Genomic DNA, 57,506 nt, shown 5'->3' with positions numbered 1-57,506 from the left:
TCTCCCGGCTCTGGCGGCGTACCGCGTCGACCGCTACGAGCTGCCCAACATCAAGGCTCTCAACTTCGTCATTCATGGTCTCCTGGGCAGGGGCGTCGCGGCGAGCCCCCGGATGGACCCTCAGGCCAAGGCGCTGGGCGAGGAGTTGCGCGCGCGGCTCGTCGACGTCCCGGCGAGCCTGGCCGGCTGAGCGGCCCGAGGGCTATGCGGCCGGGGAGGCGGCCCGCCAGCCCAGCGATCCGGCTCCCAGCACCCCGGCCCGCGCCCCGAGGACCGAAGCCCGGAGCTCGGGAGGCCGCCGGAACGTCAGGCGCGCCGCCAGCCGCTCCCGGAGCGGGCCCAGCAGCGCGTCCCCCGCCTGCGACACCCCGCCGCCGACCACGACGGTGTCGGGATCCAGCAGCAGCGTGTACGTGGCCAGCCCCGCGGCGAGCGCCTCCACCGCCTCGTCCCACACCTGGACCGCCCGCTCGTCCCCCTCCGCCACCCGCCGCGCCACCTCGGAGGCCGAGGCGACCCCGCACCGGGCCGCGAGCGCCCCGCCCGAGGCGTAGGCGGCCAGGCAGCCCCGCTGCCCGCACCCGCAGGCGAGCCCGTCGGGCCAGACCGGGACGTGCCCGATCTGCCCGGCCCATCCCCCGGCGCCCCCGTACAGCGAGCCGGACAGGACCACCGCGCCCGCGATGCCCGTACCGATGGGGAGGAACAGGACGTCCCCGCTGGAATGTCCTCCATAAACCAGCTCCGCCTCGCCGGCTGAGCGGACGTCGTGCCCCAGCGCCACCGGCAGGTCCACGTCCGTGAACGCCGAGGCGGGCACGTCGCGCCAGCCGAACGCCGCGGAGAAGACCGCGTGCGTCTCCGTGACCAGCCCGGGGACGGCCAGCCCCACGGCCAGCGGCCGCAGCCCGGCGCGGGGGCGGGACAACTCGGAGACGAAGGCGGAGATCTCGGCGATGACGCGGCCGGGACCTTCCGCACGCGGCGTGGCCCGTTGCTCGAAGTGGAGGATCGTCCCGTCCTGGGCGACGAATCCGCCTTTCATGGTGGTGCCGCCCACGTCGAGCGCGACGACGCAGTCCATGCCCGATCCTCCCCTGTCGATTATTTTGAGATCGGCATCCGTTCTGGAGAAAGATAGGGCCTATGTCCCCCGGCGGGCTCGCGGGACGAGAGTCCGTGCACCCGCCGTGCGCACAGGCGCTCACCCAGGGTTGACCGGGCGAGCGGCGCCCTCATAAGGTCAGCGACTAGAATATCATTCTGGACAAGGGCGGTACATGAGCTCCAGCCACATCGACGTCAGCGCCATCGACCTCGCCGAGCTCGCCGCGTGGATGGACGGCCAGGGCCTGCCCGGCGGCCCGATCACGGGCGTGGCGCCGGTGCCGGGCGGCACCCAGAACGTCATGGTCCGCCTCGAACGCGCCGGTCGCCCGTACATCCTGCGCCGCCCGCCCCTGCACGCCCGCAGGAAGAGCAACGAGGTGCTGCGCCGCGAGGCGCGGGTGCTGGCGGCGCTGCGCGGCACCTCCGTGCCCGCGCCCGCGCTGGTGGCCGCGCAGACGGCGCGCGAGCCGGTGTTCTACCTGATGGAGCCGGTCGAGGGATTCAACCCGTCGCTCGGGCTGCCGGAGCCGCACGCGTCCGACCCGGCGATCCGGCACCGGATGGGGCTGGAGGCCGCCGCCGCGCTGGCCGAGCTCGGGCGGGTCGATCCGGCGGTGCTGCCGGACTTCGGCCGGCCGGAGGGGTTCCTGGAGCGGCAGGTGCCGCGCTGGCTCAAGGAGCTCGACTCCTACGGCGAGCTCGACGGCTACCCCGGCCCCGACATCCCGCACCTGCCCGAGACGGCCGACTGGCTGGCCCGCCACCTGCCGAAGACCTTCACCCCGGGCATCATGCACGGCGACTACCACTTCGCGAACCTCATGTTCGCCTGCGACGGCCCCCGCGTGGCCGCGATCGTGGACTGGGAGATGTGCACGATCGGCGACCCGCTGATCGACCTCGGCTGGCTGCTGGCCACCTGGCCCGGCAACGACGGCCATGTCCCCGGCCTGCCGGCGCCTCGGGAGCTGATCGCGTACTACGCGGCACTGTCGGAGCGGGACATGTCGTCCATCGTCTGGTACGCGGTGATGGCCTGCTTCAAGCTCGGCATCGTGCTGGAGGGCAGCCACGCCCGGGCGTACGCGGGCAAGGCGCCCAAAGAGATCGGGGACCTGCTGCACGCGACGACGCTGGGACTGTTCGAGCGGGCCAGGGAGTTCATGGACGGCGCCCTCGACTGACGTATCACGATTTTTTGGGAAATATGATCACAAGGCCATCCCTGAGCCATACAATTGCGCGCAATTGCATCAGCTATCGGGGAAGGATCGTCATGCGAATGCGGTTCCTCGGCTCCACCTCGGAGGCGGGCGCCTGTCCCACCCTGTACGAGACCGATCGCGGCACCATCGTCGTCCAAGGACTGCAGGTCACCGACGCGGAGGCGCTCGCCGACCTCCGCGACGTGCTCGACGGCGAGACCGCGGTCGAGGTCCCCCGCGAGCTCATCACCGAGATCGCCCGCCGGGTCCTGCCGGACGGCCCAGCAACCGCTTTCCCAGCCGACCGGCCGTAACCGTCGGCCACCGGTTGATCACATTTGCCCCGGACCCTGGCATGATCGGCATCGTCAGGGCTAGCCTCTTGCGGCGTGACGTCGTTTCAGCAGGCGCGCATCGATCTCGGCGGCCACTTACGCCAGCTACGCGAGGCCGCCCGCCTGTCGGGCAAGGAGCTCGCCGAGCGGCTGCGATGGCAGCCGTCCAAGGTGTCCCGCCTGGAGAACGCCCGGCAGACGGCGACCGAGGATGACGTGGTCGTGTGGGCGCAGGCCGTACGCGCCTCGCCCGACACGACCGACGAGCTGATCAGGCAGGCCGTCTCGCTGCTGGAGCGGCACGACGACTGGAAGCAGCGCCACCGCAGCGGCCTGGCGGCCATCCAGGAGGACATCCGCGACCTGGAGGCGCGCACGAAGCTGTTCCGGGTGTTCGAGCCCGGCATCATCGTCGGCCTGCTGCAGACCTCAGAATACGCCAGGCACGTGTTCCGCAAGGTCAAGCGCCTCTACAGCGCGGCCGACCAGATCGACGCGGCGGTGCGGGTGCGGATGCAGCGCCAGGAGATCCTCTACGACCGCACGCGCACGTTCAGGTTCGTGGTGACGGAGGCGGTGCTGCGCACGTCCCTGGCGCCGCCCGAGGTCATGCGGGGCCAGCTCGACCGCCTGCTGGCCGTCAGCACGCTGCCGAACGTGGAGTTCGGCGTGGTCCCCTTCGGCACCGAGCTCCCGTCCAACCCGATCAACGGCTTCTGGATCTACAACGACACCATGGTCGCCGTGCCCACGATGACGAAGGACCTGAATCTGCGCGACCCCGACGACGTCGCCTTCTACGTCCGGGCCTTCGACGACTACGCCAAAGTGGCGGAGTTCGAGGAGACGGGACGGGCCATCATCATCAGCGTCCTTGACGAATACCGGAAACAATCCTCACATTAACCGCAGCAATTGCTTGCCTCTCACCACAAGATCGTGCAATTCTGTCGCGAGACGTTGCGGAGGTGACGCATGATGCTTGATACCGCGCTCTGCCTTGAGCGATTCGCCTGGCACGCGGGTCGCCACGCCGACCTGTCGGTCCAGAGCCTTGCCCTGTCCAGCGACCCGGCCTACGTGTCGGTCCGCAATCGCTTCTCGGCCACCCTGGCGGAGACCGTGACCTGCTCCGACGAGGGGGCGTTCGTCACCTCCTGGGGCTACCGCCTGGGCACCACCGACGACGTCGAGTCCGCCGCCGCCCGTCTCGCCTTCCTCCTCGCCGCCCTTCCGGCCTAGCACGCCGCGCCGCTGACGCTAGGCGAGCCGCTCCGCCTCCGCGCCTCGGCCGGCCGTCCCCGGCAGGTCCATCGTCGCGATCGCGCCGCCGTCCGGCGCGTTCGCCAGGGCGACCTTGCCGCCCGCCTCCTTCACCGCCTGCGCCACGATCGCCAGGCCCAGCCCCGACCCCGGCAGGCCGCGCGCCAGCGGAGAGCGCCAGAACCGTTCGAAGACGTGCGGGAGGTCCTCCTCGGCCAGCCCGGGGCCGTGGTCGCGCACGGTCAGCCGGCCGAGCCGCAACCGCACCTCGACCTGGCCGCCTGGGCTGAACTTGGCGGCGTTGTCCATGAGGTTGAGCACGGCGCGTTCGAGCGAGGCGGCGTTGCCGACGACGTACCAGGGGGACAGCTCGGTGGTCACCTCCGCGCCGCGCAGCCGGGCGCGCTCGACGGCGGCGGTCACGACCTCGTGGAAGGCCAGCTCCACGTGCGGCTCGTGGTCGGTGTCGCCCCTGGCGAGCTGCAGCAGGTCGCCGACGAGCGTGGTCAGCTCGGCGAACTGGGCCTTCACGTTGACCAGCAGGCGCTCCTTGGCCCCGGGATCGAGGCTGCGTCCGGTCTGCTCGCTGCGCAGCAGCAGGTCGATGTTGGTGCGCAGCGTGGTGAGAGGGGTGCGCAGCTCGTGACCGGCGTCGGCGACGAGCTGCCGCTGCCGCTCGCGCGACCCGGCCAGGGCCGTGGTCATCGCGTTGAAGGAGGAGGACAGGCGGGCGATCTCGTCGCTGCCCTTGACCGGGATGTGCGTGCCGAGGTCCTCGGTCTGGGCGATGTGCTCGACCGCCCGGGTGAGGCGCCCCACCGGACGCAGCGCGGCGCGGGCGATGAGCAGCCCGGCGGTCGCGGCGAGCAGGACGCCCAGCGCGGCCACCCCGCCGAGGAGTAGTGCCATGCCCTGCAGCGAGTCGCGAAGCTCGCCCACCGGCCTGGCGTCCATGACCGCCATGCCGTGCCCGACCTGCTCGGTGAGGATGCGCATCTGCGTGCCGTCCTCGGTCAGGCCGTTGTGATAGTGCCGGCCGCGCTTGCCGACGGCCACCTCCCGGTCCTCCTCGGTGACCACCAGGGCGGGGCCGTCGTAGCAGGTGGGACGGTCGTCGCCGTAGATGACCTGGGTGGAGTACTGGGGCCCGTAGTGGTCCTCGGCGCGCGGCTCGGGGCTGCACCCCTTCAGCAGGCCCTCCAGTTGCTCGTGCTGGTTCTTGCCCCCGCCGAGCTGGTGGTCGAGCTGCTCGTAGAGCTGCTTGCGGACGATCATGAAGCAGGAGCCCGCGCTGATCGCCACCGCGAGCGCCACCGCGATGGTGACGAGCAGTGTCAGCCGGGTGCGCAGACTGCCCCGCGTCACCGCGCCGCCCGCAGCACATAACCCACCCCGCGCACGGTGTGGATCACCCGCGGCTCGCCTCCGGCCTCGGTCTTGCGCCGCAGATACATCACGTAGACGTCGAGCGAGTTGGACGTCGGCTCGAAGTCGAACCCCCACACCTCGCTCAGGATCTGGTCCCTGGTCAGCACCTGCCGGGGGTGCGCGAGGAACAGCTCCATCAGCAGGTATTCGGTCCTGGTCAGGTCGAGCCGGCGCGCGCCCCGGGTGACCTCCCTGGTCGCCGGGTCCATCCGCAGGTCGCCGTAGGAGAGCGTGTCGATCTCGGGCACGCCGGCGTTGAGCGCGCCCCTGCGCAGCAGGGCCCGCACCCGGGCGAGCAGCTCGTCCAGCTCGAACGGCTTGACCAGGTAGTCGTCGGCCCCCGCGTCCAGCCCGGAGACGCGGTCGCCGACGGCGTCGCGCGCGGTGAGCATGAGGACGGGGATGTTGTTCCCGGCGGCTCGCAGCCGGCGGCAGGCGGTCAGCCCGTCGAGCCGGGGCATCATGACGTCGAGCAGCACCGCGTCGAAGGGGCTGCCGGACAGCTCGGAGAGCGCCGCGTGCCCGTCGCCGGCCGTGACGACCGCGTAGCCCTCGAACTCCAGGCTCGACTGCAGCGCCTCGCGCAACGCGGGCTCGTCGTCCACCACCAGCAAACGTGCGGGCTCACTCATGGCCTAAACGCTAGGGCCTCATCATGAGAACGCGATGAAGGGGTCCGCCGGCGTCCGAGGGACCGCTGGGCTCATCCAGGGTTCAGCGACCCAGAACGGCCATGGCCGCGTTGTGGCCGGGGATTCCGCTCACGCCGCCGCCTCTTCGGGCGCTCGCGCCGCAGATCAGAATGCGCTCGTACGCGGTCTCCACGCCCCAGCCGGTGTCCTCCGCGTACGGCCAGGTCAGGTTCGTGTGGAAGATGTGGCCGCCGGGGAGTCCCGCGTCCTTCTCGAGGTCGACCGGTGTTTTGACCTCCACGCACGGGGTGCCTTCGGGGGTTCGGAGCAGGCAGTCTTCGATGGGCTCGGCGAGGACGGAGTTGATGGAGGCGAAGGTGGCATCCAAAGCGACTTTCCGCGATTTATCGGGATTTTTGCGGAAAAGTCGGGCTGGCATGTGGAGGCCGAACAGCGTCATCGTCTCGGCCTTACCCCGGAGTTCCGGGCCGAGAATGGAGGGGTCGGTCAGCGAATGGCAGTAGACCTCGGCCGGCGGCAGTTCCGGGATCTCCCCGTTCGCCGCCCGCGCGTACGCCTTGGCGAGCTGATCGCGTCCCTCGTTGATGTGAAACGTCCCGCTGAAGGCCGCCCGCGGGTCCACCGTGGTGTCCTTCAGCCGGGGCAACCGGGCCAGCACCATGTTGACCTTGAGCTGCGCCCCCTCGGGGACCGTCTCCGGCCTGCCCATCACCCGGTCGAGCACGGCGGGCGGCAGGTTGACCAGCACCCGGGAGCCGTTCACCGTGTACTCGCGGCCCCCCGACCGGAACGTGACCTCACCGGACGGCGCGATCCCGACGATCTCCGCCCCGGTCCTGATCTCCGCGCCCGCCCGCCGCGCCGCCGCCTCCAGCGCCCCGGAGACCGCCCCCATCCCGCCCACGGGGACGTTCCAGTCGCCCGTGCCGTCACCGATCACGTGGTAGAGGAAGCACCGGTTGGCCACCAGGTCGACGGCGGGATCGGCGAACGTGCCGATGAGCGCGTCGGTGAGCACGACACCCCGTACGGTGTCGTCGCGGAACCGCTCCGCCACGGTCTCGCCGATCGGCCGGGCGAACAGATCCCGCCAGGCCCGCGCCCCGACCAGCCGCTCGATCTGAGCGGGCTTGCGCAGCGGTTCGAGCAGGGTGGGGGCCAGCACCCGCGCCACCTCCGCCACCATGCCGTAGAAGTCCTGCCACGCCTCGTGGTCGCGCCGGTCTCCCGTGACGGCCGCGAACGAGGCCGCCGTCCGTCCCGCGTCCACGTTGTCCACCAGCAGCCCGGTGTCCCCCGTGGGGGTGTAGGAGGCGTACCGCCGCCGTCTCAGCTCCAGCTCCAGCCCAAGATCCCGGACGATTTGCGCCGGCAGCAGGCTGACCAGGTAGGAGTAGCGCGACAGGCGCACGTCGATCCCGGGGAAGGGCTGAGCGGAGATCGCCAGGCCGCCGACGTGACCGTACCGTTCGAGCACGAGCACCCGCCGCCCGGCCCTGGCCAGGTACGCGGCCGCGACCAGCCCGTTGTGCCCGCCCCCGGCGACAACCACGTCATACACACCCATTAACGCACCATAAGGCCCAAACCACATCACCCGTCAACAACCAACCCGCCTCAGCAGCAACCCACCCCGCAAACCGACCGGACATCCACCCGCGGCCGGCAACGCGTCTGGCAGAGGGTCAGGGGCGGCTGGCGATGCCGAGCAGGATGGCGGCCGGGCCGGTGAGCGGGCGGCCGCGCCGCCACACCGCTCTCAAGCTCCTGACCAGGTTGAGCCCCGCCAGCGGCACCTCCACCAGGCGTCCGGTCGCCACCTCGGCCTCCACCGCGTACCCGCTGAGCACCGCGGGCGCCGCCCCCGCCTGCGCCGCCCCCTTGACCGCCGAGTTCGACCCCAGCTCCAGCCGCGGACTGGCCCGCCGCAGGCTCCTGAACGCCACGTCCAGGGTCTCCCGCGTACCGGACCCGGACTCCCGCACCACCAGCGGCGTGGCGGCCAGTTCCGGCCCCCTCAGCACCGTACGCCGGCGCGCCCACGGATGCCCCGGCGCCACCACGACCACCAGCCGGTCGGTGCCCACGACCCGGCTCGCCAGCCCCTCCGGCACGTTTGGCCCTTCGACGAACCCCAGCTCCACGTCCTCACCCAGCACCCGCGCGGCGACGTCGGCCGAGTTGACCACGTCCAGCCCGACCTGCACGTCCGGCTCCCGGTTCTGCAGCTCACCGAGCCACCGGGGCACCAAATACTCGGCCACCGTCATGCTCGACGCCACCCGCAGGTGAGCCGCCTCGCTGGTCCGCACCGCCTGAACGGCCCGCATGAGCTCCTGGGCGGCGGCCAGCACCTGAGCGGCCCAGCCCGCCACCATCTTGCCCTCGGCGGTGAGCGTGGAGCCTCTCGGCGTGCGCTCGATCAGCGGCAGGCCGAGACGGCGTTCGAGATGGGCGACGCGCTTGCTGGCCGACGGCTGCGCGATCCCCGCCGCCTTCGCCGCCTGCCCCAGACTCCCCAGCTCGCCCACATCGACGAGCAGCTTCAGCGAATCAAGATCAGGCAGCCCACTCATAGCCCAAGGCTATGACCTCCCACCCAACAGCGCCTACCGCCCCCTCCCGACCCTCAGAACACTGAGCTCATGCCCGCCCCCGATCACCCCACCCCACCCTCGCCACGCCCCTCCACCCCACATTCGACCCCCACACCGCCGCCACCCACCGCCGCGCCCGCGCTTCCGGCCGCCCCCACGCCACCCCACCCCACCGGCGCGCGGCCCGGCAGGCTGTGGCCCGGGTTCGCCCTCGCGGCCGTGGCCGTGGCGGTGGCCTCGCTGATCAGCGGATTCGTGCCCGCGCTCAGCCCGGCCGTGATCGCGGTGTTCTCCGGTGCGGCCCTGGCGAACACGGCGGGCCTCGGAGAGCGCTTCAAGCCCGGCCTCGCGTTCGTCGCGCGGCGGGTCCTCCGGGTGGCCGTCGCCCTGCTCGGCCTGCAGATCGCGATCCCCCAGGTGCTCGCCCTGGGCTGGCAGACCCTGGCCATCGTGGCGGTCGCCACGACGGCCACGTTCACGCTGACGCCCCGGATCGGCCGCCGGCTGGGCCTCCCCCCGGGCACGTCGCTGCTGATCGCCACGGGCGTGTCCATCTGCGGCGCGGCGGCCATAGCCGCCATGCGCGACAGCACGGACCTCGCCGACGACGATGACACCGCGGGCGCGCTCAGCGTCATCGTCCTGTACGGGACCGCCGCCATCGTCCTGGTCCCGCTCGCCGGCCCGCTCCTCGGTCTCACCTCCGCACAGCTCGGCGTCTGGACGGGGGCCTCCGTGCACGAGGTGGCCCAGGTGGCCGCGATCGGCACCGCCACAGGCGTGCTGACCAGCGCGGTGACGGTCAAACTGGGCCGCGTCGTCCTGCTGGCCCCCATCGTCGCCCTCACCACCCACCGCCAACGCCAACGCCACCGCCAACGCCACCGCCCTGCCCGGCCTCAGCCCGCGACCGCTCACCAGCCCACCAACACCACGCCCACCTCGCCGCCCACCTCGCCGCCCACCCCACGGCCCGGCACCCGGCCCACTCTCATCCCACCGGCCGGCCTTCAACGCCGGGCCACCCCATCGGCCGGCACCCGACACACCGCCACCCCACAGCCCAGCACGCGCCACGCGGCCAGACCTCCGATCATTCCCCTGTTCGTGGCCGCGTTCCTCGCGTTGGTCGCCCTGCGTAGCACCGGATGGCTCCCGCCCGCCGTCACCACCGCCGCACCCATCGCGACCAACGTGCTGATGGCGGCCGCCCTGTTCGCCCTGGGCACCGGTATCAACCTGCGCAAACTAGCCAAGGGCGGGCGGGCGATCCTGCTCGGTGGAATCGCCACGGGCATCATCGCCGCCCTGTCTCTGGCAGGCGTCACCCTCCTCGTGTGATCCTCAGGTGGACGGCCGGACCGGCAGGCCCGTACCCTCCTCTATTTCGGAACAAATTCCGTGAAACACCCAGTTCCCGTAAAGCGGGGTCAGGACCACGCAAGGAGCACAAAACTCACCATGCGCAGCACCACGCACTCCGTTCTCCAGCCGTCCGACGAGGTGGCCGAGGCCCTGGCCCAGGGTTCGCCGCTTGTGGCGCTGGAGTCCACGATCATCTCCCACGGGCTGCCGCAGCCGCGGAACCTGGAGGTGGCACGGGAGCTGGAGGGTGTCATCCGGGCCGCGGGCGCCGTACCGGCCACGATCGCCGTGCTGGACGGCGTGCCCCGGATCGGCCTGAACGACGTGGAGCTGGAGCGGGTCGCGACCGAGCCCGGGCTGCGCAAGCTGAGCCAGCGGGACCTGCCCATGGCGGCCGCGCTGAAGGCCAGTGGCGCGACGACCGTGTCGGCCACGTCGTTCCTGGCCGCCCGGGCCGGCATCCGGGTCTTCGCCACCGGCGGGCTCGGCGGCGTGCACCGCGGCTGGGCCGAGGACCAGGACGAGTCCGCCGACCTCGACACCCTGTCCCGCACCCGGATCACGGTCGTCTGCGCGGGTGTGAAGTCGATCCTGGACGTGCCCGCCACGCTGCAACGCCTGGAGACGCGAGGAGTGGCCGTGGCGGGCTATCGCACCGACACCTTCCCCGGCTTCTACCTGCACTCCTCCGGCCAGCCGATCGACTGGCGGATCGAGTCGCCGGGCGAGGCGGCCGACGTCATGCGCGGCCAGGACGCGCTCGGCGGCCAGGAGAGCGCGCTGATCGTCGCCAACCCGGTCCCCGAGGACCAGCAGCTCGACCCGGAGCTGCACGACCGCGTACTGGCCGAGGCGCTGGCCGCCGCCGGGCGCGCGGGCGTCAAGGGGCAGGCCATCACCCCGTTCCTGCTCGGCTACCTGGTGGACGGCACCGCCGGCGCCTCCCTGGAGGCGAACCTGGCCGCCGTGCGCGGCAACACCGCCCTGGCCGCCCAGATCGCCCTGGCGTGGGCTCGATCGTGACGGGCGGGACGCTGCTCGTCATCGGGGACATCGTCACCGACGTGGTGGCGTTGCACGGCTCGCCGGTCATGTGGGGCACCGACACGGCCGCCGACATCGTGCTCCGCCCCGGCGGCTCCGGCGCGAACACCGCCGCCTGGGCCGCCCACCTGGGCGCCGACGTCCGCCTGCTGGCCAGGCTCGGCTACGACAGCAGCGAATGGCACATCGGCGAGCTGGTCAAGGCCGGTGTACGCCCGCAGGTCACGGTGGACCCCGGGCACCCCACCGCCGTGGTGATCTCGATGGTGGACAAGAGCGGCGAACGTTCCATGCTCACCAACCGCGGCGCCGGCGGCCTGATCTCGGAGGCCGACTGGAACCCGTCCCTGCTCGACGGCGTCGGCCGCCTGCACCTGTCCGGCTACATCCTCTTCTCCCCACCCGGGCTGCTGCTGGCCAGGCGCGCCATGGCCGACGCGGCGGCGGCGGGCATCCCCATCAGCATCGATCCGGCCTCCACCAGCCCGCTCGGAGACTTCGGCCTTGAACGTTTCATCAGCGAATCGTCCCCCGCTGACCTGATTCTCCCGAATCTCGCCGAGGCCCTCCTGCTCAGTGGCGCCACGAGCGCGGAGCCCGCCGCCGTACTCTTGAGTGAGATGTACGGCACAGCGGTCGTGAAGCTAGGAGCGAAGGGCGCGGTGGCGGCCGTGGACGGCGAGGTGATCGCGGCGGCGGCGGGCACGCCCGCCGAGGTCGTGGACTCGACGGGAGCCGGTGACGCGTTCGCCGCGGGATACCTCACCGCCACTTTGCATGGTGTCAGCGAGGAGGCCGCTTTGGAGGCAGGTTGCCGTGCCGGTGGGCAATGTGTGGCCCAGGTGGGCGGCCGACCACGGTACGGTTTGGATCTGAACCGTCTTTACCCTATTCACACTGATTGATAGCTTGCCGCGTAGGCTGCACCATAAGCCACATTAGATTCGGGCAGCACCATGCGGCTCACTTGGGGAGGATAAGGTCCGCCGATGGAAGTCGAGTCATCGATCTGCCTGAGCGACCTAGTCCCTGCGCTGCGCTGGAGCCGTCCGCAGCAGGTGGCCGAGGCGCTGGGCGATCCGCGCCTGCCCGCGGTGTGGTGGTCCTCCCTCGCGTTGTCGAGGGCGCTCGGCACGGCGGGGCTCGACTGGATCTGCGAGCGCCTGGCCCGCCTGGCCTCCTCAAGCTGGGACCACCTGCCGCTGGCCGACCTGCTGCCCGCGCTGACGGTTCACCACATCGATCCCGCGTTGCCCGGCTGGCCCGAGCCCACCCGTACGGCGATCACCGGCCTCGGCGGGTGGCAACGGCTGCGCCGCCTGTCACCCAGCGACCTGAGCACCCCGTCGGCCACCCCGGAAGTGGTGATCGGCTCGGTCTTCCGTGAGATCCTCGGCCGCATCCCGGCCCAGCGCGAGTCCTCCGGCTCCTTCCCGGCCCAGCGCGACGCTTCCAGTCCCCTCCCCGCTCAGCGCGACGCCGCCGGCTCCCTTCCGGCCCAGCGCGACGCCTCGCTCCCGGGCCGGCCCGAGTCCCTTCCCCCGCTCCCGGCCGGGCACCCCGAGGTCACCCGCCCGTTGCAGCGCGGCTCCGGCGGCACGGGCTCGTTCCCGGCCCAGCCGCAGAGCGAACCCTTCGCTGCGCAGGCCGGAGCACAGCCCGAGGGCGCGCCGCCGCGCCAGCCCACCGGCCCGTTCCCGGGCCAGGGTGACAACCTGCCGCAACGCCAGGCCGCCTCGGCGGAGGGCCCGCAGCAGCGTCAGCCGGGGGCGTTCCCGGCCCAGCCCACGCCGCACCAGACCGGATCCTTCCCCGCGATCCCCTCCGAGGGCACGCCGCCGCACCAGCCGGAGACCTCTCCCGAAGGCGCTTCACCACGCCAGACCGGATCCTTCCCCGCGATCCCACCCGAGGGCACACCGCCGCGCAGGCCGGGGACCTCCCCCGAAGGCGCTTCACCACGCCAGACCGGATCCTTCCCCGCGATCCCACCCGAGGGCCCGCAGCAGCGCCAGCCGGGCGCGTTCCCCCCGCCGCCGGTGCCGGACAGCGGTCCCCAGACCGGCATGTTCGCGGCCCAGCCGGCGGATGGCCCCATGCGCCACCAGACCGGCTCGTTCCCCGCGCGGCAGCCGGAGAGCGGCCCGCAACGCCAGCAGGGCTCCCTCCCCGGACAGCAGCCGGGCGGCGGCCCGCGCCAGGGTCTCCCGGGCGAGCCGCAGCGCCCCGGCGCCGCCGAGTCCCTCCCCGGCCAGGGCGACCGCCTGCCCCAGCGCCCGGCGGGCAACACCCGGTCCGGCGGTCCCCAGGACGGCTCTCTCCCGAACCCCCCCGCCCTGGGCGGCTCCGCCCCCGGCGGCCCCGCCTCGGACAGCCCCCTCCCCGCCGGCTCCGGCCCGGCCACACCCGCTCCGGGCGCCCCCGGCTCCGGCGGCCCCCACACCGGCTCGATGCCGGCCATCCCTCACACCGGCTCGATGCCTGCCATCCCCGGCACAGGCCCGGACAGCGCCAAGGGCTCCGCGAGCAGCGGCATCCCGGGCGCGTCCGGAACTCCGGGCACGCCCGGCCACCCGGGTCCCGTCTCCCACACTCCCTCCAGCGGGTCGTCCCCGTCCGCTCCCGCGCCCTCCGACACCGACCACGCGATGGTCCGGGTCGTGGACAGCCTGTTCCGCAGCCTGGACAAATTCGAGCTGGCGGTGGCCGTGCAGCGGCTGTTCGCGGAGGATCCGATCAGCCTGCGCACGCTGGCCCACAAGATGCTGGTGGACCGGGAGGCGCTCTCCCAGGCCCAGCGCACCGCCGAGGAACGCGTCCTGCAGTGGCTCCGCTCCTCCGAGTCCGCACCGGTCACGGGCCACATGTTCCGCCTGACCGAGTGGCTGGGCACGGCCGCCACCGAGGAGCAGCTCATCGGTGCGGACCCGGCCCACCCGGTGATGGTCCCGTCGCTGCGTACCCCGCTCTGGCGGGTCCTGGTGACGCTCATGCCCGACCGCCGCCTCCAGGACGGCTGGCTCGTGGTGGGCGACATCCACGGCCTGCAGGCCCGCACACGGCAGCTCCTGGCCGCGAGCCCGCCCGACACCGATCCCGTGGCCCTCATGACCGAGCTGGGCATCCGCGCCCACTCGGCCAAGGCCTGGCTCGACGCCCTCCCGGCGGACGCGGCCTCCGACCCGGTGGCCGCCGCGGCTCCCGCCCCGGCCCAGCCCTTGCCCCGCCGCACCCCGGGCGCGAACGGCCACCACCACCGGGGCGGCCAGCCCATCCCCACGGCCTCCTCGGGCGCCATCGACCCTTCCGCGGCCCTGGCCACGCTCTCGGCGCTGTCCGGCGGCCGCTCCTCGATGCTCGCGGGCGCCCCGCCCACCCCGCCTCCGCCACTGCCCAGCCCGTCCTCCGACCCGCGCCGCTGGCAGCGCATCGAGGTCACCCCCGAGCATCTCAGGGGCGGCCCGGTGCCGGTGCCGGAGGGGTACGCGGCCCAGCTCGGCATGCGCCCCGGCACCCTCCTGTCGGTGACGGGCCCCGGCGACAACGCCATCGTCCTGGTCTGGCAGGGCCACCAGCCGGTCTTCGACTCCCTCCAGCCGGTGCTCATGCGCCTGAACGCCCGCCCCGGCGACCAGGTCTACGTCACCGTGGACGGCTACCGCCTGGAGGCCCAGCTAACCGCCTGAGCCCGGCCACGTCGCCGGGGCCGGCGCCTGCGTAACGGCACTTGGCCCCGTACCGGTCGCCGCCCGTTTTCCTGCACGGCGTCGGCCTCGTCAGCGGGTGGCGACCCACCGTGCGCAGCCGTACAAAGGGGAAGTGAGACCCCGTCCGGCCGGTTGCGCGGCGATGGACGACTCGATGGCCGCCGGCCGCGCCGCGGTTCGGGCCGCGGTTCGGGCCGAGGCCCCGCGACCCTCGTAGCCCTCATCTCCGGTCCCAGGCCGTGTGCGGTCAGGTGATCATTTCGGTGGCCAGCGCGATCCAGCCCACAGTGGTGGCGGTGAACACCGCCGCGGCGAGCAGCTGAAACACTGAGCTTCCTGCCAGGTGGGGTCGCAGCGCGAGCGGCAAGAACCCGAGCGGCTGAGCGACCGCACCGAACGCGATCAACAGCGCGATCCACAGGGTGAGCGGCCGCACCGCGGTGCCGACCGCGACTAGGATCACGCCCATCATCACCAGGTCCAGGTGCGCTTGGCGAATCCTGCTCCGCTGCCGCACTCCGGCACGGCTCAGCGCGGCCGGCGCCTGGACCACGACGACCATCAGCCATCCCGACAGCACCGCGACGACGAGCTCGGCGATGCCGACGATCACGAGCAGTGGCACGAAAACCTCCAGATCTCGGTAGGCACCTCCAGCGCGGGAAGGCCACTTAAGTCGAACAGCAATGTTCAATTTATCCAGACAGGCAGCTACAGTAACCCATACACGAATGTTCAACTTAAGGATTGCCGGTGACACATCCCCACCTTGAGGCGCGACACGAAGCCCTTCCCCACCCGCGCCGCTGGTCCGCGCTCGCCTTGCTGTGCGCCGCCCAGTTCATGCTGATCCTGGACGTCACAGTGATCAACGTCGCGCTGCCCGGCATCGGCTCCGCCCTGCGGCTTGACCGTGCCTGGCTCACCTGGGCGGTCACCTCCTATACGTTGTGTTTCGGCGCCCTCATGCTCCTCGGCGGGCGGCTGGGCGACGTGTACGGCTCCCGTCGCATCCTGCTGACCGGCCTGTCGGTGTTCGTGATCGCCTCACTGGTCACCGGGCTGGCCGCGAACGGCCCGATCCTGCTCGGCGGCCGGCTCGCTCAGGGAACAGGCGCGGCGCTGCTGTCCCCCTCGGCACTTGCCACCATCACCCGGCTCTTTCACGGCCCCGAGCGGAACAAGGCACTCGGTGTCTGGGCCGCGCTCGGCGGAGCCGGGTTCGCGGCGGGCGCGCTGCTGGGCGGCGTTCTGACCGCGGGACCCGGTTGGCGGTGGGTGTTCTTCATCAACGTCCCGGTCGGCCTGGCTGTCCTGGCGCTGCTGCCACGCATGGTCGCCGCCGCCCCGCCCGCGCACGCGCGGCGGGTGGACCTGCCGGGGGCGATCCTGGTCACCGCCTCGACCGCGGCAGTCATCTACGGCCTGGTCAACGCGGGAGACGCCGGGTGGGGATCGGCCGCCACCCTGCTCGCGCTGGGCGCCGCCCTGGTCGGCTACGCGGCATTCGGCCTCGTTGAGCGAAAGTCCGCGGCCGCCTTGATGAACGTGCGGATCCTGGCGCGCCCGCCGGTGGCCGCCGGCGCGTTCCTCATGCTGATCGGCACCGCGCTGCTGCTGGCGATGATCTTTCTCGGCTCGTTGTTCCTGCAGCGGGTGCAGGGCCTGCCGGCGCTGGTCACGGGTGTACTGTTCCTGCCGGTTGCCCTGGTGAGCGGGGTGGCCGGACATGTGGCGGGGCACCTGATCGGCCGCCACGGCGCACGTGGCGCGGCGTTCACCGGGCTGCTGCTCGCCGCCGCCGGCGCCACCCTGCCGGCCCTGCTGGACGACACCGCCTGGATCATCATCGGCCTGGCGATCGGATCGGGCGGGGTGGTGCTGGCCCTCGTCGCGGCCACCACGACCGCGCTCGGCTTCATTTCCCACCAGGAAGCCGGGCTCGCGTCAGGGATCGTCAACACCTTCCACGAGGTCGGCGGGTCGATCGGGGTGGCGGTCGTGTCGACCGTCGCCGCGACCGGCATAGAGAACGGCTCGCCGGCCGGATTCGGCGCCGCCTACGCCACCGCAGCGGTGGCCGCGACCATGGCTGCCCTGATCTGCCTCGTCATGGTCCCGGCGGGCAAGGCACACCTGCCCGACGGCGTCCACGTCCACTGAACGTCATGACGTCGCCCTCGGCGGCCTGCCTCGTCCGAGACTCTGGGCCGGCGGCGCCGGTCACCACCCGGCCATAGGATTTCGACATGGTTTCCGCACGCGACGGCCGTACCCGGCAGGACAGGGAGAAAACGCCCCGGAGGGCGGACGCCGAGCGCAATATCGCCGCCATCCTCGCCTCCGCGTTCGATGAGCTGAGCACCGACCCGGCCGCGACCATGACCGACGTGGCCCGCGCCGCCGGCGTCGGCCGGGTCACCCTGTACGCGCACTTCCCCTCCCGCGCCGAACTGCTCAAAGCCCTCGTCCATCAGGCGCTGGAGGGGACCAAGCAGATCCTCGATGACTCGCTGGCCGACGACCGGCCGGCCGACCAGGTCCTGGCCGGAATCATCCATACGTCCTGGCGCTTGCTGGACCGCCACCGCAGGATCCGCAGGGTGGCCCTCGCCGAGCTCGGCTCCGAGTGGGTCGCCGACCAACACGATCACGTCTTCGCCCGGCTCACCGAGCTTCTCAGCCGCGGCCGTGATCAGGGCATCTTCCGCAGCGACCTGCCGGCCTCATGGATGACCACCACTGTGTACGGCCTGCTGCACGCGGCCGCCGACGAAGTGGACACCGGACGTGTCAGCTCGGCCGACGCGCCCCATCTGGTCATCAGCAGCCTCCTTCCCGCTCTGGCGGGCTGAACCTCAGAGACCCTTCCCCGGCCGGCGCCATCCGAGTGCGCGGCCTGGCGTCCGAATGAAGGAGATGACCGGCTCTCCAGCGGGAACGTCCTGCGCACGATGAACGCCGTCCTCGACTCAAACCCTTGAAGGGACACCCCAGCGGAAAGAAGCGCCGACCGGCACGAACACCACCACGAAACACTAAGAGCCTGCTGACAAAGGCTTAAGTGCTTGTGGGCATGGGTCCGCAGAGGGCTGGTCCGATCTTGTTGATGTCACCCTGGTGAGACCATTGGGACAGCTGGACGCGGAAGCTGTTGACCTCAGCCCCTTTCCATGCCTCCAGGACTGGGCGGCCAGGAGTTCCAAGACCTTGCCGCGCGGTCAGGACTGGAAAGATCGGTAGAGGTAGCGGGTCGCCCCAGCGGCCATGGAGTGGTTGACCTGCCAGTTCTGGTTGATGAGGTCATCTTCGCTGTCTGAGGATCGTGGCCGTGGTCTCGTCGGCGGGAAGGAATGCCTCCAGGCGTAGCTCGGACAGCGTGACGTCGACAGCGGTCGCGAACGTCGTCAGCGTGGTGATAAGGCGCAATTCGCCTTCCGGCACTCGCAACCGCAGCGGTACGGCGAAGCCGAGGTGCTCAGCCGGTGGATCCACCTCGGGAAGGTAGTCGTCCAACTCGGCGATGAACTCCTCCAGGCTCGGATCCGGACTCCGCCGTACCTGGTTGCGCAGGCTGCCGGTGATGTGGCGGCCCCACTCGGCCAGGTTTTCCACCCGGCGGGACATCCCGTCGGGATGCAGCGCAAGGCGAAGCACGTTGATCGGGGGCTTCAGCAGCGCGGTAGCGGCACCCTCCGTGAGAACCTCGAACGCCGCGTTGGCGGCGATCAGCTCACCGTGCGGGCGGACGACGAGCGCCGGGTAGGGCAGATGACCGTCGAGAATGCGTTCCACCGCGTCACGTACCGGGCTGAGTTCGGGGGTGTCAAGGCTGGACTCGGCATAGATCGGCGCGTAGCACGCGGCGAGCAGGAGCTCATTGCGCTCCCGCAGCGACAGTTCCAGGGCTTCGGCCAGCCGTACCACCATGGTGCGGCCGGGCTGCGAGCGCCCCTGCTCGAGAAAGCTCAGGTGGCGCTGGGTGGTGTCGGCTCTGATGGCCAGATCGAGTTGGCTGAGGCGGCGGCGTGTCCGCCAGCGCCGTAGCTCGCCGGCAAACGGGGCAGACTCCGCCAATATCGTCATAACCCCATTCATACTGGATGCCCCCAGCGCCGCGATTCCCTGGAGGGAATCGCGGCACTGCAGCCCGGGCTGCACACTTCAGCGCATGAACAACCCACTTGATGTGAAGCTATGGGCTGACCGTTATGTCGCCCAGTGGAACGAGCCCGATCCGGACAAGCGAAGCGCGCTCATCCGTACGCTGTGGGCGGCTGACGGGATCCAGGTGCTGGTCGACCCGCCCCAGGAGATTCGCGACGCCGCGGCAGCCCTCGCGTTCCCGGTGCCGCCGCTGGAGGTCCGCGGCCACGACGCCTTGAACGCCAGGGTGACCCGTGCCTATGAGATGTTCGTCGCATCGGGCGAGCACGTCTTCGAGGCTGCAGAGGAGGCGTACGTCCTACTGCCCAACGTGCTCGGCATCCGCTGGTCGATGGTCTCGACCAGCACGGGGCAGCCCGTCGGCGGTGGCCTGGACATCCTCGCCCTGGACGGCGACGGCCGGCTCCGCACTGACCACCAGTTCATCGGAGTGAGTTGATGCGCTACACCAAGATTGCCCGAACCGAGGACGGCGGATCGGTGTTCGAGGACGGCCAGATCGCGCTCGAACACCGGCATGTCGCCGATGGAGTGCCGGCCATGGCAGTCGGCATGATGCAGTCCAGTGGCGGCGCGCAGTTCTTGCGCAGCGCCGCGTTCGACAGCACTTCGCATCCGGCGCCACGCGAGCAGTGGGTGGTGATGCTGCGCGGGACAATCGAGGTGACGGTCAGCGACGGCAGCCGACGCCGCTTCGGCCCTGGCGACCTGGTGCTTGCCGCAGACACCGCGGGAACAGGGCACGTCACGACCGGCGTCGGCGACCCACCATACGAGGCACTGTTCATCCCAGTCTGACCGGCAAGTACGGCCCGGGACTCAGCATGGCCTGGCACAGGCCGTTGCCGACTGATCCGCATGTGGACAGGAGCGGGCTCCTGATAGCTGAGGCGTTGTCTACGCAGCTCGGCGACCAGGAGCCCGTGGTTGTCTGTAAACAGGCTTGTTGCCGTGCGCGCCAGTGGTCGTGCCTCACCGGGGTGCCGGTGTCACGGCCGGAAGCGGGCCTATCCGTCGGATCTGACCGACGCCGAGTGGGCGGTGCTGGAGGGCGAGGCGCGGGGATGGATGGCCGAGCTGGTGGCGGCCGTAGGCAGGCCGATGGTGCATGACCTGCCGACGGTGCTGGACGCGATCGGTTATGTAACCCGGTATGGGATCGAGTGGCGGGCCCTGCCGATGGACTTTCCGCCGTATGAGGCGGTGTACGCCTTCTTCGTGCGCTGGTCCCGGCGTGGTCTGCCCGAGCGGCTCGCCGGGCGGCTACGCGGCCGGCTGCGGGTCATGGCAGGGCGGGGCGAGCTGCCGACGGCGGGATGCGTCGACTCCCAGACGGTCAAGGCCGCCGAGACCGTCGGGGCCGCGGCCTGCGGTTACGACGCGGGCAAGAGGATCAAGGGGCAGAAGCGGCATGTCGTGGTCGACACGCTCGGGCTGCTGCTGTGTGTGGTCGTCACTGCGGCATCGGTCCAAGACCGTGACGGTGCACACTCGCTGCTGGCCCGGCTGCGAGAGAAGTTCTCCACCACCAGCCTGGTGTGGGGCGACAGCGGTTACGCCGGACGTGTGGCGATCTGGGTCGGGCAGGTCCTCGGCCTGGCCGTCACGATCGTCAAGCGCAGCGCCGACATCCCCCGCTTCGTCGTGTTACCCCGCATTCTGTGGGTGGTGGAGAGAACTTTCGCCTGGCTGGCTCGCTACCGCCGGCTCGTGCGGATCTACGAACGTAAGCCTGAGCACCACGAAGCCCTGATCTGGTGGGCCGACGTGCACCTGATGACCCGCCGCCTGGCCCGCGAACTGGCAGGTCAACCACCCCATGACCGCTGGGGAGACCCGCCACCGCTTCCCGCTCTGACCAGTACTGACCGGCGCGGTAAGGTCTTGGAACTCCTCTCCGCCCAACCCTGGAGGGCCTGGAAAGGAACAGAGCTGGCTGCCATCCTCGGCATCGAGAACGTTAACAGCTTCCGCGTCCAGCTGTCCCAATGGTCTCACCAGGGCTACATCAACAAGATCGGACCAGCCCTCTACGGACCCATACCCACAAGCACTTAAGCCTTTGCCAGCAGGCTCTAAGAGTCGGCGGCGTCGAAGAGGCGTAGGCGGTGGGCGGTGGCGGCGGCCTCGCCTCGGGTGGCGACGCCGAGCTTGGCCAGGATGTTGGAGACGTGCACGCTCACCGTCTTGATCGAGATGAACAGCGCCTCGGCGATCTCCCGGTTGCTCCGCCCGTTGGTCACCTCCCGCAACACCTCCAGCTCCCGAGCCGTCAACCCCAGCGGATGCCCGTCGGCCGCCTCGTCCGGCCCGCCGAGCCGGGCGCGCCGCCCGAAGACGTCGAGCTGCGCCAGCAGCGCCGCCGCCCCCAACCGGCTCGCCAGCTCCCGCGCCCGCGCCAGCCGCGCCGCGGCCTCCTGACGATCGCCCAGGCCCAGCGCCGCCTGCGCCGCCCCCGCCTGCGCCCGAGCCTCCGCGTAAGGCTGCCGCAACGCCGCCCAGGCCCCCACCGCCGAATCCCACGCCTTGAACTGCCACGCCCCCGGCTCGACCGCACCCCCTGGCGACACATGGCCTCCCTGCGCACGGGCTCCCGTCAGGGCGGCGAACGTGAGCCGCTGCGCCTCCTGAAGATCCCCGTCGGCCTGCAGCTTCTCCCCCAGTTCCCGCAACTGCGGCAGAAGCGACGCGCAGAACTGGACGAGCCCCTTGAGCCCCGCCCCAGCGGCGGGGCCTGACAAACCTCCCACCCCGGCACCGGGCCCGGACCCCGAGCCGGACTCGGGCACGCCACCCGCCCCAGCGGCAGACCCCGAAGCACCGCCCGGCCCAGCGGCAGGCCCCGAAGCACCGCCCGCCCCAGGGCCGGAGGCAGACGCCATCACCACACCCAGGAGCTGGGCGAAGGTCACCAGCACCGGCCAGGAGTAGCGCGGGGTGGACAGAAGGTCGCGCTCCTCCAGGGCCCGGGCCGCCGTCACCACGGCGGCCTCCATCTCCCCCCGCGCCTGGAGCAACTGCACTTCCCTGCACAAATGCGGCAGAACCACTTGATCCCGATAAGTTCCCCGAGCCAGCACGCTCCGCGACGACTCCAGCAACCGCTCCGCCCGATCGAACTGCCCCCGCGCGAGCGCGATGTCCGTCGCGAACCCCTGCAGGCTGGCCCGGATGGGTGCCGGCGGCGCGAGGTCGAGCGCGTGCTCCAGCACCTCCAGCGCCTCGTCCCAGCGCCCGAGCGACACCAGCGGCTCGGCCAGGTTGATCGACAGGAACGTGCCCGACGTGCGCGCCAGGCCATACAGCCCGGCTTCCCGGACCCCGTTCCTGGCCACCTGCGCGGCGCCCTCGTGCCGGCCCGCGCCCTCCAGCGCGTCGGACTCGGAGATGGCACAGCGCGTCAACGCGTTGTAGGCCCCCGCGCGGTGCGCGATGCGCCGCGCCTCCGCGAACGCCTCAAGCTGGGCGTCGATCTCCGAGTAACACGCGTGCGACCAGGTGAAGGTGACCAGGGCATGGGCCTCGGTGTTGCGGTCGCCCACCTCGTGGGCGATCTCCATCGCGAGCCGGGCCGTGGCGTGCCGCTCCGGCCAGTCCTCCGGCCGGTGGAGCATGCGTGACAGGCTCTCCAGGACCTGGCCGCGGAGCTTGCTCGGCTTGCCGGAGGGGGTCAGCTCGGCCGCCCGGCGCAGGTCGTCGAGATGGCCGGGGCGGCCCAGGTCATAGCGGGTCAGGCCGCGCTGACGCAGCATGTGGGCCGCCCTGATCGGGTCGGTGGTGTAGTCGAGGTCGGCCAGGGCGGCGCTGGCCAGGGCGACCGAGCGCTCGTATTCACCGGCGAGGTGGGCGACGGTGGCCGTCTGCTTGAGCACCGTGAACCGGTCGCCGCCGATGCGCTCGGCCGCGTCGGGCACCTGGTCCCACAGCTCCAGCACCCGGGACAGCATCCTGAGCTGCTCGTCGTAGGCGGTGGACTTGCGCGCCGCGGCGGCGGCGTGCCACGCGCTGACCAGCGCCCAGGTGGAGTCGTGGGCGGAGTGCCAGTGATGGGCCAGCTCGATCGCCCCGCGCGGGGCGGGCAGGATGGACAGGTCCCGCTCCAGGGCCTGCGCGTAACGGGTGTGGAGGCGGGTGTGCTCGCCGGGCAGCAGGTCGTCGTGCAGCGCCTCGCGGATGAGCGCGTGCCTGAAGCCATAGCCCTCGCCGTCGACCATCAGCACGTTGCCCGCCACCGCGGGCCGCAGCGCCCTGGAGAGCGCGCTCTCGTCGAGCCCGGCCACGGCGCTGAGCAGGTCGTGCTCGATGCGCTGGCCGCCGGCGCTGGCCACCCGCAGCAGCTCCTGCGTCTCCTCGGGCAGCCGCTCGACACCGGCCAGCAGCAGGTCGCGCAGCGACTCCGGCAGCGCCTCGCCGCCGCCCGACTCGCTCAGCAGCGCCTCGACGAACAGCGGGTTTCCCTCGCTGCGCGCGTAGATCAGGTCCATGGTGCCGGGGGACGGCTCCCGCTCCAGGATGCTGGCCGCCTGCACGACGGCCTCCCTGCGGGTGAGCCTGCGCAGCTCCACCCTGCTCACCCACTCGACCCGGCCCAGCTCGGCGAGCATCGGCCGCAGCGGGTGGGTGCGGTGCAGCTCGTCGGTGCGATAGGTCACGACGATCAGCAGGCGCCCGGCGGTGCGCTGGGAGCGGACGAGGAACGACAGCAGGTCGCGGGTGGACCGGTCGGCCCAGTGCGCGTCCTCCACGAGGAGCAGCACGGGACGCTCCTCCGCCAGCCGCTCCAGCAGCCCGAGCACCTGCTCGAACAGCCGTGCCCTGGCCTCCGCCCCGTCCTTGTCCGGCTCCCCGAACTCGGGCAGCAGCCGCGCCAGCCCGCGCGTGGTGCCGCCCGGCACGAGCGCCGCGACCCCGTCACGGCCCAGCCGGCGCACGAGCCCGCGCAGCACGGCCGTGAACGGCGCGAACGGCAGGCCCTCCGTGCCCAGCTCCAGGCACCCGCCGACGAGCACCGTCACGTCGTCGGCCCGGTCGGTGAACTCCTGGGCCAACCGGGTCTTGCCGACCCCGGCCTCGCCGCCGACGAGCACGGTGGACGACACCCCGGCACGCGCCCTGGCCAGCGCGTCACCGAGCACGGCGAGCTCTCGGGCGCGCCCGACGAACAGGGGGCTGACGGCGTGGATGCTCACGCCTAAAGGATGCCATCCGGCCACGACAGAAACGCGCGCCCACCGAGCCCCGCCGTTCAGCCAGAAGCTGACCGCCGCCCGGCCTCGCCGTTGAACCGGAAACCGACCGCCGCCGGTCCCCCGGCGCCCTGGCTAGCGCAGGACCTTGCGGAAGAACGTCGCCGACGCCTCGTACTCCAGCGCGCTGTAGAACTCGGGCGCCCGCCGCGTCGCCATGCCCACGTAACGCGCCTCACGCGCGCGGGCCCACTTTTCGAACTCCTCCAGCAGGGCCCGCCCGATCCCCTGCCGGCGCGACCCCGATCCGACCATGGCCTCCTCGACCCAGGCGACCGGCCCGTTCGCGAACAGCGTCAGATGCACGAACCCCAGCAGGTAGCCATGGACCCGCCCGCCCACGACGGCGGCCAGCAGCAGGGCGTCCTCGTTCGCCAGCAGCTCGGGCAGCGCGGCGTCGAAGGACTCGCGCTCCGGTCTGAAGGTCAACCCGAACTCGCGGGCCAGCGCGAACACCTCGTTCGCGTCGGCCTTCTCCGCCCTCCTGATGACAAGATCGTCAGCCGTCATGATTCATGACACTAGATCGTCCCGCGTTCCGCGCGCAAACTCCACACCGGGCGGGCCGGCCAAATGTCTCCGCCGAACCCGCCACCGGCACCGTGCCCGCCCGGCCCGCGGGGCAACCGTGCCCGCCCGGCCCGTGGGTCAAAGGTCCCCCAGCCCGAGCTGGCGGGCGATCAGCATGCGCTGGACCTCGCTCGTTCCCTCCCCGATCTCCAGGATCTTGGCGTCGCGGTAGAAGCGCCCGACGGGGAACTCGTTCATGAACCCGTACCCGCCGAACACCTGCGTGGCGTCCCGCGAGTTGTCCATGGCGGCGTTGGAGGCGACCAGCTTGGCGATCGCCGCCTCCTTCTTGAACGGCTGCCCCGCCATCATCTTCCCGGCCGCGTGGTAGTAGGCCAGCCGGGCCGTGTGCGCCCGCGTCTCCATGTCGGCGACCTTGAACTGGATGGCCTGGTAGTGGCCGATCGGGTGGCCGAACGCCTTCCTGTCCCTGACGTATTTCAGGCACTCGTCCACGCATCCCTGCGCCAGCCCCACGCTGACGGCGGCGATGGCGACGCGGCCCTCGTCGAGGGTCTGCAGGAACTGCGCGTAGCCCCGGCCGCGCTCGCCGAGCAGGTTCTCGGCGGGGACGCGGCAGCCGGAGAAGGACAGCTCACGGGTGTCGGAGGCGTTCCAGCCGACCTTGGAGTACTTCTTCGACACCGTGAACCCGGGTGTCCCCCTCGGCACGAGGATCGTGGAGATCTCGCCCTCGCCGGTGAGCGCGGCCACGCCGACGACGCCGGTGATGTCGGTGCCGGAGTTCGTGATGAACGCCTTCGTCCCGTTGATCACCCATTCCGTGCCCTCCAGCACGGCCGTGGTCCGCATCCCGCCCGGCACGTCGGTGCCGCCCCCAGGCTCGGTCAGCCCGAACGCGCCCAGCTCGGCGCCGGAGGTCATCCTCGGCAGCCAGTGCCGGCGCTGCTCCTCCGTGCCGAACCGGAAGATCGGCATCGCGCCCAGCGACACCGCGGCCTCCAAGGTGATCGACACGCTGGAGTCGACGCGGGCCAGCTCCTCCAGCGCCACGCACAGGGAGAAGTAGTCGCCGCCCTGCCCGCCGTACTCCTCCGGGAAGGGCAGGCCGAACAGGCCCATCGCGCCCATCTGCCGGACGATGTCGTACGGGAACTCCTCCCGCTCGTAGTAGTCCCCGATCACGGGCGCGACCACGTCGCGGGCGAACCCCTCGACCGCCTTGCGCAGCTCTTCGTACTCGTCTTTGAGCATGTCAGCCTTTCGACAGCGCCTGTACGACGCGGGACGGGCTGGGCCGGCCGAGCAGGTCCGCCAGCCAGGTGCTGGTGGACACGAGCTTGCCCAGGTCGAGCCCGGTCTCGATGCCGAGCCCCCGCAACATCCAGACCAGGTCTTCCGTGGCGAGGTTGCCGGTGGCGGACTCGGCATAGGGGCAGCCGCCGATGCCACCGGTGGAGGCGTCCACCGTGGTCACGCCGGCCATGAGGGCGGCCAGGGTGTTGCCGAGCGCCTGGCCGTAGGTGTCGTGGAAGTGCACCGCGAGCCGGTCGGGCGTGCGGAAGGCACCGATCAGGGCGGTGACGTGGCCGGGCGTGCCGACGCCGATGGTGTCGCCGAGCGACAGCTCGTAGCAGCCGAGCCCGAGCAGCCGTTCGCCGACCGCGACCACCTGCGCGATCGGCGTCGGCCCCTCCCAGGGGTCGCCGAAGCACATCGACACGTACGCCCGCACCTTGATCTCGTTGTCCAGCGCCCGGGCCACGACCGGCTCGAACATGTCGAACTGGCTCTGCAGGCTCCGGTTGAGGTTCTTCGCGGCGAACGTCTCCGTGGCGCTGGCGAAGATCGCGATCTCGTCCACGTTCAGTTCGAGCGCCCGGTCGAGGCCGCGCAGGTTCGGGACCAGCACCGGGTAGCGCACGCCGGGCTTGCGGTGCAGCCTGGTGAGCAGCTCGTCGGCGTCGGCGAGTTGCGGCACCCAGCGGGGGTGCACGAAGCTGGTCGCCTCGATCACCTTGTGCCCCGCCTCGGCCAGCCGGTCGATGAACTCGGCCTTGACCTCGACGGGCACGACGGAGGACTCGTTCTGCAGCCCGTCGCGCGGCCCGACCTCGTAGATCGTGACCTGGTGCGGAAGACCTTCCATGGGGTACGGCATCACGCCTCCTCGCTGGACACCACGGCCAGGACGCCGTCCATGTCGACCGGCTGGCCCGCCTGCGCGGGCAGCTCGGCGACCACGCCGTCGCGCGGGGCGGTGACCGTGTGCTCCATCTTCATGGCCTCGACGATGACCAGCGGCTGTCCCTTGCTCACCCGCTCGCCCGGCTGGGCCTTGACGATCAGGACGGTGCCGGGCATGGGGCTCCTGACCACGCCGTCGCCGGCCGTCGCGGCGCCGGGCCGGTCGCCGGGGTCGCCGATGAGGTGCCGGGTGAACGCCCACGACCCGCCGCCCCGGCCCAGCCACAGCGTGTCGCCCCGCTGCGCGTACAGGTAGTGCTCGGTACGCCCGCCGAGCGTGACCACCAGGTCGGCCCCGCCGATCCTGAGGTTTCCGGTCACCTTCTCATCATTGATCAGCACTTCGGCGGACTCCTCGGGCAGCCCGCGGACCTGAACCGCGTGCACCCCGTCCCGCGACTCCAGCCGCCACGTCGTCCATGCCCGCTCCCCGAGCCGCCACCCGTCGGTGACCTCCCACGGATCCGTGCCCTGCGGGAGGGCGTGGAAGGTGAGCCCGGCCGCCGCGACCACCTCGTCCGGCACGCCCGCGTCCGGGAGCAGCTCGGGAAGCACCCGCTCGACCAGTCCCGTGTCCAGCTCGCCCGCCACCACGGCCGGATGCGCGGCCAGGGCGCGCAGGAACGGGACGTTGGTGACGACTCCCAGGACGGCCGTCCGCGCCAGCGCGCGGTCGAGCGCCCTGAGCGCGGCCTCGCGGTCGGGCGCCCAGGCGACCACCTTCGACAGCATGGGGTCGAACTCGCTCCCCACGACCCCGCCCTCGACCAGCCCGGAGTCCACCCGGACGACCGGCGCCCGCCCGCGACCGCTCTCCGCGCCTCCCGCCCCGGAACCGGTGGCGCCCGGCTCATGACCGCCGGCACCGGATCCGCCCGTGTGCACGGCAGGGCTGTCCGGCTCGCGCAGGGCGAGGACGCGCCCGCCGCTGGGCAGGAAGCCGCGCGCCGGGTCCTCGGCGTAGACGCGGGCCTCGACGGCGTGGCCGTCGAGCCGCACGTCCCGCTGCCCGAACGGCAGCGGCTCCCCCGCCGCCACCCGCACCTGCAGCTCCACCAGGTCCAGCCCCGTCACCAGCTCGGTGACCGGGTGCTCGACCTGCAGCCGGGTGTTCATCTCCATGAAGTGGTAGGCCCCGGTGGTCCCGTCCACGATGAACTCGACCGTGCCCGCCCCCACGTAGCCCACGGCACGGGCGGCCTCCACGGCCGCCGCGCCCATGCGGGCGCGCGTCTCGGGGCTCACGAACGGCGACGGCGCCTCCTCGATGATCTTCTGGTGCCTGCGCTGCAGGCTGCATTCGCGCTCGCCGAGGTGTACGACGCCGCCGTGGGCATCGGCCAGGACCTGGATCTCGATGTGGCGGGGATTCTCGACATACCGCTCGATCAGCAGGGTGCCGTCCCCGAAGGCCGCCAGTGCCGTACGCCGGGCCGATTCGATCGCGCCGGCCAGCTCGGCGGCCGACCATACCAGCACCATGCCCTTGCCCCCGCCACCGGCGGACGGCTTGATCAGGGCGGGGAAGTCGCGCCAGGTCTCCAGCGCGTCGCCGGGCTCGGCCCCGCCGGGCACCACGGGCACCCCGGCGGCCGACACCGTGGCCTTGGCCCGGATCTTGTCGCCCATGGCGTCGATGGCCGCGGCCGGCGGGCCGACGAAGACCAGTCCGGCCTCCGCGCAGCGCCTGGCGAACGCGCCGTTCTCCGCGAGGAACCCGTATCCGGGATGCACCGCTTGAGCGCCCGCGTCCCGAGCCGCCCCCACAATCGCCTCAATATCCAGATATTTCGGCACCTGGACTGCTATGTCGGCTTCGAGTACGTGCCTGGCGCCCGCGTCGGACGGCGTGTGCACGGCCACCGACCCGATGCCGAGCCGGCGCAGGGTGCGGATGATCCGTACGGCGATCTCGCCCCTGTTGGCGATCAGAACACGGTCAAACACCTTGAGCCACCCTCATGCTGGAGCCCCCAATGGTCGACATCAGGCGCCTACCCCCTTCCATCGCCCGCCGGTCGGCGGGGAGAGGTCAAATCCTGAACACGCCGTAGCCCACGGGCTCGAGCGGCGCGTTGGCCGCCGCGGACAGGGCCAGCCCCAGGACCGTACGGGTGTCGAGCGGGTCGATCACCCCGTCGTCCCAGAGCCTGGCCGTGGAGTAGTAAGGGTTTCCCTGGTGCTCGTACTGTGCCCTGATCGCGTCGGCGTCGGCGTCGCCGACGGTCGTGAGCACGTTGGCGGCCTGCTCGCCGCCCATGACCGAGATGCGGGCGTTCGGCCACATCCACAGGAACCTGGGCGAGTAGGCCCGCCCGGCCATCGCGTAGTTACCCGCCCCGAACGACCCGCCGATCACCACCGTGAGCTTGGGCACCCGCGCGCACGCCACGGCCGTCACCATCTTGGCGCCGTGCTTGGCGATGCCGCCCGCCTCGTAGGCCTTGCCGACCATGAACCCGCTGATGTTCTGCAGGAAGACGAGCGGGATCCGGCGCTGGTCGCACAGCTCGATGAAGTGCGCGCCCTTCATCGCGGACTCGCTGAACAGGATGCCGTTGTTCGCCACGATCCCCACCGGATGGCCGTGGACGTGGGCGAACCCGGTCACGAGTGTCGGGCCGTATTCGGCCTTGAACTCCAGGAACCGCGACCCGTCCACGATCCTGGCGATCACCTCGTGCACGTCGTACGGCTGGCGGGTGTCGGCGGGCACGATCCCGTACAGGTCGCGCGGGTCGAGCGCGGGCGGCTCCGGCCGGACCGTCTCCCACGGCCGGTCGGCGCGCGGCGCCAGCGTGGAGACGATGTCGCGGACGATGGCCAGCGCGTGGGCGTCGTCCTCGGCCAGGTGGTCGGTCACGCCGCTGACCCGGGCGTGCAGGTCGCCGCCGCCCAGCTCCTCGGCCGTGACCTCCTCGCCGGTGGCCGCCTTCACCAGCGGCGGGCCGCCCAGGAAGATCGTGCCCTGGCCGCGCACGATGACGGCCTCGTCGCTCATCGCCGGCACGTAGGCCCCGCCGGCCGTGCAGGAGCCGAGCACGGCGGCGATCTGCGGGATGCCGCGCGCGGACATCGTGGCCTGGTTGTAGAAGATGCGGCCGAAGTGCTCGCGGTCCGGGAACACCTCGTCCTGCCTGGGCAGGAACGCGCCGCCCGAGTCGACGAGGTAGACGCACGGCAGGCGGTTGTGCAACGCCACCTCCTGCGCGCGCAGGTGCTTCTTGACGGTGATCGGGTAGTACGTGCCGCCCTTCACCGTGGCGTCGTTGGCGACGATCACGCACTCCCGGCCGGACACCCTGCCGACCCCGGTGATGATCCCGGCGGCGGGCGCCTGGTCGTCGTAGAGGCCGTTCGCGGCCAGCGGTGACAGCTCCAGGAAGCGGGAGCCGGGGTCGAGCAGGCCGTCCACGCGGTCGCGCGGCAGCAGCTTGCCGCGCTCGACGTGGCGCCGCCGCGAGCGCTCAGGACCACCGAGCGCGGTCACGGCGAGGCGTTCGAGCAGCTCGGCGGCGAGCCGCTCGTTGAGCTGGGCGTTCGCCTTGTACGCCTCACTCCCGGGCTCGGCGGCGGACTTCAGCACCGGCCAGTCACTCATGTGTCCCCTCCTCCCACGCCACGGATGTTAGTCATCATTAACGTTATCGTCTAGCATGCGAGATGTGACCACCGCCTCCACATCTACCCGCAATCGCGGCAACCGGCGCGCCGAAATCCTGGAGGCGGCGGCCCGGCTGTTCGCGGCGCGCGGCTTCCACGGCGTCTCGATCGAGGAGATCGGGAGCGCGGTCGGCATCTCGGGGCCGGCGCTCTACCGGCACTTCACCGGCAAGGAGGCGCTGCTGGCGGAGATGTTGCTGGACATCAGCTCCCGGCTGCGGGCCTCGGCCGCCACGGTGGTGACCGCGTCCGCCGATCCGCAGGAGACGCTGGACGCCCTGCTCAACGCGCAGATCACCTTCGCGATCGAGCAACCGGCGCTCATCTCGGTGCACGACCGGGAGCTGGGCAACGTGCCCGAGCCCGCGCGGCGCCAGATCAGGCGGCTGCAGCGGCTCTACGTCGAGGAGTGGGTGACGGTGCTGGCCGAGCTGCACCCCTCGTGCCCGCCCGCGCGGCTGCGGGCCACGACGCACGCGGTGTTCGGGCTGCTCAACTCGACTCCGCACAGCGCGAACGAGCTGCCCGCGCAGGACATGCGACCACTCCTGCACGCGATGGCCCGTGCCGCCATCGCCGCCTCGGTTAACGCCCGCTAACTTAGCGTCGCCAGCGCGACGGTCCTCGCACGCTCCCATGGACAGTTACAGATTGCGTTCATTCGCTTACAATTGCCGCATGGCTGATGCGATGCCTCGCTGAGCAAAATATCTAGATATATCGTCGAAATATCTCGATATTTGTGAGGTTTCCATGCGTGAGCCGGTGGCGGAGGGCGTTCAGGCCTTTGCCGCTGTGCCGGGTTCCGTCGGCGGTGGTGGCGATGTTGGCGATGCCCAGATCGACGCCGAGGAACCCGTCCGGTTCGGTCATCGGCACGTCGGGGACCTCGCAGGTCGCATACAGGTACCAGCCGCCGTCTCGGTGAACCAGATCCGACTCGCCCTTGCGGCAGGCGGCCAAGGTGTTGAGCTGCTCGGGTGAGTCGTGGGCGCGCCGGGGACCAAGCGGAGGACTCACATTCCACGCCAACCTGCGGGCGGGGAAGCGATAGGCATCGGCGACCTTTTTGATCACATGCTGGGCGGCCTGCGCGGCCGGTCCGCACTCGGCCTTGATGCGATCGTAGGTGTGTTCACGCAAGTCGTAGTTGCGGAAGCACCACTGGTCGAAGGCAACCGCGGAGACCAGATTCGCGGCCGTGTTGACGGCGTGCAGGGTCGCTTCCAGCGCCGCCGCCTGCTCAGGCGTAGGTGCCGGTGCCGCTGGAGCTGGGCATCGTGGCGGCCTTCGTGGCGGCCCTCGGGGCGGCGCTGCTTGCGGTGGGGATCGCGGAGTTCCGTCGGGCGGTGCGGTTTCTGACAAACAGTTATCTATGCGAGTCAAGAGGACCGGTCCACAACATGTCACCGGGGTACAGCAGACGGCGACGCCGGAGGACGACATAATCGATGGTGTGGCGCGCGACTCTGTTGAGACCCATTTCACCGAGACGGTTGCGAATCTCGAGGCGGGCCCCGCGCGAGATCCCGGGCAGGCGGTGCGCGACGGCACGGCCCTGACCGGTGAGCTCTGCAGGACGCTGTTCCGGCGCCAGATGGACAGCCGGCTGCTGGACATCGCCGCCCGCTGGCTGCGGGAGCAGGACGAGGGCTACTACACGATCGGCTCCGCCGGTCACGAGGGCAACGCGGCCGTCGCCGCCGCCCTGCGGCCCACCGACCCGGCGCTGCTCCACTACCGGTCGGGCGCCTTCTACCTGACCAGGTCCGAGCAGGCCGGGCGGCTGCCCGAGCAGGGCATCCGCGACGTGCTCATGGGCCTGATCGCCGCCGCCGACGAGCCCATCGCGGGCGGCAGGCACAAGGTGTTCGGGCATCCGGAGCTCGACGTCATCCCGCAGACCTCCACGATCGCCAGCCATCTGCCCAGGTCCGCTGGTGTGGCGTTCGCCATCGAGCGGGCGCGGCTGCTCGGCGCGCGTTCGCCGTGGCCGGAGGACGCGATCGCGGTGTGCAGCTTCGGCGACGCCTCGACCAACCACGCCAGCGCGCTGTCCGGCTTCAACATCGCCTCCTACGCCACCTACCAGGGGCAGTCCATGCCGATCCTGTTCGTGTGCGAGGACAACGGCATCGGCATCAGCGTGCGCACGCCCGCGGGCTGGGTGGAGACCGCCGCGCGGCGTCCCGGCATCGAATACTTCGCCGCCGACGGCTGTGACCTGGCCGCGGCCTACGACGCCGCCGTACGGGCCGTCCGGCACGTACGCACCAACCGCTCCCCCGCGTTCCTGCACCTGTCCATGGTGCGGCTCATGGGGCACGCCGGGTCCGACGTCGAGGTGGCATACCGCACGCAGCGCGAGCTCAGGGCGGACCTCGATCGCGACCCGCTGGTGCGCACGGCGGCGCTGCTCGTGGCGGCCGGGCTGGACACGCCGGAGGGGCTGCTCAAGACGTACGAGTCGGAGCGCGAGCACGTGTGGCGGATCGCGCTGGAGACCACCCGCAGCCCCCGGCTCGGCTCCGCCAAGGACATCATGGAGCCGATCGCGCCGCGCAAGCCCGAGCTGATCGCCAAGATCAGCCCGACCGCGGCCACGCCTGCGGCCAGGGAGAAGGCGTTCGCCGGGGCGCTGCCGGAGAACGAGAAGCCGATGACGCTCGCCCAGGCCGTCAACCGCACGCTCGCCGACGCGCTGACGGTCTATCCGGACATGGCGGTGTTCGGCGAGGACGTCGCCAAGAAGGGCGGCGTTTACGGCGTCACCAGGGGGCTGCAGAAGCGGTTCGGGCCCGGGCGGGTGTTCGACACGTTGCTCGACGAGCAGGCCATCCTGGGGCTGGCGCTCGGCTCCGGCCTGGCGGGGCAGCTCCCCGTGCCGGAGATCCAGTATCTGGCCTACCTGCACAACGCGCTCGACCAGATCCGCGGCGAGGCGGCCACGCTGTCGTTCTTCTCGCGCAACAACTACAGAAACCCGATGGTGGTGCGGGTGGCCGCGTACGCCTACCAGAAGGGGTTCGGCGGCCACTTCCACAACGACAACGCGGTGGGCGCGCTGCGTGACATCCCCGGGCTGGTCATCGCCTCGCCCGCGCGTCCCGACGACGCCTCGGCCATGCTGCGCACCTGCCTGGCCGCCGCCCGTACCTCCGGGTCCGTGTGCGTGTTCCTGGAGCCGATCGCGCTCTACCACACGCGTGACCTGTTCGACGAGGGTGACGGCGGCTGGCTGGCACCGTACGCGCCGCCCGCCCGCTGGCCGGAGACGCACATCCCCATCGGGCAGGCGCGCTCCTACGGCGACGGACGCGATTTGACGATCGTGACGTTCGGCAACGGGCTGCGGATGAGCCTGCGGGCCGCGGTGCGGCTGACCCAGGAGGGGTACGGGTGCCGCGTCCTCGACCTGCGCTGGCTGGCGCCGCTGCCGAAGGAGGACCTGCTGCGGGCGGCCGAGCTGACCGGCAACGTGCTGATCGCCGACGAGACCCGGCACACCGGCGGCGTCTCGGAGGGCATCGTGGCCATGCTGATCGACGCCGGCTACAGCGGGTCGATCGCGCGGGTGACCTCGGCGGACAGCTTCATCCCGCTGGGCAGGGCGGCCGAGCACGTGCTGCTGTCGGAGGAGGAGATCGAGCAGGCGGCGCGCAAGCTCCTGGGCTGACCGGGCGTCCGCGCGACCGGGCTACTGGGCTGAGCGGGCGACGGCGCCCCTGATGCACGTCGGCTTGGACCAAGCGACCGTCGAGCTCTCCGAGAAGTTCAGCGGTACGCCCACCAGGAAGCAGTAGCCGGTGTCCGGATCCAGGCCGGCCACGCGGGTGGTGGTCGTGCCCTGGGTCAGAGCGGTGATGGGGCTCTCGCCCCGCCCGACCGGGGAACGCTGGAGCACCACCGGATAGCGGCGGGCTCCGGCGGGCAGCGTCCAGCGCAGCTCCACCAGGGCGCCCTGGTCGGCCGTCACCCGTACGCCACGGGGGGCCAGGGCCGCCACGCCCTCCCGGTCGACCTGCTGCTCGTCCTGGGCCGGGGGTTGCCGCTGCTGTTGCTGGGCCTGCTGTGGCTCGGCGACCGGCGGAGCCGGATCCTGCCGGAGGGACAGGAACACCGCCGGCACCACCCCGCTGAGCACCACCGTCGCCACCGAGATGCCGATGACGATGGCCTTCCGCGGCCCGCGCGAGGATCCGCGCACGGGCGCGGACCCGGGCGGGGACCCGGGCGGGGAGGCGGGCGGGGACCCGGACTGGGAGGCGGGCTCAGGCGCGTACCCGGACCCGGGCGTGAACCCGGAGCCGGGCGCGGGCTCAGGGACGAACCCGTAACCCGGCGTGGGTCCAGGCTCGGGGGCGAACCCGTATCCCGGCGCGGGCGCGAATGCCGAGGCGGACGCGGGTCCGGCGGCCGGTGGGGCGGTCGCCGCGGGGTGCGGGGGCGGGACGGTCGCCGGGAACGCGGCCTGGGCTCCGGTCATGTGCCCGCTGGGCGGGCGTGCGCCGCTCACGTGCCCGGCGGGCTGTCCCGTCGCGTACGGTCCCGACGCAGAGTGCGCGCCCGCAGGGTGCGCGGCCGGGGTGGAGGCGGACGAGGTGGGGGCAGACGGAGTGGGGGCAGACGGAGGGGAGTCGGACGAGGTGGGGGCGGACGGGGTTCGGGGGGACGACGGGGACAGGTGGTCGCCGGTGAAGGGCATCGCGCCGGAGTCGGCGGGCGGCTCCGGGCGGTCGCGGCGGTGGCGCGGGACGGTGGCCATGGTCGGCCCCGGGCCGGGGTCCGCGCCCACCAGATCCGTCACCGACAGGCCCAGCTCGGCCTGGACCGCCTGCAGGTGCCGGGCGTAGTCGCGGGCGGTGCCGTACCGGGCCTCCGGCTGCTTGGACATCGCCCGCAGCACCGCGTCGAAGAGCACCGGCGGCACGTCCGGGCGGTTGATCGGCGACGGCTCGACGCTGAGCACCCGGTACATCAGCGGCGCGATCGACGGGTCGGCCGGGTTGTGGAAGGCGGGCTGGCCGGCCAGCAGGTGGTAGAGGGTCGAGCCGAGTGAGTAGATGTCGGTCGAGGCGGAGTGCGGCTGCCCGGTGAGCACCTCGGGGGCGGCGTGCAGCGGGGTGAACGCCTGCGAGGTGGCCGAGATCTCCGCGGCGTCCACGACCCTGGCCACACCGAAGTCGGCGATGGCGAGCTCACCGTAGCGGGAGATCAGGATGTTCTGTGGCTTGATGTCGCCGTGCAGGACGCCCGCCTCGTGCACGGCGGCCAGCGCACCGGCCAGCTTCACGCCCGCCCGCAGCACCTCGGGCACCGGCAGTGGCCCCTCCTTGCGCACGCGGTCGCGCAGGGAGCCGTTCTCGAAGAAGTCCATCGCGATGTACGGCTTGCCGGACCTCGTCACACCGGTGTCGAAGACGGTCACGACGTTGGGGTGGCCGGTGAGTCGGCCGGTGAGCTGCAGCTCGCGCTGGAATCTGCGCATCGTGCGCTGGTCCACCCGGTCCACGGACAGCACCTTCAGCGCCACGACCCGGTCGAGGCGCTCCTGGTAGGCGCGGTACACGACGGCGAAACCGCCCTGGCCCGCCTGATCGAGCACCCGGTAACCGGGCGCGTCCTCGGCTGGCAGCACAGCCCTCCCCCTGTTGCAGGCGAGTTTAGTGCGTTCAGAACGGATTCATGAGGTATGCACCGAAGACCACGGACGCCAGCGACACCAGCAGGAAGAAGAACACGTAGAAGCCGCCGGGCAGAACCGTCAGCCTGGCCAACTGGTCGGCGTCGGAGTCCCGGGCCTGGCGGCGGCGCCGCTTGTGCTGTAATTCGATGATCGGCCTGATCCCGCCGAACAGCAGGAACCAGGCCGCCACCATGGCCACGACCTGCTGGAGGTCGCTGGGCGCGTACATGATCAGGGCGAACACGGCGCCGCCGGTGACCAGGAGGATCAGCGCGCCGTACAGGTTGCGGATCAGCAGCAGCATGCAGACCAGGAGCAGCAGCACACCCCAGATCAGCAGCGAGATGCGGCCCTGCTCGGTCAGCCACGCGGCGGCCAGCCCCAGCAGCGGGGGCGCGAGATAGCCGGCGAGCGCGGTCAGCACCATGCCGGGCCCGGTGGGCCTGCCCCTGGTCAGGGTCACGCCGGAAGTGTCGGAGTGCAGGCGGATGCCTTCGAGCTTGCGCCTGGTGAGCAGCGCCACCAGCGCGTGGCCGCCCTCGTGGGCGATCGTGATCAGGCCTCTGGACACCTGCCAGGGCATGCGGAAACCGACGATCACGAGCGCGACGAGCGCCGCGACAGCCACCACCCAGGGGTCGGGGGCGGGCTGAACCTTGATCAGGTGGGCCCAGAACTTGTCCATCAAGGCAAAACCCTATCCAGGTAAAGTCGGCGCCGTGGCCACAGAACGACATTCTGACGAGGACGTACCAGCATGGTGGCGGGCGCTGGGGCTGCCCGGGCTGATCGACCTGCATGTGCACTTCCTGCCCGAGCGGATGGAACGGCGGGTCTGGCACCACTTCAACCACGGCGGGCCGCTGGTGGGCGAAGGATGGAAGATCGAGTACGAGTGGCCGGTGGCCGAGCGGGTGACCCGGTTGCGGGAGATGGGGGTACGGGCGTTTCCCGCACTGGCTTACGCGCACAAGCCGGATATGGCGGCCGATCTCAATGCCTGGGCCTTGGACTTCGCCCGCCGCACACCTGGATGTCTGCCGTCGGCGACCTTCTATCCCGAACCTGGGGTCGTGGACTACGTGCGCCGGGCCCTGGCCTCGGGCGTCAAGATCTTCAAGGTGCATCTGCAGGTCGGCGGGTTCGATCCGCGGGTGATCGAGCTGGACGAGGTCTGGGGGGTGCTGGCCGAGGCCGGGGTGCCGGTGGTGGTGCACGCCAGCTCGGTTCCGGTGCCCGGCGGCTATGTCGGGGCCGAGCCGATCGAGCGGGTGCTGCGCGCCCATCCGCGACTGCGGGTGGTGATCGCGCATCTGGGGATGCCGGAGTACGACCCCTTCTTCGAGCTGGCCGCCCGCTACGAACGGGTCGCCCTGGACACCACGATGGCCTTCACCGACTTCTCCGAGCGGGGCATGCCGTTCCCGCGCCGGCTGCGGCCCGCGCTGCTTGATCTGGGCCTGGCGGGGAAAGTGGTGCTCGGCACTGACTTCCCGACCATTCCGTATCCCTACGCGCATCAGCTCGACGCACTGGCAGAACTCGACCTCGGTGACGCGTGGTTGCGGGCCGTGTGCTGGGACAACGGGTCGGCCATGATCTGATAGAAGGGTGAACGACCGGCACGTGGCGCTGATTCGCGCTTTCTACGACGCTTTCGGGCAGGCGGACTTCCCCGCCATGGAACGCTGCTACCACCCCGAAGTGAGCTTCGGCGACCCGATCTTCCAGGAGATCGAGGGCCGGGACCGCGTGATGCGGATGTGGCGGCTGCAGCTCGGCGTGCGCGGAAGCCTCAAGTGCGCGTACCGTGATGTGACGGCAGACGACTTCAGCGGTGCCGCGCACAGCAGCGCTCGTTACACGTTCTCGACCACGGGCCGCGAGGTCGTGCACGAGATCGACACATTCTTCAGGTTCGAGGACAATCTGATCGTCCGCCATCACGACGAGTTCGACTTCAGGCGCTGGTCGCGGATGGCGCTCGGCAGGCCGTACGGGCCGGTGTTCGGGTGGACGCCCATGTGGCGCAAGACCATCAGGGATCGGGCGGCACGAAGGCTCAACGAGTACGAGCCGTCATAACCCGCGTCAGCCGATTGGAGGAAGAATGGCCAGGGTCAGGGGCTTCAGGCGCAGCGGTGACGCACGCGAGGAGGCGCCCGAGCATTCGATGGACCCGCGTGCCTCCGAGGAGCCTTCCGACCGGCCCACGGTCATCAACAACGCGATCTACCTCGACGGCGAGCGCGTCGACGACCCCCGCTCGCTCGCCGACGCCTTCGAGCGCCTCAAGGAGGTCCCGGGCAGCCTGGCCTGGATCGGCCTCTACCGGCCGAAGGAGTGGGAGCTGGTCAAGCTCGGCGAGGAGTTCGAGCTGCACGAGCTGGCGCTGGAGGACGCCATCGTCGGCTCCCAGCGGCCCAAGGCCGACCGCTACGGCGACACGCTGTTCGTGGTGCTGCGGGCCGCGCGTTACCTGGACGACGTGGAGGAGGTCGCCTTCGGCGAGGTGCACGTCTTCGTCGGGCCCAACTTCGTGATCACCGTACGCCATGCCGAGGCGCCCGACCTGCAGGCCGTGCGCAAGCGCATGGAATCGGACCCCGAGCTGCTACGGCAGGGCCCGCAGGCCGTCCTGTACGCCATCCTCGACGCCGTGGTCGACGGCTATGCGCCGGTGGTGGCAGGCTTGCAGAAGGACATCGAGGAGATCGAGGTCCAGGTGTTCGGCGGCGATCCGTCGGTGTCGCGGCGCGTCTACGAGTTGTCCGGCGAGGTCATCGAGTTCCAGCGGGCCATAGCGCCGCTGGTGGGAATGATCCACGGGTTCATCGCCGGGGCGCCGAAATACGGGCTGAACGACGAACTGCAGAGCTACCTGCGCGACGTGGCCGACCACGCGATCACGGTGACCGAGCGGATCTCGAGCTTCCGGCAGATGCTGCAGAACATCCTCGTGGTGAACTCGACCCTTGTGACCCAGGCCCAGAACGCGGAAATGGCGCGGATGACGCAGGCGAGCATCCAGCAGGGCGAGGAGGTCAAGAAGATCTCGGCCTGGGCGGCCATCCTGTTCGCGCCGACGCTGGTCGGGACCATTTACGGGATGAACTTCGACTTCATGCCCGAGACGCACTGGGTGTTCGGCTATCCGTTCGCCATGGTGCTCATGGCAGCCGTCTGCCTCATCCTCTACACGGTCTTCAAACGCCGCGACTGGCTCTGATTTTCCACGCGCGATCTTAGATACGTCTTCAGCGTATCTCCATACGTGCTCTATACCTGGTCGGCGGCACTCCCCCTTCAAGCCGTCCCTGCCTGCGCTCACGATGCCCATCGACTGCGGCGTCCCCCACATTCACGAGATCGGCGAGATCAGGCGACGATGGACGTGGAGGGCGGTGAGCGGACGGCGTCGGGCTACGCGGTCAACGCATTTCGCCCGGGTCGGCCGCGGCTCGGCGCCCAGGCCGCGCAGGACCTGGGCCACCGACCCACAACTGCCCGATTTGGGTTCAGTCGAAGAGTTCCTCAGCGGACGTGACCTTGAGCGCCCGAACGAGCCAGCTTTCGAGGAGCTCGAGATCCGTGCACGCCAGAATTCGCTCCCGAACCGACGCAGTCACGGGTACACCGCGCTGCTCCAGGACCGTCAGGACAGCCTTGGCCTCACCCTTGGCCTCACCCTCGACCCTGCCCTCGACCCGGCCCTCCACCCGGCCCTCGTCTCGGAGCATCTCCGCGAACTCCGACTTGTATCGATAATTCTGCATGGTCATGAGGCTTCTCCAGATCTGTCGGGCGCGGGTGTCTCCGAGGCCTATTTCCGTCATTTCAGCGAGGTACTTGGCGGTCTCGATATCGATGGTGTTCAGCGCGACGTCCAAGGCCTTCAGTATCGCATCGACCTCGGGAGACTGCGCGTGGGTGAGTGCCGAGTACACGGTGAGCACCGCGCTCTTGCATGCTTCTTCCGGATCGGTGATCGCGGGCACGTTGTCGGGGCCGAGCCCGATGGGCTGCACGATCAGGGAGGGATGGCCAGGCAGGCCGATCGGTTTCGGTTCCCGGGCCCACTTGGCCGTGTCCTCATCCCGGCAGATCACCAGGAGCGTTACCGGACATTCGTACTTGATGTGCGCGTGGCAGACGTAGTAGGCCCACGAAGAGATCTTCGCGTCGTCTTGCTTGGACTGTGACTCGGTGATGACCAAGTGCTTGGCGCCCCGTCGCAACGTGAACAGCATCATCGTGTCAGAGCGCCGCACGATCGGCTTGATCTCTGTCAGGTCGGTGTCGACCACCGCGATCTCGCTCGGGGCCGGGAAGTCGATGTTGAGCAGCTTGAAGGCATGGGCATAGAGCTCCGGTTTGTCGCGGAAGAGGTGATGGAGCGCCTCGTGCTGAGATGACGGCATGCACGGAACGTTATCATTCGATGACCGTGTGTTGGGATATGTTTTATAGACGAGCGCATACGTGTCACTACTAAAGGGCCGCGATCATGAGGCCGACCACGATCAGGGTCGTGAGGATGACGCGAAGGATCGCGAGCGCATGGCCGCGGCCGGGGGTGTTCATGGCGAACCTCAGGAGTCCAGGCCGACGTGCTGTTCCAGGCGCTCGAGGCGCTGGACGAGCGGTTGCAGCTCGCCCCTGATCGCCGCGGTCAGCATTGCGGCCCGGTCTTGTGTCGGGCCCGGGCCTTGAGCTGGGGCTTGGGTGGCGAGCTCACCCTGCTGGGCCTGGGCACGGAGGTGGACGTAGCCGGCCAGGGCCGCCGTCACGGCGCGGCGGGTCAGCCGTGGTTCGGCGCCCAGGGCGCGCAGGACCTGGCCGGCTGTGCCGTCGGGTTCGGCGACGAGGCCGAGCAGGAGGTGCTCGCAGCCGACGTAGTTGTGGCCGAGTGAGGTGGCCTCGGTGACGGCGAACTCCAGCGCGTTTGCGGCGGTGCTGCTGAAACTTCCCTGTCTGGCGCGCTGGGTGGCGGCGCCGGCCGGAGGCTGGTCGGCCATGTCTGCGTCGGCCATGTCTGCGTCGGCCGTGTCTGCGCCGGCCGTGGCCTCACCACCGGTGGTGGCCTCATCGGCGGCCGTCTCAGGGGGCGGGGTGGATTGGTGAGTGAGGTCGCGTTTGACCTGTTCGGAGTTGATGTCCATGGCCCGGAGGACGTGGAGGGCCAGGTTGGTGCCCTCGCTCAGCAGGCCGCCGAGCAGGTGCGCGGTGCCAATGGCGGTCGCCCCTTCGGCGCGGGCCTGCTCGGCGGCCAGCTTGAGCACGGTACGGGTCCTGGCCGTGAGATAGGTCAGCGCCCCGGTCGGTGTGTCGAGGTCGAGATCGGTCAGGACGGTCTCCCTGATGGCGGTTACCCGGCGTACCGCCTGCTCCAGCGCCCGCTGGCATACCGCCGACACCGGCACCCCGGCCTGCTTGACGGCCTCCGCCAGTTCATCCGGCAAGTAGACGTTGATTTTTGGCATACCTCCAATATAACCCCTTAGGGGTTACATGAAAGGAGGCTGGGAAGTTGGGCAGGGCTTGTTCGGCCCCCTCCACCGCGGTAACGAGCTGTTCCGGACCAGGGACATGAGCAGCCACGAGTACGTGGACTGGCTCTACGGGGCCTGATACAGGAAGCGGTGCACGTCGGCGATCTCGATCACCGAGGACGGTCAGCGTAGGAGGAGGTGGTTGCGTAGGCGGGTGGTGAGGGGGTGCGGGTGCGTACGGCGCGGCGGATGGCGTCGCTGTGTTGCCAGGCGGTGGTGGCGGTCGCTTCGGTGATGGTGTCGGGGGCGTAGCGGACGAAGTTAGAAATGTCGGCCAAGGGTCGTAGGTGGGTCGATATTTCGTCTTGAGGGTGAGGGCGGCCGTCATCGGGCTCGACCGGGTGGGTGGCGGCGAGGCGCCGTCCGAGTGGCCGCGGGGCGGTGAGGGGCCGGGTGGAGTGAGTGATGACGTCTTCGGCCGTCAGGGCGTACCGGCCGGTCAGACCGAGGTCGTCGCAGGTTTGGCGCCAGGCGCCGAGCACTCGCGACTCCGGGCCCGGGCCGGGGCGGCGGGCGCGCCGGCGCCACCACGGCAGCCCCGCCACCACACCCGCGTACGCCACCAGCAGCACCCCGCCCGCCACCGCCGCGATCACCCCCGGGGACAGGCCGCTCGCGGGCTCCTCGTGCCGCCCGGTGGCCTGCGGCCGGGTCGATGTCTGGGGCCGCTCGGCACCGCTGCGGCCGAACTCGTCCTCCAGTTCCTCACTCTCCTGGATCGACGAGGACACCACGTCGTGGTCGTCCTTGGCGCCGCTGCGGCCCGGCGTCGGATAGAAGGGCTGCCAGCCGAGCTTGTCGAACTTGATCTCCGCCCAGGCCATGACATGGCCTGATTTAACCTGATAAATCCCGCCGGAAGCCTCCCCCGGCCGGAACCCCACCACCACCCGCGATGGTGTCCGGGTCGGGCTTGGCCTCCGGGAGGGGCGCGTCGCCGGCGAGGACGCGTACCGGGAAGCCCGCCCTGGCGGCGGCGACCGCGACCGAGGCGGCGGCGTCCACGGCCGGTTCCGTCAGGCCGCGGGTGTCGAGCACCACCGTGGTGGTGGGCAGGCTGGCGTCGATGAGCTGGCGGACCATGAGCGTTCCCGTGCGGGCGCTGGAACGCCAGTGGACGTGGCGGAGGTCGTCGCCGACGACGTACTCGCGCAGGGTGTGGAACGTGACCGTGCCGCTGGGGGCGTTGTCGCTGGTGGGGCCCTCCAGGTGGTGGGCCCGGCCGGACGGGGGGACGGGGAGGGGGACGGTGCGGGGGCGTACCAGGAGGGTGGCGGGCAGTCCGTACTCCCTGACCTGGCGGGTCAGCCCGAACGGGTCGGCGCGGACGAGCCGCAGCGGGCCCACCGGGATCTCGCCGCGTCTCGCCGTGAGCAGCGGGTACGAGACCGTGCGGACCGCTCCCCTGGGGAGTCTCGGGAGGTCGACGGTGTGTTCCGAGGTGCCGATCCGGTCCTGGGCGCGCAGGCCGGACAGGCCCCGGCGGCCGAGGTTGGAGACGTTCAGCACGGCGACGGCGGCGTCACCGCGCGGCACCTTCAGCGGGGTGACCTCCCGGTGGACGTCCAGTCTGGGCTTCGGGGCGGTCCACGCGAGCGCGGCGGCCAGGGCGAGCAGGCCGCCGGTGGCGAGCACGGCGGGTTCGGGGTAGCCGAGCGGAACCCCGCCGCGTAGAGGAGGACAGAACCGGCCAGCGTGCCCCAGCCCAGCGGTGTCAGCACCGCGAAGCGCCGTGTCCAGCGGTCCGCGGTTTGCGGGGGGTGCACCTCAGGCCGCCTGCGGCACCGGCATTCCGGCGAGGATCTCGCCGAGCGCGGCCGCCGCGGTGACCTCGCGCAGCTCGGCCTCCGGCGTGAGGATCAGCCGGTGTGCCAGCACCGGTAGGGCCAGCGCCTTCACGTCCTCGGGCACCACGTAATGCCGCCCGGCGGCGGCCGCCTTGACCCTGGCCGCCCGCAGCAACGCCAGGCTTCCCCGAGGGCTCGCACCCAGCCGCAGGTGCGGACTGGTACGGGTGGCGGCGGACAACGCGACGATGTAGTCGTAGACCGGGTCCGCCACGTGGATCGTCGAGGCGAAGTCGATCATCCCGGCCACGTCGGAGGCCCGCGCCACCACCGGCAGCCGCTCGACCTGCGGCCCGGTCGGCATGCCCTTGAGCACCTCGACCTCGGACAGGTGATCGGGATACCCGACGGAGATCTTCATCAGGAAGCGGTCGAGCTGCGCCTCGGGCAGCGGGTACGTGCCGTCCATGTCCACCGGGTTCTGCGTGGCCACCACCAGGAACGGCCTGGGCACCGGATGCGGCTCGGCGTCCACCGTGACCCGCCGCTCCTCCATCACCTCCAGCAGCGCGGCCTGCGTCTTCGGTGAGGCGCGGTTGATCTCGTCGGCGAGCACGATGTTGGCGAAGACGGGCCCCTGGTGGAACTCGAACTTCTGGTGCGCCTGGTTGAAGATCGACACGCCGGTGATGTCGCTGGGCAGCAGGTCGGGCGTGAACTGGATGCGCCGCCACTCCGCGTCCACGCTGGCCGCGACGGAGCGGGCGAGGGTGGTCTTGCCGGTGCCCGGCACGTCCTCGATGAGCAGGTGCCCCTCGGCGAACAGGCAGATCAGCGCCAGCTCGGTGGCCTCGCGCTTGCCGCGGATGATGCGCTCGATGTTCCCGGCGAGGAGCTGGAAGCGCTGGGCGAACTGGCCGGCGAGCTGCTGTTGCTGCGGCTGCTGGTAGCCGTGTGCGACCTGCTCGTACTGAGCGGCGGGCGGTTGCTGGTGCGGCTGCTCGTACTGACCGGCGGGCGGTTGCTGGTGCGGCTGCTCGTACGGGCCGGACGAGGGCTGCTGGTACGCCTGCCCGTACGGACCGCCCGACGGCTGCTGGTAGGGCTGGGCGGTCGGCTCGAACGCGTCGTGGTAGTTGTACTGGGTCAACGGAGTCCCCCTTCTCAGTCGGTGCACTCGAAGAGCGGCCCCTCGGGGAAGCCGCCGTCCGGGGTGGCCACCAGAGTGTCGTTCAGGTAACCGTTGCCGTATTGGCTCTCGATCCGGTTCCAGATGTCGCTGGACCTGCCGGTGGACTTGTCGGTGTAGGACGGTCCCTTGACCTGGCAGATCACCGTCAGCGAGACGTACACCTTCTGTGGGATCCTTCCCGCTTCCCCGGTTGCTCCGGGGGAAGTGCGGATGATCGTGTTGGTGTCCTCGTTGCTGGCGTTCTGGTACTGCTGCCTCGGGTAGGCCAGGTCCACCTCGGCGGTGGCCACGTCCGGGCTCTGCCCCGCCGCGTTCCTGGCCTTGAGCTGGAAGGTGTGCTTCTGGTTGTTCTTCAGCCCGTCCACCGTGAACGTCGTGCCCTTGATGTCGCCGTCGGTGGCCGCGCCGGTCAGCTCGTACGTGGTGCCGTCGGCGCCGTTCTCCGGGGCGTTCCTGGTCAGCACGGCGCCCCGGTTCTTGGCCTTGGCCGTGAGGCCGGACGGCGAGCCGGGCGCCACGCACGGCTTGGCCCCGGCGCTGGGCTCCGACTCGACCTCACCGCCGGACCAGTGCGCGACCACCACGAACGTGTACTCGGTCGCGCAGTCCCCGCCCGTGAACTCGAACTCGTACGGCCCGTCGGCGTCCACCGCCTCCGGCACGGACCTGCCGTCGCCACTGGCCTTCAGGGTGTACCGCTCGACCTTGCCGCCGGTGGACGGGCTGAAGGTCACCGTCACCCGGCCGGGACCCGAGCGGGCGCTCACGGCGGCCGGCGCGGAGGGCGCGGTCGCCTCGGGCGTACGGGTCGGCGCCGGGGTCGCCGTCGCAGTGGGCCGCCGGGTGGGCTCGCGGGTGCGCGTGGAGCGCGGATCGGAGCTCGGCTCAGCCGGTACGGGATCGGGATCGGGCGGCGAGTCGGACTGCGTGGGCGGCGTCAGCGGCGTCCGCCTGGGCTTGGGGGTGTTGGTCGGCCCTGGTACGTCCGAGTCGTCCTTGTCGATGTCGTGCTTGCGGCCTTCGGGGTCGATGACGACGGCCTTGTCGCCGTTCTCGTCGTTCGCCCAGAGCAGGCCGTCCTTGACGAACACGTCCACCGGGCCCGGCCGCCGCGCCACCTGGAGCGTGGTCGGGCGGCCGCCGGCCGCGCTGTCCCAGACGATCAGCGAGCCGTCGCCCTGGTCGGGCACGTACACCTTCGACCCGAGCACCTGCGGCACCCCCAGCTCGGCCGGGGCGTCCGTGGCGAGCTTGGTGCTGAGCACCGAGTTGGACGCGGTGTCGAGCACCACGAGCAACCCCTCGTCGCCGGACGTCAGCACCGGCACCAGGGAGCCCTCGGTCAGGGGAGGGGTGAGCGCGCCGCCCTTGGCGGCCTGGGCCACGCCCTTGGGCAGCGTGATCTCGCCGACGCCGCCGTCGGCGCCGATGACCGTGGCGGTGGCGGCCCGGGTGTTCACCACGACGGGCAGGCCGCCGGCGATCGTGACGGACAGCTCCTCGCCGGGCTCGCCGACCTTGAGCGGGCTCGCGGCCGCGCCCTGGGACACCGGTACGACCTCGCCCTTCGCGGTCACCGGCACCCACAGCCGGCCCCCGCCGTCGATGCGGGCCGGGCCGAGCGGTCCTGGCAGGGTGATCGGGGCGCCGAGGGAGTCGAGCGTGGCCGGGTTGATCCGCTGGATCTTGCCGGAGGCGGGGTCGACGGCGTACCCGGCCGTGTCGGACACCGCGAGTTGCGTCCCCGCGGCGCCGAAGTCGCGAGTCTGGGCGACGGTGAGCCGGCTGGGCTCGATGCGGCTGACGAAACCGGTGCCGTCATCGACGAGCAGCACGTTCCCGCCGTCCTGCACGACGCGCAGCTGCCGGCCCGCCTTGTCGTTGAGGTAGCCGTCCACCTCGCCGGACAGGCCGTTGACGTGCACGATCTTGCCCTTGGCGCCGGTCCACAACCAGGCGCCCACGTCGGCCAGCTTGGGATTGGCGCTGGACACGCCCACGCCGAACCACGCCGCCACGGCGACCAGAATCACGACCGCCGCACCGGCGACCAGCGCCGTGGCTCGATCGCCTCGGAGCTTGCGCACCCGTCACCCACCCCGTATGTACGATTACAGAGCGTTCGTCCCCGTATTATCGGGCATCACCCTAGCGCCCAGGCGTCCCTCGCGTGGACGTACTGGCTGGTAGCCGCGTTGAGGTCCGAGAGTGTCGGCGTGAAGCCGTACCTTAGTGCCCGTGTCCGAACAGCCCCTGACCCTTGACACCGTCCTCACCGACGAGGCGGTGCTGTCGACCTACCGCCGGATGTTCGCCGCGCTGGCCCGCGACAGCGGGGCGGTGGTCGATGACCCGGCCCTGGTCGACATCGCCGAGACGTTGTTCGCGGCATTCGCGGAGGCGGGCGAGGAGTGGCTGACGCACGAGCAGATGCGCTTCGTCTGCCGGGCCTATCCGGGTGACCAGTTCGACAACCGGCTGCGGGTGCTCAAGGGGCTGGGCGCGATCAGGGAGGTGTTCCCCAAGCCCAACCAGCTTCGCTATCGGGCGTCGTTCACCAGTGTGGTGGGGCTGATGTTCATCCGGCGGATGATGTCCGACGGCGGGCAGTCCGAGATGCACCGGCTGCTGGCCCTGGAGGACCTCAACGTCGCCGACCCGCGCACCACGATGGAGGAGGCCAGGCAGAGCGCCGTCAACCTGGCGCGGGCGTTCCGGCTGTGGGCGCTGGAGCTGATCACGCTCACCACGGGCACCATCGAGGAGCTGCGTGAGCAGGCGCCCAAACTGTGGGGCACCGAGGAGATCGCGCGGCGGGCGCAGGGCCTGCACGGCACCATCCTGACCCGCTGGCCCGAGCTCGACCGGGTCTGCACCGACCTGCGAGCGGCGATCTACGCCTACAGCGACGCCTCCCGCCGCGCCGCCGGGCGCCTGGCCGACTCCGCGGGCACCACGCGCAACCTGACGTTGCTGCCGACGGAGACGTGGCGGACGTTCGCGCAGACGGCGTCGCGGGAGCGGCTGGCCTCGGTGCTCGACGGGTTCGTGTTCGACGCGCCCGCGCCGTGGCACGACCCGGCCGCCGTCGCCCGCGCCGTCGACGAGGCCCCGCGGCCCGCCCCGGCCCAGCCCACTCCCCCGCGCTCCAACCTGCCCGACCCCGGCCCCGGCGACTCGCTCGACTCCTCACCGAGCGCCGCCATGGAACGATTGACGCAGGTGGCGGAGTCGCTGCTCGGTGACGCTTCCCGGGTGGCGCTGGCCGACGTGCTGGGCGCCGACTGGCCCTCGGCCCGGCGGGTGCTCGCCGACCTGACGACCGTGGACCTGCGGCCGGAGCTGCCCTACCGGCTGGCCTGGTCGGACGGGCTCACCATCGACCCCGATCGCGAGCCGGCCTGGCTCTCCCACGGCTACCTGGAGCGCACCTGATGTCCACCGCCAGCGAACCGGACGCCGCCCCGGGGGACGCCCGGCCCGGCGCTCGCTCCCCCAAGAAGCCCGCGCCGGCTCAGGGTGCGGCAGGCCCGAGGAGTGCGGCTGCCGGGGCTGTGGCTCATGTGCGGGCGCGGGTGGGTGGGCCGTTGCGGCTGGGGGCCGGAGTCGCCGCGCCCGCCGGGATGTCGCGCCTGACCCGTCCCGACTCCACCGGCCATGCGCTGCCGGTGTGGCCGGACGGGGTGACGCCTTCGCTGCTGGACGGATACGGGGTGGCGCCCGTCACCGTGGAGCGGTCCGGGGAGACACGGCGGGTGCTGGCCTCGGTGCTCAAGTGCTGCTGGACCGACCTTTCGGCGGATCCGTGGCCGGGCGATCCGGCGCCGGTGGAGCTGGTGCTCGACACCTACCGGGCGTTGATCGGCCGTACTGACGACCTGATGCGCAACTGGGCGATCGGCGCGCTGCGGCGGCTGCACGAGTCGGCGTGGATCGTCGTGGACGACGGGGTGGTCGTCCTGGGGCCGCGGTGCGCCCTGTGGCCGGTCGAGCAGCACGCGCAGTTGCAGGAGCTGGTCCGCCGCCTGCCCGAGCCCGAGCGCCCGGAGCTCACCGTGGTGGGCGACGCCGACATCGTGGCCGCTTCCGCCCCCGCTCCCGGGACGTCGCCGGGGGGCCGGGTCGAGGCGGGCTCGGCGGAGTTCGACGACCTGCTGGGGGCTTATGACGAGCGGCGGCGGGCGGAGCTGGTGGCGGCGTTCATGGCGGTGGAATACGCGGCCGAGCCGGTGCAGGAGGTGCGCCTGGCCGCCCTGCGCGATCCCGCGCTGCGCCACACCCTGAGCGAGATGCTGGCCCGGCGCGGCCGCACGCTGATCCAGCACCGCGACCGCTGGATCTCCGGCTACGACGACACCATCGCGGCCACCCTCGCCGCGACCGAGCACGAGCCACCCGCCACCGCCGCGGTTTCAAGCGGGCCGGGCGACGTCCCGGACGACTCGGAGGCGACGGCATCCGCACGTCACACGGCAGCCGCTGACGAGGGCACGGGCGCACGTGCGGGCACGGGTGTGAATGCGGAGGCGGGGGTTCGGCTGGGGGTGAGTGAGCGGGCGGTGCTGACGCTCGTTCTGGTGCACTCGGTGGCCATTCCACGGGCCGAAGGGCTGCTGCCGGAGGACTCCTGGTTGTCGCCACACCCCACTCCCGTTGACGAGTTGCGCCGTCACACCCAGGTGCCGATCGGCGAGTTGGAGGCGGCGTTGCGGACGTTGCGGCACGCGGGGTTGCTGGGCCAGGTGAAGGCGGGCGAGGAGGCGGGCGGTTACGTGCCGGGGCCGCAGTTCCACCGGCTCACCCCGGCGGCCCGGCGGCGCCTGCAGGAGGAGCTGATCCTGGCGGCCGGGCCCAGCACTCCGCTGGCGGCCGCCGTACGCGCTCGAAGATCGGCGCGGTGAGCGCGCCCGCGTTCGCGGGACGGACGGTCAGTGTCAGCACGAAGGACTCGAAGGAAAGGCTTACGGGGGTACAACAGGTGTCGCAGGTGGAGAACATCGTCGGGGACCGGGTGCTGATCGCCGTGCAGGCGGTCAACATTTCGCGGCTCTCGACCCATCCGGTGCCCACCGTCCCCGGCACGCTCATCGTCGTGGCGGGTGCCGGGCCGAAGGACTCCAACGGCGCGGGCAAGTCGTCGTTCATCGCCTCCATCACGGCGCTGCTCGGGGACGAGCAGTGGCGGTTCGCCTCGGGCGCCAAGGCCGTGTCGGAGCTGCTCTTCAACGCCGAGCTGGCCAGCGGCGCGGGTGCCCGGCAGTGGGCCAGCGCCGATCACGGCTACATCGTCGGCGTCTTCGGCCCTCCGGGCATGAACGGCTTCGCCCCCGAGACCGCGGGCGGGCTCGCCGCCGCGGCGCCCGCCGCGACCTCCGGCGCCGGGGCCACGACGGCGGTCGCCGGCCGGGATGGTGGCGAGCCGATGCTCGGGGAGGAGGTGGCCGAGACCGAGACGGGCGGGGAGCTCTTCGAGGTGCCGGACACCTCCGGTGGGGCGGTGACCGTGTGGCTCAAGGTGAACCAGGAGGCGCCGCACCTCGAGATCCGCTGGCGGGAGGGGGTGCACCTGGCCGCCTCCCGGTCCGAGGCCGAGCGGGTGGCGCGGGCGGACGAGATCTGGGCGTCGCTGCCCAGGTCGGCCGGGCGGCGTGACGTGGTGGCCCGCGACCTGACCAAGGTGCTCTACGGCGACCGGGTGAGGTGCGTGTCGTTCCTGTCCACATCCGTACGCAGCAAGGTCGCCACCAACCTGCTCTCCCAGCCGCTCAACGAGATCTCCCCCGAACGCGTCTTCGAGGCCATCGCCGCTCTCACCGGTCTCGACGCCGAGCTGGAGCAGGAGCGCGAGGCCCGCCGCGACGAGCACGCCAAGCGGGTACGCGCGGCGCAGGCGGCCGACCGGCTGGCGGAGTTCGAGGCGGAGTCGAAGGCGTTGCTGACCACGTTCGACCGGCGCGACCAGGCACGGATACGCCTGGCGGACGCGATGCGGTGCTGGCGGGGCAGGCAGGCGCGCAAGCTGGCCGACGCGGCAGGCAAGGACGAGACGCTGGCCGCCGACCAGGAGCGGCACCGGGCGGCCGGAGAGGCGGCGGGCGAGGCGATCGCCCTGGTCAAGGCGGAGATCGCGACCCTGCGGGAGGACACTCTCGACAGGCAGGTGTCGGCGGCGCGCAAGGAGCTGGCGGCGCAGCAGGCGCGGGCGGCCAAGCTCGACGCCGACCGCGCGGTGGCGGAAAACTCCGCCGATGAGCTGCGCGGGCTGATTCCCGCGCTGGAGGAGAGCCGCAGGTTCGCGGACGGGCGTGACGTGCCGACCGCCGAGCGGGAGCTGGGCGAGGTACGGCTGCGGCTGAACGAGGCGCTCAAGGCGCTCGGGGTGGCCGACCAGGAGGTGTCCTCGGCCCAGGCCGCGCTGGACGACGCCGAGGGCGGCCCGGCGGCGGCGCAGCTCAACGCCCTGGCGACGGCGGGGGTCGATGCCACGGGACTGCTGGACGCCCTCGACGTGGCCGAACAGGCCCGCGACGCGGCCCACACGACCATGCCGGGCGAGCCGGCCCACGAGGCGGGCACCCCGACCGGCGAGTTGGGGGCCGTGCTCAAGGCGCGCTACGGCAAGGGCCGGGCGGGCGGCGGCGCGGGAGGCGTGGCCCGGGTGCTCGGCGAGTTGCCCGGGTGGCCGAACGAGCACGCGGTGATCGTGGATGCCGCGCACCTCGGCGCCGCCGCTGCCGCGCTGGCCGAGTTGCCCGGGTCCGTGCTGGTCAGCTCGGCCGGGGTGAGCGTGGTGGGGGCGTTCGACGGGGTGGCGACCGGGCGGGAGGCCCGGATCAAGGCCGCCGAGCAGCGGCTGCACCGGGCCAAGGACGCTCAGGAGTCGGCGGCGCAGGCCGTGCACGACGGGGAGGAGGCCGTCGCCGAGGCGCAGCGGCGGCTGGAGGGGGCCAGGGCGGGAGTGCGGCTGGCGGAGCTGGAGGCGAAGCTGGCCGAGCGGCGGGCCAGGCTGGGCGAGCTGAACGCGGCGATCGAGGAGCTGACGCCCAAGGTCGCCGAGGCCGAGCGGCAGACCGGGGCGCTGGACTTCCGGGCCAGGACCAGGGACATGGAGATCGAGCGGCTGGAGGGGCGGCGGCACCGGCACGAGTCCGAGCGCACGCGGGCGCGCGAGCAGGAGGCGAGAGTCGGCGCGGAGCGGGAGGCGCTCAAGCTCGACACGCTGGCCGCCGACTGGGGCGGCACGGTGGAGACGGCCCGCGAATGGGTGGCGGCGCTGCCCGAGGAGGAGCGGCCGCGGGCCGCCGAGGAGTGGTGGCGGATCGCGGAGCGCCACTTCGACCAGGCGCTGCGGGACACGTTCCCGGAGGAGGACGCGGAGATCCCGGAGGAGCTGCGGTTCCTGCTGAGCGAGCGGGGCGGGAGCACGGCGCGGGAGCAGGCGACGTTCGCGGCGGTGTGCGGCGCGCTGGCATCCTACCTGCGCGGCCAGGAGGAGTACGAACGCCACCAGCGCCGCCAGATCGAGGCCCAGATCGGCTCCAGGCAACGCGACCTGGCGGCGGCGGCCAGGGGCGCCGAGGAGGCGGCGCAGTCGACGGCCGTGCACCGGGCGGCGTTGACGGCGGCGATCAAGGCGCGGCTGACCCGGGTGGCCGAGGAGTTCGAGAAGCTCGACACCTCGTACGGGGGTTACGGGGCGACGCTGGAGTTCCCCGTGCCGCCCGCGCCCGCCGACCCCGAGCAGCGCTGGCAGTGGCGGGTCACGCCGAAGTGGCGGCGCGGCGAGGGCCAGGGGTTCGTGCCGTACAACCGGCGGGCCAACACCGCGCTGATGGACGAGAAGGCGGTCAAGCTGGTGTGCGCGGCGGCCATCGCCTCGTCCGGCGGCGGGCACCTGTGCCTGGTGCTGGACGAGCTCGGGCGCAACCTGGGCAAGGAACATCGCCGGGAGGCGGTGGCGCTGTTCAGGCGGATCGGGGAGACATACGGGATCACGGTGATCGGGGCGTTGCAGGATGACATGGAGCCGTACGCGATCGACGCCTGCGGGCAGTACATCAAGTTGCGGCGGTCATCGGACGCGATGCCGTACAACGAGCCGCCGGTGATCGTGGGGCACGACCAGCATGCCGAGCGGGTGCGGGCGCTGGCGGCGTACGTGGATCGCACGGGCGCCGCTTGAGCGGGCGGCCCCGGAACCGGAGCGCGCCGCTCAGTGCGGGGCGGCGTCGGGCAGGGCGGGGCGGCGTCGGGCAGGGCGGGGCGGCGTCGGGCAGGGCGGGGCGGCGTCGGGCAGGGCGGCCGGGGCGGGGCGGGTCAGCCTGGCTCGGCCCGTCACCGGGCTTCCCGCTCGTGCCGGCGCTGTGGTGCGCCGGCGGTGGAGAGGTCGGCCAGCAGCTTCAGGCCGGCGGCGGAGGGTGAGTCCGGCTCGGCGTAGAACAGCCCGAGGCGCTGCCGGTCGTCGTCGGGCAGGACCAGGGTCTCGTTGTACAGCGTGAGCCTGCCCACCAGAGGATGGCGCAGCTCGCGGAGGTAGTGGTCGCAGACGCGGACGGGGTGGGCCGACCACAGGGCGGCGAAGTCGCGGCTCTTCATGGTCAGTTCGCCGACGAGCTCCGCCGGCTCCCGGTCGTCCGGGTGCAGGGCCGCCGACCGCCGCAGATCGGCGACCGTGTCCCGGGCCTTGCCGCGCCAGTCGGTGTACAGCTCGCGGGTGTGCTCGTCGAGGAAGACGAGGCGGGCGACGTTGGGGCGGCGGCCCGGCCGGTCGGGTGCGTCGAAGTCCAGGTGGCCGGCGAGCAGTGCGTGTCCCATGCGGTTCCACGCGAGCACGTCGGTGCTGCGGCCGATGACCAGGGCGGGGGTGTCTCCGACGGCGTCGAGCATCAGCCGCACGGAGGGGCGCAACCGTTCCGGCCGGCCTCGCCTGCGGGCCGCCGGGGTCGCGGGGCGTGCGAGCGCGTACAGGTGTGCCTGCTCGTCGGAATCCAGCCGGAGCGCCCGGGCGATGGCGTCCAGTACGGTGTCCGAGGCGCCCGGGCTGTTCCCCTGCTCCAGGCGTGTGTAGTAACCGGCGCTGACCCCGGCGAGCTGGGCGAGCTCCTCCCGGCGCAGGCCCGGGACACGACGGCGGCCGCCGTAGTCCGCCAGTCCCACGTCGGCGGGGCACAGCTTGGCCCGGCGACTGCGGAGGAATTCACCCAGTTCAGACCTCATGTCCACAGAGTCCAGGGTGCCGCACTTATCCGGATGGTGCCTGCACCTGTGAGATGCAGGCACCACGTGGCAAGTGTGGTCGTCCGCCACCGTCAGCGTGCGGCCGCGAGGCCCTCCTCCACGGTCAGTGTGCGCCCATGGGCTTCGCCTTCCACCGCCTCCACGTACAGGCGGGCCACGTCGGCCGCGGGAGTGCCGCCGGCGGGGTCCATGCCGAGTCCGAGCAGCGTTTCGCGGATCCAGCCGGGACTGACGACGTTCAGCCGGACCCCGGGAGGCGTCTCGATCGCGGCGGCGCGCACGAACGCCTCCAGTCCCGCGTTGACGAGATGGCCGAGCGCGCTGCCCGGGACGGGCTCGGCGAACCGCCCGCTGGTCAGCGTGACGGATCCGCCGTGCGGGATGTGCCCGAGCGCCCGCCGTACCAGATTCACCTGGCCGATGAGCTTGCCCCGCAGGCCGTCCCAGAAGTCCTGGTCCGATGAGCTGCTGAGCGGCGCCATCGCGCCGCTCGCCGCGCAGGCGACCACCGCGTCCACCGGGCCGGTCTCCTCGAACAGGCGGTCCATGGACGCGGCGTCCGTCAGGTCGACCTGGATCCGGCCGCGGCGGGAGGCCCGCACCACCTCGTGACGTGCGGCGAGCGCCTCGGCCACCGCGCTGCCGAGGGTCCCCGTCGCACCGATCACCAGCACTTTCACGTCATGTCCCTGTTTCATCGGTAATGGTGTACAGGAACCAGCCTGCGGCGACCCGCGGGCCGTAGCCAGCGCACTGCCGGGAGTACACCTGACAGGTGCAGGCTGGGGCCTACTTGATCGGCGGGCCGGTGTAGGAGGCGCGCAGGCGCAGCAGGGTGCCCCGGTCGTACTCCTCCATGGCGTGGGCCAGCCAGCCCGCCGCCCGGGCCACCGCGAAGATCGCCTCGCCCGCGCCGCTCACCATGCCGCTGACGGCCGTGAGCGTGGCCAGGGCGAAATCGATGTTGCGCTCGGGGAGCCGCCGCCGGCGCATCTCCGCCAGCACCGCCACCCCGGCGGCGATCCGCTCGTGCCCCGGCGCGGCCTCCTTGAGCAGGTCGAGCAGGAAGCCGCCGCGGCCGTCGCCGTTGCGGTAGACGCTGTGGCCGAAGCCGGGGACGCGTTCGCCGCGGCGGATCCGCTCGGCGACCGCCCGGGCGGCCTGGCCCGGCTCGTGCACCTCGGCCAGCAGTCGCTCCGCACCGTACGACGCGCCGCCGTGCAGCGGGCCGCCCAGCACACCGAGGCCGGTCAGCACCACGGCGTACGGGTCGGCCCGGGCGGAGGCGGCGACCCTGGCGGCCAGGGTCGAGGCGGCCAGCTCGTGGTCGGCGAGCAGCACGAGGGCGGCCTGCAGGGCGGCGAGCAGGGCCGGGGTGGCGGGGTGGGGGCACAGGCGGGACCACAGGCGGGCGGCGATCGACTCGTCCTGTGGATCGCCGAGCCGCGGCAGGGCGTCGACCAGGCCGGCGATCAGGCGGCGGCCGGTGGCGACCACCGAGGCGGGGTCGAGCTGGTAGCGCAGGGAGTCGGACGCGCCGAGCACGGTGGTGACCACCTGGAGGCGGTCGAGCGGCAGGAGGTCGCCGGGGAGCCCGCGCTGCGCGGCGACGGCGGCCCGCAGCGCGCCGGGCTCGCACCGCCACGGCGTGCCGGGCCGGGCGGCGGGGTCGGCGGTCCAGAGCCAGGTGGCGACCGTTTCGAAGTCGCCCGCCCGCGCCAGCTCCAGCACGTCGGTCCCCCGGTAGTAGGGGCGGTCCACGCCGAGAGCGGTGATCGACGACTCGATGACCAGCTCGGGCGGCTGGGTGCGGGGGCGGCCCCGGCGGGCCAGGCGTTCGACCTCCTCGGCCGAGAACAGGCTGCGGCGGCCGTCCTCGCCGTGCCGCCGTTGCAGCACGCCCCGGCTCACGTACGCATAGAGCGTGGCGGGTTTGACGCCGAGCCGCTCGGCCGCCGTGGCCGCGTCGATCCATTCCACCCCGCCGGCCCTCCAAGGTTGACGAAAATCAATATTGATACACATTGAAGACGCGTGTCAACGTGGGTCCATGCCCAAAGTTCACTTCCTCGACGTGACCAACCGGGACGGTGTGCAGACCGCGCGCACCGGCCTGTCGAAGTTCGGCAAGACCATGGTCAACTTCTATCTGGCCAGGCTCGGGGTGGCGCAGTCCGAGATCGGCTTCCCGTTCCTCTTCCACGAGGTCCCCTACGTCAAGGCGCAGGTGGCGCTGGACGCCGCCGGGGCGTTCGGCGACCTGCGGCTGTCCGGCTGGTGCCGGGGCGTGCCGCGGGACGTGGAGAAGGCGGCACCGCTCGGCTTGAAGCACTACAACCTGTCCATCTCGACGTCCGACTACATGATCCAGAACAAGTTCCGCGGCCGGCTGGACAGAGACGCGATCATCAGGGAGATGACGGCGGCCGTCCGGGTGGCCAGGGACGCGGGCGCGCAGACCGTGGGCGTGAACGCCGAGGACGGCTCCCGTACGGACGACGGCTTCCTGCTGGAGTTCGCGCTGGCGGCCAAGCAGGCGGGCGCCGACCGGGTGCGTTACTGCGACACGATCGGCGGCGACACGCCCGACCGGATCCGCGAGCGGTTCGCCAAGCTGGCCGCGGGGACCGCGATGCCGGTCGAGACCCACTGCCACAACGACCTGGGAATGGCCGTGGCCAACTCCGTCTCCGGCGCGCTCGGCGACCTCGACGCCGGCCAGGACGCCTGGATCAACACCTGCGTCAACGGCATCGGCGAGCGCTCCGGCAACGCCGACCTGCTGTCGACAGTCCTGGCCTTCCGGCACGGTTTCGGGCTGAACGCGGAGATCGGCGACGCGCTCGACCTGTCGTGGGCCCGGCGGTTCGCGTTGTGGGCGAGTTACGCGCTCGGGCAGCCGCTGCCGTACCACCAGGTCGGGGTGGGGCGTAACGCGTTCGCGCACGAGTCGGGCATCCACGCCGACGGCGCGCTGAAGGATCACGGCAACTACGAGCTGTACGACGAGGCCACTCTGGGGCCGTTCCCCGAGGACTGGCACGCCCGGAACGGACGGGTGGTGCTGACCGGCGAGTACGGCGGCAAGGCCGGCTTCGCCCACGTCATGGACGGGCTCGGGGTCGAGACGCCGGACGCCGACCTGGCGTTCCGGCTGGCCCAGCTCTGCAACGCGATGACGGGCCGGCCGCTGACGGACGACGAGCTGCGGCTGATCGCGGGCTATCCGCGTGAGCTGTCGCTGATGTTCCCCGGCTACGCCTGACCCGCCACGACGGCCCCGCGCGACCCCGGCGGCCCTCCCCGGAGACACGGCGCGGCCACGGCGGTTGTCACCCGGGGTTGGAACGGCCGCGCCGGCCAAGGGCATCGGCGCGGCCGTGGGCGCCACGGCTTGTTCACGGCGGTGGCAGATGTCCTCACCTTAGTCCTCCGAAGCCGCCCGGATGGCCGGAATCGGCGGGTTCAGAGGTCTTGCCACTCGTCTCGGG

At 71.6% G+C, this 57,506-nt stretch carries 49 protein-coding genes (2 of these 49 running past the window's edge); 23 read left to right on the top strand and 26 right to left on the bottom strand.

Annotated features, from left to right (window positions below):
- Window positions 1-190: the final stretch of an acyclic terpene utilization AtuA family protein gene (locus tag ABGB18_RS10860; RefSeq protein ID WP_347695288.1), read on the top strand. Its footprint begins 1,532 nt before the window's first position; 190 of the gene's 1,722 nt are visible here — the last part of the coding sequence; its start codon lies off the left edge, out of view; the stop codon is at window positions 188-190.
- A gap of 12 nt (window positions 191-202) precedes the next feature.
- Here the strand turns inward: ABGB18_RS10860 and ABGB18_RS10855 are convergent, their stop codons facing one another.
- Window positions 203-1,084 carry an ROK family protein gene (locus tag ABGB18_RS10855; RefSeq protein ID WP_347695287.1) on the bottom strand — a complete coding sequence of 294 codons (882 nt, stop codon included), beginning with the start codon at window positions 1,082-1,084 and terminating at the stop codon, window positions 203-205.
- Between the two features lie 196 nt (window positions 1,085-1,280).
- Here ABGB18_RS10855 and ABGB18_RS10850 point away from each other — a divergent pair, with 196 nt between their 5' ends.
- The 4 genes from ABGB18_RS10850 to ABGB18_RS10835 all read left to right on the top strand — a co-directional run bounded on the left by ABGB18_RS10850 (window position 1,281) and on the right by ABGB18_RS10835 (window position 3,892).
- The gene (locus ABGB18_RS10850) at window positions 1,281-2,294 is read left to right on the top strand and encodes a phosphotransferase family protein (protein ID WP_347695286.1); all 1,014 of its coding nucleotides are present in this window, start codon (window positions 1,281-1,283) and stop codon (window positions 2,292-2,294) included.
- A 92-nt stretch (window positions 2,295-2,386) separates the two neighbouring features.
- Window positions 2,387-2,629, top strand: coding sequence for a hypothetical protein (locus tag ABGB18_RS10845; RefSeq protein WP_347695285.1), 243 nt, complete (start codon window positions 2,387-2,389; stop codon window positions 2,627-2,629).
- 75 nt (window positions 2,630-2,704) lie between these two features.
- Entirely contained in the window at window positions 2,705-3,556 is an 852-nt protein-coding gene (locus tag ABGB18_RS10840) for a helix-turn-helix transcriptional regulator (RefSeq protein ID WP_347695284.1), read from the top strand.
- Window positions 3,557-3,625: 69 nt separating this feature from the next.
- Entirely contained in the window at window positions 3,626-3,892 is a 267-nt protein-coding gene (locus tag ABGB18_RS10835; RefSeq protein WP_347695283.1) for a hypothetical protein, read from the top strand.
- 18 nt (window positions 3,893-3,910) lie between these two features.
- Here the strand turns inward: ABGB18_RS10835 and ABGB18_RS10830 are convergent, their stop codons facing one another.
- The 4 genes from ABGB18_RS10830 to ABGB18_RS10815 all read right to left on the bottom strand — a co-directional run bounded on the left by ABGB18_RS10830 (window position 3,911) and on the right by ABGB18_RS10815 (window position 8,570).
- Window positions 3,911-5,278, bottom strand: a complete 1,368-nt coding sequence (locus ABGB18_RS10830; RefSeq protein WP_347695282.1) for a HAMP domain-containing sensor histidine kinase — start codon at window positions 5,276-5,278, stop codon at window positions 3,911-3,913.
- Entirely contained in the window at window positions 5,275-5,973 is a 699-nt protein-coding gene (locus tag ABGB18_RS10825) for a response regulator transcription factor (protein WP_347695281.1), read from the bottom strand. The genes ABGB18_RS10830 and ABGB18_RS10825 overlap by 4 nt, the downstream gene beginning before the upstream one ends.
- Before the next feature lie 82 nt (window positions 5,974-6,055).
- A complete protein-coding gene (locus tag ABGB18_RS10820) occupies window positions 6,056-7,561 on the bottom strand; it encodes an NAD(P)/FAD-dependent oxidoreductase (protein ID WP_347695280.1) in 1,506 nt (501 codons plus the stop codon).
- A gap of 118 nt (window positions 7,562-7,679) precedes the next feature.
- Window positions 7,680-8,570: a LysR family transcriptional regulator gene (locus tag ABGB18_RS10815; RefSeq protein ID WP_347695279.1), complete on the bottom strand. Its 891-nt coding sequence runs from the start codon at window positions 8,568-8,570 to the stop codon at window positions 7,680-7,682.
- A gap of 69 nt (window positions 8,571-8,639) precedes the next feature.
- On the opposite strand from ABGB18_RS10815, the gene ABGB18_RS10810 reads away from it, so the two are divergent.
- From ABGB18_RS10810 to ABGB18_RS10795, 4 genes are all read left to right on the top strand, one after another.
- Entirely contained in the window at window positions 8,640-9,932 is a 1,293-nt protein-coding gene (locus ABGB18_RS10810) for a putative sulfate exporter family transporter (RefSeq protein ID WP_347695278.1), read from the top strand.
- Window positions 9,933-10,052: 120 nt separating this feature from the next.
- Window positions 10,053-10,979 (top strand): pseudouridine-5'-phosphate glycosidase, encoded by a 927-nt coding sequence (locus ABGB18_RS10805; protein ID WP_347695277.1) that lies wholly within the window; start codon window positions 10,053-10,055, stop codon window positions 10,977-10,979.
- On the top strand, window positions 10,964-11,905 hold the full coding sequence (locus ABGB18_RS10800) for a sugar kinase (RefSeq protein WP_347695276.1): 942 nt from the start codon (window positions 10,964-10,966) through the stop codon (window positions 11,903-11,905). Before ABGB18_RS10805 ends, ABGB18_RS10800 begins: the two co-directional genes overlap by 16 nt.
- Window positions 11,906-11,989: 84 nt before the next feature.
- Window positions 11,990-14,686: a hypothetical protein gene (locus tag ABGB18_RS10795; RefSeq protein WP_347695275.1), complete on the top strand. Its 2,697-nt coding sequence runs from the start codon at window positions 11,990-11,992 to the stop codon at window positions 14,684-14,686.
- A 268-nt stretch (window positions 14,687-14,954) separates the two neighbouring features.
- Here ABGB18_RS10795 and ABGB18_RS10790 read toward each other — a convergent pair whose 3' ends face one another.
- On the bottom strand, window positions 14,955-15,332 hold the full coding sequence (locus ABGB18_RS10790; protein ID WP_347695274.1) for a hypothetical protein: 378 nt from the start codon (window positions 15,330-15,332) through the stop codon (window positions 14,955-14,957).
- Window positions 15,333-15,460: 128 nt separating this feature from the next.
- Here ABGB18_RS10790 and ABGB18_RS10785 point away from each other — a divergent pair, with 128 nt between their 5' ends.
- Both ABGB18_RS10785 and ABGB18_RS10780 read left to right on the top strand, forming a co-directional pair.
- On the top strand, window positions 15,461-16,870 hold the full coding sequence (locus tag ABGB18_RS10785) for an MFS transporter (RefSeq protein ID WP_347695273.1): 1,410 nt from the start codon (window positions 15,461-15,463) through the stop codon (window positions 16,868-16,870).
- Window positions 16,871-16,956: 86 nt separating this feature from the next.
- On the top strand, window positions 16,957-17,562 hold the full coding sequence (locus tag ABGB18_RS10780) for a TetR/AcrR family transcriptional regulator (RefSeq protein ID WP_347695272.1): 606 nt from the start codon (window positions 16,957-16,959) through the stop codon (window positions 17,560-17,562).
- Between the two features lie 448 nt (window positions 17,563-18,010).
- On the opposite strand, the gene ABGB18_RS10775 is transcribed toward ABGB18_RS10780, so the two are convergent.
- Entirely contained in the window at window positions 18,011-18,793 is a 783-nt protein-coding gene (locus tag ABGB18_RS10775) for a helix-turn-helix domain-containing protein (RefSeq protein WP_347695271.1), read from the bottom strand.
- 85 nt (window positions 18,794-18,878) lie between these two features.
- Here ABGB18_RS10775 and ABGB18_RS10770 point away from each other — a divergent pair, with 85 nt between their 5' ends.
- The 3 genes from ABGB18_RS10770 to ABGB18_RS10760 all read left to right on the top strand — a co-directional run bounded on the left by ABGB18_RS10770 (window position 18,879) and on the right by ABGB18_RS10760 (window position 20,932).
- Complete coding sequence (locus tag ABGB18_RS10770) at window positions 18,879-19,313, top strand: hypothetical protein (protein ID WP_347695270.1); 435 nt, start codon at window positions 18,879-18,881, stop codon at window positions 19,311-19,313.
- A complete protein-coding gene (locus ABGB18_RS10765) occupies window positions 19,313-19,672 on the top strand; it encodes a hypothetical protein (protein WP_347695269.1) in 360 nt (119 codons plus the stop codon). Before ABGB18_RS10770 ends, ABGB18_RS10765 begins: the two co-directional genes overlap by 1 nt.
- 153 nt (window positions 19,673-19,825) lie before the next feature.
- The gene (locus ABGB18_RS10760) at window positions 19,826-20,932 is read left to right on the top strand and encodes an IS5 family transposase (protein ID WP_347695268.1); all 1,107 of its coding nucleotides are present in this window, start codon (window positions 19,826-19,828) and stop codon (window positions 20,930-20,932) included.
- Between the two features lie 17 nt (window positions 20,933-20,949).
- Here the strand turns inward: ABGB18_RS10760 and ABGB18_RS10755 are convergent, their stop codons facing one another.
- From ABGB18_RS10755 to ABGB18_RS10730, 6 genes are all read right to left on the bottom strand, one after another.
- Entirely contained in the window at window positions 20,950-24,063 is a 3,114-nt protein-coding gene (locus ABGB18_RS10755) for an AAA family ATPase (RefSeq protein ID WP_347695267.1), read from the bottom strand.
- 132 nt (window positions 24,064-24,195) lie between these two features.
- Entirely contained in the window at window positions 24,196-24,630 is a 435-nt protein-coding gene (locus ABGB18_RS10750) for a GNAT family N-acetyltransferase (RefSeq protein ID WP_347695266.1), read from the bottom strand.
- A gap of 138 nt (window positions 24,631-24,768) precedes the next feature.
- Window positions 24,769-25,905, bottom strand: coding sequence for an acyl-CoA dehydrogenase family protein (locus ABGB18_RS10745; protein WP_347695265.1), 1,137 nt, complete (start codon window positions 25,903-25,905; stop codon window positions 24,769-24,771).
- A gap of 1 nt (window position 25,906) precedes the next feature.
- A complete protein-coding gene (locus tag ABGB18_RS10740) occupies window positions 25,907-26,812 on the bottom strand; it encodes a hydroxymethylglutaryl-CoA lyase (protein WP_347695264.1) in 906 nt (301 codons plus the stop codon).
- Window positions 26,812-28,845: a biotin carboxylase N-terminal domain-containing protein gene (locus tag ABGB18_RS10735; RefSeq protein ID WP_347695263.1), complete on the bottom strand. Its 2,034-nt coding sequence runs from the start codon at window positions 28,843-28,845 to the stop codon at window positions 26,812-26,814. Before ABGB18_RS10735 ends, ABGB18_RS10740 begins: the two co-directional genes overlap by 1 nt.
- Window positions 28,846-28,930: 85 nt before the next feature.
- Window positions 28,931-30,499 carry a carboxyl transferase domain-containing protein gene (locus ABGB18_RS10730; RefSeq protein ID WP_347695262.1) on the bottom strand — a complete coding sequence of 523 codons (1,569 nt, stop codon included), beginning with the start codon at window positions 30,497-30,499 and terminating at the stop codon, window positions 28,931-28,933.
- A 55-nt stretch (window positions 30,500-30,554) separates the two neighbouring features.
- On the opposite strand from ABGB18_RS10730, the gene ABGB18_RS10725 reads away from it, so the two are divergent.
- The gene (locus ABGB18_RS10725; RefSeq protein ID WP_347695261.1) at window positions 30,555-31,160 is read left to right on the top strand and encodes a TetR/AcrR family transcriptional regulator; all 606 of its coding nucleotides are present in this window, start codon (window positions 30,555-30,557) and stop codon (window positions 31,158-31,160) included.
- A 112-nt stretch (window positions 31,161-31,272) separates the two neighbouring features.
- On the opposite strand, the gene ABGB18_RS10720 is transcribed toward ABGB18_RS10725, so the two are convergent.
- Window positions 31,273-31,704, bottom strand: coding sequence for a hypothetical protein (locus tag ABGB18_RS10720; protein WP_347695260.1), 432 nt, complete (start codon window positions 31,702-31,704; stop codon window positions 31,273-31,275).
- 313 nt (window positions 31,705-32,017) lie between these two features.
- On the opposite strand from ABGB18_RS10720, the gene ABGB18_RS10715 reads away from it, so the two are divergent.
- Complete coding sequence (locus ABGB18_RS10715) at window positions 32,018-34,237, top strand: thiamine pyrophosphate-dependent enzyme (protein WP_347695259.1); 2,220 nt, start codon at window positions 32,018-32,020, stop codon at window positions 34,235-34,237.
- A gap of 21 nt (window positions 34,238-34,258) precedes the next feature.
- Here ABGB18_RS10715 and ABGB18_RS10710 read toward each other — a convergent pair whose 3' ends face one another.
- Together ABGB18_RS10710 and ABGB18_RS10705 are read right to left on the bottom strand one after the other, a co-directional pair.
- Window positions 34,259-36,199 (bottom strand): serine/threonine-protein kinase, encoded by a 1,941-nt coding sequence (locus ABGB18_RS10710; protein ID WP_347695258.1) that lies wholly within the window; start codon window positions 36,197-36,199, stop codon window positions 34,259-34,261.
- Window positions 36,200-36,233: 34 nt separating this feature from the next.
- Window positions 36,234-36,932, bottom strand: a complete 699-nt coding sequence (locus ABGB18_RS10705) for a M50 family metallopeptidase (RefSeq protein ID WP_347695257.1) — start codon at window positions 36,930-36,932, stop codon at window positions 36,234-36,236.
- Between the two features lie 34 nt (window positions 36,933-36,966).
- Here ABGB18_RS10705 and ABGB18_RS10700 point away from each other — a divergent pair, with 34 nt between their 5' ends.
- The 3 genes from ABGB18_RS10700 to ABGB18_RS10690 are packed head-to-tail and all read left to right on the top strand — an operon-like array spanning window position 36,967 to window position 39,476.
- Complete coding sequence (locus ABGB18_RS10700; RefSeq protein ID WP_347695256.1) at window positions 36,967-37,851, top strand: amidohydrolase family protein; 885 nt, start codon at window positions 36,967-36,969, stop codon at window positions 37,849-37,851.
- 7 nt (window positions 37,852-37,858) lie between these two features.
- A complete protein-coding gene (locus ABGB18_RS10695; protein ID WP_347695255.1) occupies window positions 37,859-38,332 on the top strand; it encodes a nuclear transport factor 2 family protein in 474 nt (157 codons plus the stop codon).
- Between the two features lie 25 nt (window positions 38,333-38,357).
- Window positions 38,358-39,476 (top strand): magnesium and cobalt transport protein CorA, encoded by a 1,119-nt coding sequence (locus ABGB18_RS10690; RefSeq protein ID WP_347695254.1) that lies wholly within the window; start codon window positions 38,358-38,360, stop codon window positions 39,474-39,476.
- A 289-nt stretch (window positions 39,477-39,765) separates the two neighbouring features.
- Here ABGB18_RS10690 and ABGB18_RS10685 read toward each other — a convergent pair whose 3' ends face one another.
- From ABGB18_RS10685 to ABGB18_RS10660, 6 genes are all read right to left on the bottom strand, one after another.
- Window positions 39,766-40,668, bottom strand: coding sequence for a hypothetical protein (locus ABGB18_RS10685; protein ID WP_347695253.1), 903 nt, complete (start codon window positions 40,666-40,668; stop codon window positions 39,766-39,768).
- A 171-nt stretch (window positions 40,669-40,839) separates the two neighbouring features.
- Window positions 40,840-41,730 carry a Clp protease N-terminal domain-containing protein gene (locus ABGB18_RS10680; protein WP_347695252.1) on the bottom strand — a complete coding sequence of 297 codons (891 nt, stop codon included), beginning with the start codon at window positions 41,728-41,730 and terminating at the stop codon, window positions 40,840-40,842.
- 179 nt (window positions 41,731-41,909) lie between these two features.
- A complete protein-coding gene (locus ABGB18_RS10675; protein ID WP_347695251.1) occupies window positions 41,910-42,623 on the bottom strand; it encodes a hypothetical protein in 714 nt (237 codons plus the stop codon).
- A 13-nt stretch (window positions 42,624-42,636) separates the two neighbouring features.
- Entirely contained in the window at window positions 42,637-43,434 is a 798-nt protein-coding gene (locus ABGB18_RS10670; protein ID WP_347695250.1) for a DUF58 domain-containing protein, read from the bottom strand.
- A 132-nt stretch (window positions 43,435-43,566) separates the two neighbouring features.
- Window positions 43,567-44,736, bottom strand: coding sequence for an AAA family ATPase (locus tag ABGB18_RS10665; protein WP_347695249.1), 1,170 nt, complete (start codon window positions 44,734-44,736; stop codon window positions 43,567-43,569).
- A 14-nt stretch (window positions 44,737-44,750) separates the two neighbouring features.
- Entirely contained in the window at window positions 44,751-46,865 is a 2,115-nt protein-coding gene (locus ABGB18_RS10660; protein WP_347695248.1) for a hypothetical protein, read from the bottom strand.
- 151 nt (window positions 46,866-47,016) lie between these two features.
- Between ABGB18_RS10660 and ABGB18_RS10655 the strand changes: the two genes are divergently transcribed.
- The 3 genes from ABGB18_RS10655 to ABGB18_RS10645 all read left to right on the top strand — a co-directional run bounded on the left by ABGB18_RS10655 (window position 47,017) and on the right by ABGB18_RS10645 (window position 52,960).
- Window positions 47,017-48,213 (top strand): hypothetical protein, encoded by a 1,197-nt coding sequence (locus ABGB18_RS10655; protein WP_347695247.1) that lies wholly within the window; start codon window positions 47,017-47,019, stop codon window positions 48,211-48,213.
- Window positions 48,213-49,679, top strand: a complete 1,467-nt coding sequence (locus ABGB18_RS10650; protein WP_347695246.1) for a hypothetical protein — start codon at window positions 48,213-48,215, stop codon at window positions 49,677-49,679. Before ABGB18_RS10655 ends, ABGB18_RS10650 begins: the two co-directional genes overlap by 1 nt.
- An 86-nt stretch (window positions 49,680-49,765) precedes the next feature.
- Window positions 49,766-52,960, top strand: coding sequence for a chromosome partitioning protein ParA (locus tag ABGB18_RS10645; RefSeq protein ID WP_347695245.1), 3,195 nt, complete (start codon window positions 49,766-49,768; stop codon window positions 52,958-52,960).
- Between the two features lie 152 nt (window positions 52,961-53,112).
- On the opposite strand, the gene ABGB18_RS10640 is transcribed toward ABGB18_RS10645, so the two are convergent.
- The 3 genes from ABGB18_RS10640 to ABGB18_RS10630 form a co-directional block, all read right to left on the bottom strand.
- Window positions 53,113-53,994, bottom strand: coding sequence for a helix-turn-helix transcriptional regulator (locus ABGB18_RS10640; protein WP_347695244.1), 882 nt, complete (start codon window positions 53,992-53,994; stop codon window positions 53,113-53,115).
- Window positions 53,995-54,086: 92 nt separating this feature from the next.
- Entirely contained in the window at window positions 54,087-54,713 is a 627-nt protein-coding gene (locus ABGB18_RS10635) for a short chain dehydrogenase (protein WP_347695243.1), read from the bottom strand.
- 91 nt (window positions 54,714-54,804) lie between these two features.
- Entirely contained in the window at window positions 54,805-55,995 is a 1,191-nt protein-coding gene (locus ABGB18_RS10630; RefSeq protein WP_347695242.1) for a citrate synthase, read from the bottom strand.
- Between the two features lie 70 nt (window positions 55,996-56,065).
- Between ABGB18_RS10630 and ABGB18_RS10625 the strand changes: the two genes are divergently transcribed.
- Window positions 56,066-57,280, top strand: a complete 1,215-nt coding sequence (locus ABGB18_RS10625; protein ID WP_347695241.1) for a hypothetical protein — start codon at window positions 56,066-56,068, stop codon at window positions 57,278-57,280.
- Between the two features lie 154 nt (window positions 57,281-57,434).
- On the opposite strand, the gene ABGB18_RS10620 is transcribed toward ABGB18_RS10625, so the two are convergent.
- On the bottom strand, window positions 57,435-57,506 hold the 3' end of the coding sequence (locus ABGB18_RS10620; protein ID WP_347695240.1) for an MFS transporter. 1,254 nt of this gene lie beyond the right edge of the window; 72 of the gene's 1,326 nt are visible here — the last part of the coding sequence; its start codon lies beyond the right edge, outside the window — the gene reads right to left on this strand; the stop codon is at window positions 57,435-57,437.

The sequence above is a fragment of the Nonomuraea sp. B12E4 genome (genome assembly GCF_039871825.1).
Taxonomy (GTDB): Bacteria; Actinomycetota; Actinomycetes; order Streptosporangiales; family Streptosporangiaceae; genus Nonomuraea.
Note: the sequence above shows the minus strand (reverse complement) of the source record. Positions and strands in the feature narration are given on the sequence as shown.

What these genes read in the sequence shown, in the direction of transcription:
- ABGB18_RS10855 (WP_347695287.1), bottom strand. Translation starts at nt 1,084, where the DNA reads ATGGACTGCGTCGTCGCGCTCGACGTGGGCGGCACCACCATGAAAGGC.
- ABGB18_RS10850 (WP_347695286.1), top strand. Translation starts at nt 1,281, where the DNA reads ATGAGCTCCAGCCACATCGACGTCAGCGCCATCGACCTCGCCGAGCTC.
- ABGB18_RS10845 (WP_347695285.1), top strand. Translation starts at nt 2,387, where the DNA reads ATGCGAATGCGGTTCCTCGGCTCCACCTCGGAGGCGGGCGCCTGTCCC.
- ABGB18_RS10835 (WP_347695283.1), top strand. Translation starts at nt 3,626, where the DNA reads ATGATGCTTGATACCGCGCTCTGCCTTGAGCGATTCGCCTGGCACGCG.
- ABGB18_RS10825 (WP_347695281.1), bottom strand. Translation starts at nt 5,973, where the DNA reads ATGAGTGAGCCCGCACGTTTGCTGGTGGTGGACGACGAGCCCGCGTTG.
- ABGB18_RS10820 (WP_347695280.1), bottom strand. Translation starts at nt 7,561, where the DNA reads ATGGGTGTGTATGACGTGGTTGTCGCCGGGGGCGGGCACAACGGGCTG.
- ABGB18_RS10815 (WP_347695279.1), bottom strand. Translation starts at nt 8,570, where the DNA reads ATGAGTGGGCTGCCTGATCTTGATTCGCTGAAGCTGCTCGTCGATGTG.
- ABGB18_RS10810 (WP_347695278.1), top strand. Translation starts at nt 8,640, where the DNA reads ATGCCCGCCCCCGATCACCCCACCCCACCCTCGCCACGCCCCTCCACC.
- ABGB18_RS10805 (WP_347695277.1), top strand. Translation starts at nt 10,053, where the DNA reads ATGCGCAGCACCACGCACTCCGTTCTCCAGCCGTCCGACGAGGTGGCC.
- ABGB18_RS10795 (WP_347695275.1), top strand. Translation starts at nt 11,990, where the DNA reads ATGGAAGTCGAGTCATCGATCTGCCTGAGCGACCTAGTCCCTGCGCTG.
- ABGB18_RS10780 (WP_347695272.1), top strand. Translation starts at nt 16,957, where the DNA reads ATGGTTTCCGCACGCGACGGCCGTACCCGGCAGGACAGGGAGAAAACG.
- ABGB18_RS10775 (WP_347695271.1), bottom strand. Translation starts at nt 18,793, where the DNA reads ATGACGATATTGGCGGAGTCTGCCCCGTTTGCCGGCGAGCTACGGCGC.
- ABGB18_RS10770 (WP_347695270.1), top strand. Translation starts at nt 18,879, where the DNA reads ATGAACAACCCACTTGATGTGAAGCTATGGGCTGACCGTTATGTCGCC.
- ABGB18_RS10765 (WP_347695269.1), top strand. Translation starts at nt 19,313, where the DNA reads ATGCGCTACACCAAGATTGCCCGAACCGAGGACGGCGGATCGGTGTTC.
- ABGB18_RS10750 (WP_347695266.1), bottom strand. Translation starts at nt 24,630, where the DNA reads ATGACGGCTGACGATCTTGTCATCAGGAGGGCGGAGAAGGCCGACGCG.
- ABGB18_RS10745 (WP_347695265.1), bottom strand. Translation starts at nt 25,905, where the DNA reads ATGCTCAAAGACGAGTACGAAGAGCTGCGCAAGGCGGTCGAGGGGTTC.
- ABGB18_RS10740 (WP_347695264.1), bottom strand. Translation starts at nt 26,812, where the DNA reads ATGCCGTACCCCATGGAAGGTCTTCCGCACCAGGTCACGATCTACGAG.
- ABGB18_RS10730 (WP_347695262.1), bottom strand. Translation starts at nt 30,499, where the DNA reads ATGAGTGACTGGCCGGTGCTGAAGTCCGCCGCCGAGCCCGGGAGTGAG.
- ABGB18_RS10725 (WP_347695261.1), top strand. Translation starts at nt 30,555, where the DNA reads ATGCGAGATGTGACCACCGCCTCCACATCTACCCGCAATCGCGGCAAC.
- ABGB18_RS10705 (WP_347695257.1), bottom strand. Translation starts at nt 36,932, where the DNA reads ATGGACAAGTTCTGGGCCCACCTGATCAAGGTTCAGCCCGCCCCCGAC.
- ABGB18_RS10690 (WP_347695254.1), top strand. Translation starts at nt 38,358, where the DNA reads ATGGCCAGGGTCAGGGGCTTCAGGCGCAGCGGTGACGCACGCGAGGAG.
- ABGB18_RS10685 (WP_347695253.1), bottom strand. Translation starts at nt 40,668, where the DNA reads ATGCCGTCATCTCAGCACGAGGCGCTCCATCACCTCTTCCGCGACAAA.
- ABGB18_RS10680 (WP_347695252.1), bottom strand. Translation starts at nt 41,730, where the DNA reads ATGCCAAAAATCAACGTCTACTTGCCGGATGAACTGGCGGAGGCCGTC.
- ABGB18_RS10675 (WP_347695251.1), bottom strand. Translation starts at nt 42,623, where the DNA reads ATGGCCTGGGCGGAGATCAAGTTCGACAAGCTCGGCTGGCAGCCCTTC.
- ABGB18_RS10650 (WP_347695246.1), top strand. Translation starts at nt 48,213, where the DNA reads ATGTCCACCGCCAGCGAACCGGACGCCGCCCCGGGGGACGCCCGGCCC.
- ABGB18_RS10640 (WP_347695244.1), bottom strand. Translation starts at nt 53,994, where the DNA reads ATGAGGTCTGAACTGGGTGAATTCCTCCGCAGTCGCCGGGCCAAGCTG.
- ABGB18_RS10635 (WP_347695243.1), bottom strand. Translation starts at nt 54,713, where the DNA reads ATGAAACAGGGACATGACGTGAAAGTGCTGGTGATCGGTGCGACGGGG.
- ABGB18_RS10625 (WP_347695241.1), top strand. Translation starts at nt 56,066, where the DNA reads ATGCCCAAAGTTCACTTCCTCGACGTGACCAACCGGGACGGTGTGCAG.